Source organism: Streptococcus sanguinis (genome assembly GCF_020729765.1).
GTDB lineage: Bacteria > Bacillota > Bacilli > Lactobacillales > Streptococcaceae > Streptococcus > Streptococcus sanguinis_Q.
Genome location: NZ_JAJEPD010000012.1, coordinates 1 through 46,003, shown reverse-complemented (window position 1 = coordinate 46,003; position 46,003 = coordinate 1). Strand labels below are relative to the sequence as shown.

Annotated in this window: 48 protein-coding genes, 1 pseudogene and 1 riboswitch; of the genes and pseudogenes, 44 read left to right on the top strand and 5 right to left on the bottom strand. The window is 43.1% G+C overall.

From position 1 onward, the window contains the following. Positions 1–55 precede the first annotated feature (55 nt). The 23 genes from K4H96_RS00720 to K4H96_RS00610 all read left to right on the top strand — a co-directional run bounded on the left by K4H96_RS00720 (position 56) and on the right by K4H96_RS00610 (position 26,777). Positions 56–1,114: an AAA family ATPase gene (locus K4H96_RS00720; protein ID WP_227956307.1), complete on the top strand. Its 1,059-nt coding sequence runs from the start codon at positions 56–58 to the stop codon at positions 1,112–1,114. Between the two features lie 2 nt (positions 1,115–1,116). After that, positions 1,117–2,097 carry a DUF4160 domain-containing protein gene (locus K4H96_RS00715; protein ID WP_002920531.1) on the top strand — a complete coding sequence of 327 codons (981 nt, stop codon included), beginning with the start codon at positions 1,117–1,119 and terminating at the stop codon, positions 2,095–2,097. A 14-nt stretch (positions 2,098–2,111) separates the two neighbouring features. Continuing rightward, positions 2,112–3,332: a DNA cytosine methyltransferase gene (dcm, locus tag K4H96_RS00710; RefSeq protein ID WP_042763165.1), complete on the top strand. Its 1,221-nt coding sequence runs from the start codon at positions 2,112–2,114 to the stop codon at positions 3,330–3,332. Between the two features lie 70 nt (positions 3,333–3,402). Next, positions 3,403–4,977 (top strand): hypothetical protein, encoded by a 1,575-nt coding sequence (locus K4H96_RS00705; RefSeq protein WP_227956305.1) that lies wholly within the window; start codon positions 3,403–3,405, stop codon positions 4,975–4,977. 128 nt (positions 4,978–5,105) lie between these two features. After that, positions 5,106–6,530, top strand: coding sequence for an NADP-dependent phosphogluconate dehydrogenase (gndA, locus tag K4H96_RS00700; protein WP_223337315.1), 1,425 nt, complete (start codon positions 5,106–5,108; stop codon positions 6,528–6,530). Positions 6,531–6,539: 9 nt separating this feature from the next. Next, positions 6,540–7,229: a response regulator transcription factor gene (locus tag K4H96_RS00695; RefSeq protein ID WP_002903255.1), complete on the top strand. Its 690-nt coding sequence runs from the start codon at positions 6,540–6,542 to the stop codon at positions 7,227–7,229. Between the two features lie 287 nt (positions 7,230–7,516). Then, complete coding sequence (locus tag K4H96_RS00690; protein ID WP_223337314.1) at positions 7,517–9,709, top strand: PTS transporter subunit IIBC; 2,193 nt, start codon at positions 7,517–7,519, stop codon at positions 9,707–9,709. Between the two features lie 17 nt (positions 9,710–9,726). Beyond that, positions 9,727–10,542: an endonuclease/exonuclease/phosphatase family protein gene (locus K4H96_RS00685; RefSeq protein ID WP_223337312.1), complete on the top strand. Its 816-nt coding sequence runs from the start codon at positions 9,727–9,729 to the stop codon at positions 10,540–10,542. A 170-nt stretch (positions 10,543–10,712) separates the two neighbouring features. Continuing rightward, positions 10,713–11,186 carry a transcriptional regulator NrdR gene (gene nrdR, locus K4H96_RS00680; protein WP_002894570.1) on the top strand — a complete coding sequence of 158 codons (474 nt, stop codon included), beginning with the start codon at positions 10,713–10,715 and terminating at the stop codon, positions 11,184–11,186. After that, positions 11,187–12,341, top strand: coding sequence for a replication initiation and membrane attachment family protein (locus K4H96_RS00675; protein WP_223337310.1), 1,155 nt, complete (start codon positions 11,187–11,189; stop codon positions 12,339–12,341). Next, positions 12,342–13,241 carry a primosomal protein DnaI gene (gene dnaI / locus K4H96_RS00670; protein WP_223337308.1) on the top strand — a complete coding sequence of 300 codons (900 nt, stop codon included), beginning with the start codon at positions 12,342–12,344 and terminating at the stop codon, positions 13,239–13,241. Continuing rightward, positions 13,238–13,954 carry an NADPH-dependent oxidoreductase gene (locus K4H96_RS00665; RefSeq protein WP_223337306.1) on the top strand — a complete coding sequence of 239 codons (717 nt, stop codon included), beginning with the start codon at positions 13,238–13,240 and terminating at the stop codon, positions 13,952–13,954. The genes dnaI and K4H96_RS00665 overlap by 4 nt, the downstream gene beginning before the upstream one ends. 42 nt (positions 13,955–13,996) lie before the next feature. Continuing rightward, positions 13,997–15,307 carry a ribosome biogenesis GTPase Der gene (gene der, locus K4H96_RS00660; protein ID WP_011837375.1) on the top strand — a complete coding sequence of 437 codons (1,311 nt, stop codon included), beginning with the start codon at positions 13,997–13,999 and terminating at the stop codon, positions 15,305–15,307. 124 nt (positions 15,308–15,431) lie between these two features. After that, complete coding sequence (locus K4H96_RS00655; protein WP_223337304.1) at positions 15,432–18,533, top strand: DEAD/DEAH box helicase; 3,102 nt, start codon at positions 15,432–15,434, stop codon at positions 18,531–18,533. Positions 18,534–18,587: 54 nt separating this feature from the next. Beyond that, on the top strand, positions 18,588–19,247 hold the full coding sequence (locus K4H96_RS00650; protein ID WP_223337302.1) for a cystathionine gamma-synthase: 660 nt from the start codon (positions 18,588–18,590) through the stop codon (positions 19,245–19,247). 280 nt (positions 19,248–19,527) lie between these two features. Continuing rightward, on the top strand, positions 19,528–20,862 hold the full coding sequence (gene murC, locus K4H96_RS00645) for a UDP-N-acetylmuramate--L-alanine ligase (RefSeq protein WP_223337300.1): 1,335 nt from the start codon (positions 19,528–19,530) through the stop codon (positions 20,860–20,862). Positions 20,863–20,873: 11 nt separating this feature from the next. Next, the gene (locus tag K4H96_RS00640) at positions 20,874–21,386 is read left to right on the top strand and encodes a GNAT family N-acetyltransferase (RefSeq protein WP_223337298.1); all 513 of its coding nucleotides are present in this window, start codon (positions 20,874–20,876) and stop codon (positions 21,384–21,386) included. Then, a complete protein-coding gene (locus K4H96_RS00635; RefSeq protein ID WP_223337291.1) occupies positions 21,386–21,901 on the top strand; it encodes a GNAT family N-acetyltransferase in 516 nt (171 codons plus the stop codon). Before K4H96_RS00640 ends, K4H96_RS00635 begins: the two co-directional genes overlap by 1 nt. 50 nt (positions 21,902–21,951) lie before the next feature. Beyond that, positions 21,952–23,451 (top strand): endolytic transglycosylase MltG, encoded by a 1,500-nt coding sequence (gene mltG, locus K4H96_RS00630; protein WP_223337288.1) that lies wholly within the window; start codon positions 21,952–21,954, stop codon positions 23,449–23,451. A 144-nt stretch (positions 23,452–23,595) separates the two neighbouring features. Continuing rightward, positions 23,596–24,078 (top strand): transcription elongation factor GreA, encoded by a 483-nt coding sequence (greA, locus tag K4H96_RS00625; RefSeq protein WP_002894584.1) that lies wholly within the window; start codon positions 23,596–23,598, stop codon positions 24,076–24,078. A 153-nt stretch (positions 24,079–24,231) separates the two neighbouring features. Next, a complete protein-coding gene (locus tag K4H96_RS00620; protein WP_223337286.1) occupies positions 24,232–24,852 on the top strand; it encodes a GTP pyrophosphokinase in 621 nt (206 codons plus the stop codon). A 4-nt stretch (positions 24,853–24,856) separates the two neighbouring features. After that, the gene (locus tag K4H96_RS00615) at positions 24,857–25,558 is read left to right on the top strand and encodes a response regulator transcription factor (protein ID WP_317627995.1); all 702 of its coding nucleotides are present in this window, start codon (positions 24,857–24,859) and stop codon (positions 25,556–25,558) included. Continuing rightward, positions 25,542–26,777: a sensor histidine kinase gene (locus K4H96_RS00610; RefSeq protein WP_002913140.1), complete on the top strand. Its 1,236-nt coding sequence runs from the start codon at positions 25,542–25,544 to the stop codon at positions 26,775–26,777. The genes K4H96_RS00615 and K4H96_RS00610 overlap by 17 nt, the downstream gene beginning before the upstream one ends. Positions 26,778–26,893: 116 nt before the next feature. Here the strand turns inward: K4H96_RS00610 and yidC are convergent, their stop codons facing one another. Next, positions 26,894–27,817 (bottom strand): membrane protein insertase YidC, encoded by a 924-nt coding sequence (gene yidC / locus K4H96_RS00605; RefSeq protein WP_125407964.1) that lies wholly within the window; start codon positions 27,815–27,817, stop codon positions 26,894–26,896. An 81-nt stretch (positions 27,818–27,898) separates the two neighbouring features. Next, the gene (locus K4H96_RS00600) at positions 27,899–28,177 is read right to left on the bottom strand and encodes an acylphosphatase (RefSeq protein ID WP_049553182.1); all 279 of its coding nucleotides are present in this window, start codon (positions 28,175–28,177) and stop codon (positions 27,899–27,901) included. 83 nt (positions 28,178–28,260) lie between these two features. Here K4H96_RS00600 and K4H96_RS00595 point away from each other — a divergent pair, with 83 nt between their 5' ends. The 14 genes from K4H96_RS00595 (at position 28,261) to yidD (ending at position 37,726) form a co-directional block, all read left to right on the top strand. After that, positions 28,261–29,001, top strand: a complete 741-nt coding sequence (locus K4H96_RS00595; RefSeq protein ID WP_223337276.1) for a TrmH family RNA methyltransferase — start codon at positions 28,261–28,263, stop codon at positions 28,999–29,001. A gap of 44 nt (positions 29,002–29,045) precedes the next feature. Next, on the top strand, positions 29,046–29,537 hold the full coding sequence (locus tag K4H96_RS00590) for an HD domain-containing protein (RefSeq protein WP_049553184.1): 492 nt from the start codon (positions 29,046–29,048) through the stop codon (positions 29,535–29,537). Between the two features lie 25 nt (positions 29,538–29,562). Further along, a complete protein-coding gene (locus K4H96_RS00585; protein WP_060976641.1) occupies positions 29,563–30,246 on the top strand; it encodes a Bax inhibitor-1/YccA family protein in 684 nt (227 codons plus the stop codon). A 103-nt stretch (positions 30,247–30,349) separates the two neighbouring features. Continuing rightward, positions 30,350–31,600, top strand: coding sequence for a diaminopimelate decarboxylase (locus K4H96_RS00580; RefSeq protein WP_223337274.1), 1,251 nt, complete (start codon positions 30,350–30,352; stop codon positions 31,598–31,600). A gap of 56 nt (positions 31,601–31,656) precedes the next feature. Further along, entirely contained in the window at positions 31,657–31,905 is a 249-nt protein-coding gene (locus tag K4H96_RS00575; RefSeq protein ID WP_002894600.1) for a YneF family protein, read from the top strand. A 98-nt stretch (positions 31,906–32,003) separates the two neighbouring features. Then, positions 32,004–32,798 (top strand): glutamate racemase, encoded by a 795-nt coding sequence (gene racE, locus K4H96_RS00570; RefSeq protein WP_002909088.1) that lies wholly within the window; start codon positions 32,004–32,006, stop codon positions 32,796–32,798. Continuing rightward, complete coding sequence (locus K4H96_RS00565) at positions 32,795–33,799, top strand: nucleoside-triphosphate diphosphatase (RefSeq protein ID WP_223337272.1); 1,005 nt, start codon at positions 32,795–32,797, stop codon at positions 33,797–33,799. Before racE ends, K4H96_RS00565 begins: the two co-directional genes overlap by 4 nt. Further along, positions 33,778–34,299, top strand: a complete 522-nt coding sequence (locus K4H96_RS00560; protein ID WP_002894605.1) for a metallophosphoesterase — start codon at positions 33,778–33,780, stop codon at positions 34,297–34,299. The genes K4H96_RS00565 and K4H96_RS00560 overlap by 22 nt, the downstream gene beginning before the upstream one ends. Continuing rightward, the gene (cbpB, locus tag K4H96_RS00555) at positions 34,296–34,757 is read left to right on the top strand and encodes a cyclic-di-AMP-binding protein CbpB (RefSeq protein WP_002897025.1); all 462 of its coding nucleotides are present in this window, start codon (positions 34,296–34,298) and stop codon (positions 34,755–34,757) included. The genes K4H96_RS00560 and cbpB overlap by 4 nt, the downstream gene beginning before the upstream one ends. Beyond that, positions 34,754–35,485 (top strand): site-specific tyrosine recombinase XerD, encoded by a 732-nt coding sequence (gene xerD / locus K4H96_RS00550; protein WP_223337270.1) that lies wholly within the window; start codon positions 34,754–34,756, stop codon positions 35,483–35,485. The genes cbpB and xerD overlap by 4 nt, the downstream gene beginning before the upstream one ends. A gap of 2 nt (positions 35,486–35,487) precedes the next feature. After that, the gene (locus tag K4H96_RS00545; RefSeq protein WP_223337268.1) at positions 35,488–36,198 is read left to right on the top strand and encodes a segregation/condensation protein A; all 711 of its coding nucleotides are present in this window, start codon (positions 35,488–35,490) and stop codon (positions 36,196–36,198) included. After that, positions 36,191–36,760, top strand: coding sequence for an SMC-Scp complex subunit ScpB (gene scpB, locus K4H96_RS00540; RefSeq protein ID WP_002894610.1), 570 nt, complete (start codon positions 36,191–36,193; stop codon positions 36,758–36,760). The genes K4H96_RS00545 and scpB overlap by 8 nt, the downstream gene beginning before the upstream one ends. Beyond that, positions 36,747–37,475, top strand: a complete 729-nt coding sequence (locus K4H96_RS00535) for a pseudouridine synthase (RefSeq protein ID WP_223337266.1) — start codon at positions 36,747–36,749, stop codon at positions 37,473–37,475. Before scpB ends, K4H96_RS00535 begins: the two co-directional genes overlap by 14 nt. Then, on the top strand, positions 37,472–37,726 hold the full coding sequence (gene yidD / locus K4H96_RS00530) for a membrane protein insertion efficiency factor YidD (protein ID WP_223337264.1): 255 nt from the start codon (positions 37,472–37,474) through the stop codon (positions 37,724–37,726). Before K4H96_RS00535 ends, yidD begins: the two co-directional genes overlap by 4 nt. Positions 37,727–37,775: 49 nt before the next feature. On the opposite strand, the gene K4H96_RS00525 is transcribed toward yidD, so the two are convergent. Both K4H96_RS00525 and trkA read right to left on the bottom strand, forming a co-directional pair. After that, positions 37,776–39,215 carry a TrkH family potassium uptake protein gene (locus K4H96_RS00525; protein ID WP_223337262.1) on the bottom strand — a complete coding sequence of 480 codons (1,440 nt, stop codon included), beginning with the start codon at positions 39,213–39,215 and terminating at the stop codon, positions 37,776–37,778. Between the two features lie 5 nt (positions 39,216–39,220). Then, the gene (trkA, locus tag K4H96_RS00520) at positions 39,221–40,570 is read right to left on the bottom strand and encodes a Trk system potassium transporter TrkA (RefSeq protein ID WP_223337260.1); all 1,350 of its coding nucleotides are present in this window, start codon (positions 40,568–40,570) and stop codon (positions 39,221–39,223) included. A gap of 340 nt (positions 40,571–40,910) precedes the next feature. Between trkA and K4H96_RS00515 the strand changes: the two genes are divergently transcribed. The 7 genes from K4H96_RS00515 to K4H96_RS00485 all read left to right on the top strand — a co-directional run bounded on the left by K4H96_RS00515 (position 40,911) and on the right by K4H96_RS00485 (position 45,801). Further along, positions 40,911–41,414, top strand: a complete 504-nt coding sequence (locus K4H96_RS00515; RefSeq protein ID WP_223337258.1) for a tRNA (cytidine(34)-2'-O)-methyltransferase — start codon at positions 40,911–40,913, stop codon at positions 41,412–41,414. Positions 41,415–41,530: 116 nt separating this feature from the next. Next, a riboswitch (FMN riboswitch) is annotated at positions 41,531–41,679 on the top strand. A gap of 132 nt (positions 41,680–41,811) precedes the next feature. Continuing rightward, a complete protein-coding gene (locus K4H96_RS00510; RefSeq protein ID WP_223337256.1) occupies positions 41,812–42,369 on the top strand; it encodes an ECF transporter S component in 558 nt (185 codons plus the stop codon). Then, positions 42,359–43,009: a phosphatase PAP2 family protein gene (locus K4H96_RS00505; RefSeq protein ID WP_223337248.1), complete on the top strand. Its 651-nt coding sequence runs from the start codon at positions 42,359–42,361 to the stop codon at positions 43,007–43,009. The genes K4H96_RS00510 and K4H96_RS00505 overlap by 11 nt, the downstream gene beginning before the upstream one ends. A 95-nt stretch (positions 43,010–43,104) precedes the next feature. Further along, positions 43,105–43,413, top strand: a complete 309-nt coding sequence (locus K4H96_RS00500; protein WP_223337246.1) for an MGMT family protein — start codon at positions 43,105–43,107, stop codon at positions 43,411–43,413. A gap of 59 nt (positions 43,414–43,472) precedes the next feature. Beyond that, entirely contained in the window at positions 43,473–44,420 is a 948-nt protein-coding gene (locus tag K4H96_RS00495) for a TIGR01212 family radical SAM protein (protein ID WP_002905125.1), read from the top strand. Continuing rightward, complete coding sequence (locus tag K4H96_RS00490) at positions 44,414–44,965, top strand: tRNA (mnm(5)s(2)U34)-methyltransferase (protein ID WP_223337243.1); 552 nt, start codon at positions 44,414–44,416, stop codon at positions 44,963–44,965. The genes K4H96_RS00495 and K4H96_RS00490 overlap by 7 nt, the downstream gene beginning before the upstream one ends. A 239-nt stretch (positions 44,966–45,204) precedes the next feature. Further along, positions 45,205–45,801 carry a TetR/AcrR family transcriptional regulator gene (locus tag K4H96_RS00485; protein WP_404969020.1) on the top strand — a complete coding sequence of 199 codons (597 nt, stop codon included), beginning with the start codon at positions 45,205–45,207 and terminating at the stop codon, positions 45,799–45,801. 38 nt (positions 45,802–45,839) lie between these two features. On the opposite strand, the pseudogene K4H96_RS00480 reads toward K4H96_RS00485, so the two are convergent. Beyond that, positions 45,840–46,003, bottom strand: a pseudogene (locus K4H96_RS00480) (TetR/AcrR family transcriptional regulator); the annotation flags it as partial.

The following is a 46,003-nucleotide window of genomic DNA, read 5'->3' as shown; positions in this document are numbered from 1 at the left end:
AAAACATTATTGTCATCCCTAAGTGAAATTATGGAAAAATTATTGAGGGAAATTAATGTTTAAACAGCTAAAAGTAAAATCGTTTAAAAGTGTTACAGATGTTGAAATAAAACTAAAAAAATTGAATCTTTTTTTAGGAACGAATTCATCTGGAAAATCCTCCGTTCTCCAATCTATTCTAGTACTTTCTCAGGCAGATAAATTGAATTATAAGAATGATGAAATGACTACAAATACTGTTCTGAATGGTGATTTTATTAGGCTTGGTAATTACAATGAAATAAAAAGTAAGAAGGCGACAGATGATATACAAATTTCACTTAGGGATGACAATAATGTTTTTAAATTAAGTATTTCACGTGATATTGTTTATTATGATGTAAATGAACATTTTTTTAACAWAGTAAAGTATATATCAGCAGATAGAATTGGTGCAAAAGATGTTTACCCAGAATCCTTTTCAGAAGAACAGTATTTTCAATCAAATGGTCAATATTTATTTTCGTTTCTTCAGAAAAATAAAAAATTATCTTTGAATGAAGATTTTGTTATGAATCAAGATGGTTCGAATACTTTGTTAGTAGAATTGAATTATTGGTTAAATAAAATTCTTGATACTAAATTGAAAATAGAAGAAATTGAACAAACTGATCTTGTGAAAGTTACATATGATGTAAGAGGGAATATAATATCCAATCGTCCTAAAAATTTAGGGACTGGAACTAGTTTTATAATTTCAATATTAATATTGTGTTTAGGTAGTCAAGAAGGAGATGTTTTATTGATTGAAAATCCAGAGTTACATTTACATCCTAAGGCACAATCTGCATTAACAGATTTTTTAATACATATAGCGGAACACAATCGCCAACTTTTTATTGAAACGCATAGTGATCATGTTTTTAATGCAATTAGAGTAGCAATATCAAGAGATCAATCTGATGACAAGAAAAATTCACAAGAATTATTCGGCATTAATTTTGTTGAACTGGACGAAGAATTTAAAACACTAAATCATGAAATTGAAGTAAAAGGAAAAGGAGATGTTATCAATCCGCAAGATGGATTATTTGATCAATTCGATAATGATTTATTGAGGATGCTGGGGTTATAGTTATGGAGCTGATTATAAATGACTCTTCGTTGAATCAACAATATAGAAATGTTTATGAATTTAAACAATATCTAGATAATATCTTTATTCCTCTCTATACTACATTAACTCGAGAGAAAAATGTTTTATTTTCAAAGTCTGATTTATATTCCTCTAAGATTACTAGTCAAGACACTTTTCATGATTTTTTAACTGGGAAAGTAGGTAAAGGGTTAACGTCTAGACAAAAATTACTATCTTTGATTCATCATTCGCATTACTGGGATCTTGATTCAAAAATTAATAATACCATCTCCTACCAATGGAAAGAAAATAAAGCATTTGATGTAAAGGCATTATACGAAGCCTCTGAACGGGATAAATTACTTATTTCTTTTTACTCAGATAGTTTTGATGTTTTTAAAAAGTTATCTATGACTGTTGTAAAAAGTCATCAAGAAGAAATTATAGTACATAATTTCATAGATTTACCATCTTACGAAGTTTTTTCAAAAAAAGAAAGTGAAAAGAAAATTACAATTGATCATACGAAACAGTATCATGCTGTGGTTTATAAAAATGAGCAAAATCATCCTCCGCATTTTCATATTTTATATCAGGGGGAAAAGCGGGGGGCATACCAACTCCCCGGGTTAGAAGAAAGAGATATTTCTTTTCCAAAAAAAGATAAAAAGAAAATTGATGGTTGGATAAAAGGAAATTTTCAACAGTTAATTGACTGTTGGAACACAGTACATCCAGATAGATTGATTAACAAAATACCTATTAACTCTGAATATTCCTTGGTTTTCTCAATCCAAGATGATCAAAATAATATTCAAATAGAATATTGTGGTAGTTCTTTGGGTACATATTGGTTTGATACAAAAGAACTTAAAGATATACATTTTCCTACAAGTGATATACAGATGATTAAACGGTTTATTGAAGATAAAGAGACGGAGTTAATTGATTTATGGAATAAATTACATATAAAAAAATGAAAGCAGGTAACTACATGACAAATTCTGTAAGTTCGGACCACTCTGAGAAGTACAACATTGCAGCTTTCTTCTCAGGTGTTGGGGGAATTGAGTTGGGATTTGAACAGACCAATGAGTTCAGAGTGGTGTATGCCAATGAATTTGATAAGTATGCGCGTCAGACTTATCAGTTAAACCATCCAGATACCTATTTGGATGGTCGTGACATTCACGACGTTCAGCCAGAGGATATTCCAGCTGAGCGCGTGGATGTGATTATGGGAGGTTTCCCATGTCAGGCCTTTAGTATTGCGGGTTATCGCAAGGGCTTTGATGATGATCGTGGCGATCTTTTCTTCGAATTGCTTCGCATGATTGAGTGGCGTAAACCACGTGCTATTTTCATCGAAAACGTCAAAAATATGGTCGGTCATGACCATGGCAATACCTTCAAGGTTATTCGTGAAGCCTTGACCGAGAACAACTACTTCATCAAGTGGAAGGTCCTCAACGGGAAAGACTATGGAAATATTCCACAAAACCGTGAACGGATTTATATTGTTGGTTTTGATACCAAGGAAGCTTATGACTTGTTTGAATTCCCAGAGGAAATCAAGCTGACTACGACTCTTCAGGATGTGATTAACTTTGGTGACCAGTTAGACGAGGTCTACTACTACCGTGAAGGCAAGCAAAATTTCTATGACCAGTTGAAGTTTGAAGTTACCAGCCAGGATACGGTCTACCAGTGGCGCCGTCAGTATGTCCGTGAAAATAAAAACGGAGTTGTTCCTACCCTGACAGCAAACATGGGAACAGGTGGACACAACGTTCCATTGATTTTGACGGATAGTGGTGAGATTCGTAAACTGACACCGAAAGAAACCTTTAATGTTCAAGGCTATCCTAAATCCTTTAAAATTCCAGAAGGAGTTTCTAATGGTCAGCTATACAAACAAGCTGGAAACAGTGTAGTTGTGCCCGTGATTAAGCGCATTGCGGAGAATGTTGCCAAGGCTTTAAACGAAAGTCAACGACAATCTCAGCTTGAACGCTCAGGGAAATTCGCCATTATCTATACCAAGATGAATGGTCAATTTGAAGGGCAATCCTATGTCAAGGATTTTGTAGATAACTATGACCAGGCTCTTGAAAAAATCAAGTCTTATGATGATGGTCTAGCCCTTCTGTCAGATGAAGAGTATTTGAGATTGGTTAAAAAACAAGGGAATCTTGAGTTTTACAGTATCAATTAACGAATATACTAGAAGATTAGTGAAAATCTAATCTTCTTTTGATATACTGAAAATAGAAAAGAGGGTGCTTATGTGGGAACATCTAAAGTCTGAACAAAAAGAAAAATACAAAACCTTAATTACCAACTTCGCTAGCTTGAGTGAAGCTTTCTCTCAAAAGGCAGAATCCGAAGACGAGGGACAAACAGAGAATTATGTAGCTCCAATTGTTAATTCCAAATTTCAGGAGACTGTTTTCCAGAAGTCCTTTAATGCCATAGGGGAAGATATCGSCAATACTTCCTTTGATGTCTCTGTCGTTGTAGATGAAAATCATAAGTACCTAGTGGGTATCAAATCTTTTGGAATTAAGTCAGGGGACCAAAAAATCGCTCAGTTTAAGAAAGACTCTCAAACCTGGACGGACTTGTTGGGTGATATCAAGTTTCATGCAGATATTTCAGCTGATAAAGAAACAGCGGACAAGGAAAACTACCAACGCTATGAAGAGTTGGCACGAAAGATTGCTACTCTGAGAAATCAGAGAATCGAATCCTCCAAGGCACAGATCAAGGGGTTTAACTCAGATTCAGTCAATGTCGAATCAGTTTATCATGTCCTGATGCCGACATCAAAGGGAGAGAATCCTAAGATTTTTGTCGGTGAGACGACTTATTTACCAGTTGATATTGATAATCTGGTCATTAAAGGCTCAACCACGAAAAATACTCCAACCAATTTCCGTTTTACGGATGGGCAACACCACTACAAGTACACAGCAGCTGACAGCCAGCTCCACATGACATTTAACAACAAAGACATTGTGGTAGATACTTGGGACGTCCATTATATCGAAGATCCTATTTCTTTGTTTGAGAATCTTCATTTACTGACAGCTGAAAAGGGACAATCTGATATCCTAGAAACGGTGTCTTGGGTTATCACAGACAAACATGGAAATGTGGAAGAAAACTCTGGTTTTAATGCCTTTAACGGTGGTTCAAAATTAGCCAGAGACGACCGTGAGCCACGGATTTTAAAAATTCAAGATAAATTTAAGGACAGTCTATCTCTAGAAGAACTAGATTTTGTGACCTACTCTTTAGAAGAAATTCTCTTGAAGAAATGGACCAGCAAGAAAGAAAAAGCTCAGATGAAGGCTATTCGTGAGCGCTTGATTAACTTTGTCCACGAGACTGGCAACGAAAAACTCATTAAAGAAATTGAACAGTTAGTTTATCGTCCAGTTAGCGAAGTTTACATTCCGCTACCTGACTCCAAGAACTTCCATGATGAAAGACCAAATTTCTTTGGTCCTGGATTTGGGACTTTTGAACCTGGCACTAAAAAACTAGCTCTGCCCAAAGAAGAAAGAACTTTTAAACTACGATTCTTATCTTCTGGTGATATCATCAATGCCTACATAAACCAAGAAGCTGGTAAGGCGATTCAATCAACTGATAAGCAAGAAATTCTTGGAAAGTGGATTTTGCGTGGTGTTTTCCAGTTGAAAGAACGAGAAGTCTTGACAGGTCAACGACTCAATGAACTTGAAATCAACGGTATTCGCTTAACTAAGTTTAAAAATGGTGAAATCGGTATTGAATTCATCTGGATTGATACCGAAACCCCACCTAGTGATGCCATCGGCTGGGTAAGTAAATAGAATAATAATGATAGTTGTTGAAGATACTGTTTTTCTATCCCTCCCCCCTTTCATAAGTCTCCGACTTAATACTTTCTTTTAAGCCTTAAAAATGATAAAATAAGACAAACAAACTATAGGAGAACATAATGACTAAAGCAAATTTTGGTGTTGTTGGTATGGCTGTTATGGGCCGTAACCTTGCCCTAAATATCGAATCTCGTGGCTATACAGTTGCCATCTATAATCGCTCAGCAAATAAGACAGAGGACGTCATTGCCTCTCATCCTGAGAAAAATTTTGTGCCTAGCTATGATGTGGAGTCTTTTGTGAACTCTATCGAAAACCCACGTCGGATTATGCTGATGGTTCAAGCTGGTCCTGGTACAGATGCGACTATTCAAGCGCTTCTCCCTCACTTGGATAAGGGTGATATCCTGATTGACGGTGGGAATACTTTCTACAAAGATACTATTCGCCGTAATGAAGAGTTGGCCAACTCTGGTATCAACTTCATCGGTACAGGTGTTTCCGGTGGCGAAAAGGGCGCATTGGAAGGTCCGTCTATCATGCCAGGTGGTCAAAAAGAAGCTTATGAGTTGGTAGCCGATGTCTTGGAAGAAATCTCTGCTAAAGCTCCTGAAGACGGCGAACCATGTGTGACTTATATCGGTCCTGATGGCGCCGGTCACTATGTAAAAATGGTCCATAACGGAATCGAATATGGAGATATGCAGCTTATCGCTGAGAGTTATGACCTGATGCAGCACTTGCTAGGCCTTTCAGCTAGTGAAATGGCAGACATCTTCACAGAGTGGAACAAAGGCGAGCTGGACAGCTATCTGATTGAGATTACAGCGGATATCTTGACCCGTAAGGACGATGAAGGTCAAGCTGGCCCAATCGTTGACTATATTCTGGATGCGGCTGGCAATAAGGGAACTGGTAAGTGGACCAGTCAATCTTCTTTGGATCTAGGTGTGCCGCTGCCATTGATTACAGAGTCAGTCTTTGCGCGTTACATTTCTACCTACAAAGATGAGCGTGTGGCTGCTAGCAAGGTATTGCCAAAACCAGCTGCTTTCACCTTTGAGGGAGATAAGGCAGAGTTGATTGAAAAGATCCGCCAGGCTCTTTACTTCTCAAAAATCATGTCTTATGCTCAAGGTTTTGCTCAATTGCGTGTAGCTTCTAAGGAAAATAATTGGAATCTGCCGTTCGGTGAGATTGCTTCTATCTGGCGTGCTGGCTGTATCATCCGTGCCCGCTTCCTTCAGAAAATTACAGACGCTTACGGCCGTGATGCTGACCTTGCAAACCTACTCTTAGATGAATACTTCATGGATATTACGGCTAAGTATCAGCAGGCAGTACGTGATGTTGTCAGCTTAGCTGTGCAAGCGGGAGTACCAGTGCCAACCTTCTCCAGTGCCATTGCTTACTTTGATAGCTACCGTGCGGAAAATCTGCCAGCTAATCTGATTCAGGCACAGCGTGATTACTTTGGTGCTCATACATATAACCGTAAAGACAAAGAAGGTACCTACCACTATTCTTGGTACGACGAAAAATAGGATAGGCCTATGGCAAAGCGAATTTTACTAGTAGAAAATGAAAAAAATCTTGCCCGATTTGTGAGTTTGGAACTGCAAAAGGAAAGCTTTCTTGTAGATTTAGCTGAGACTGGTCAAGAGGGGCTAGCTCTGGCTAAAGATGCCGATTATGACTTGCTTCTGCTCAACTATAATCTTCAGGATATGACTGCCAGCGACTTTGCTCAGCAGCTGAGTTTGATTAAGCCAGCGTCCGTCATTATCGTCCTGGCTAGTCGCGAAGAGATTGCAGAGCAGCAGGAAGCAATCCAGCATTTTGCCGTTTCATACGTAGTCAAGCCTTTCATTATCAGTGACTTAGTGGAGCGTGTCTCTGTCATTTTCCGCGGGCGTGACTTTATCGACCAGCACTGCAGCCTCTTGAAAATTCCGACCTCTTATAGGAATCTGCGAGTGGATATTAAAAATCACACGGTTTACCGTGGCGAGGAAGTTATCGCACTGACGCGGCGGGAGTACGATCTGTTGGTGACCCTTATGGGCAGCAATAAGGTCATGAGCCGTGAGCAGCTGCTGGAGCGTGTCTGGAAGTACGAGAGTGCAACGGAGACCAACGTTGTAGATGTTTATATTCGTTATCTGCGCAGTAAAATTGATGTGGAAGGGCAGCCAAGCTATATCAGAACCGTTCGCGGTGTTGGTTATGCCATGCAAGAATAAAAATTCAAAACTCTGTTCTCCTTAGGGAGACGGAGTTTTTTGCGCTTGTTACAGTATTGATAGGAGAAATAATGCGGACTTTCTGATTATTCTATGCAATCGTTTTCGTTAAAATATAGCAAAAATATGTCTCGTAAAAAGGGATTTTAGCCTTTGGAATGCAAAAAAAGAGAAAATATTTTTATAAAAGCCTTTACAAAATAAAAAATCGTGCTATAATAGAAGTATCGACATGCAAACGATTTCACAAAAACGGACTTGTTTGCAAAAAATATAAGGAGGTCTGAATGATGAAAGATTCATTCAAGAACATTTTTAGCTTTGAATTTTGGCAAAAATTCGGTAAAGCTTTGATGGTGGTCGTTGCTGTTATGCCGGCAGCAGGACTGATGATTAGTATCGGTAAATCGATCCCGATGATTAATCCAAATCTAGGTGTTTTAGTCACTATCGGCGGTGTCTTAGAGCAGATTGGTTGGGGGGTTATCGGTAACCTGCATATCCTCTTTGCTTTGGCTATTGGTGGAAGCTGGGCAAAAGAACGCGCAGGCGGTGCCTTCGCAGCAGGTCTGTCCTTTATCCTGATTAACCGTATCACTGGTGTTATGTTTGGTGTTACCAGCGATATGCTCTCAGATAAGGCTGCTGTAGTTAAAACAATGTTTGGCGCATCTATTAAGGTTTCTGATTATTTCATCAGCGTTCTGGAGTCACCAGCTCTGAACATGGGTGTCTTTGTCGGAATTATCGCTGGTTTTGTTGGAGCGACAGCTTATAACAAATACTATAATTTCCGTAAATTGCCAGATGCTTTGTCATTCTTCAATGGTAAGCGTTTTGTACCTTTCGTTGTTATCTTGCGCTCAGTAATCGTGGCAATTGTTTTGTCATTCGTATGGCCAGTTGTTCAATCAGGTATCAACAGCTTTGGTATTTGGATTGCTAACTCACAAGATACTGCACCAGTTTTAGCACCATTCATCTATGGTACTTTGGAACGTCTCTTGCTTCCATTTGGTTTGCACCACATGTTGACCATTCCGATGAACTACACAGAATTAGGTGGTGTTTATCACGTTATTACTGGTTCTGGTGCGGGAACAACTGTAGCTGGTCAAGATCCACTATGGTTGGCTTGGGTAACTGACTTGGTTGGTACGAAATCAGCTGATCCTTCTACTTACCAACACTTGCTTGATACAGTTCATCCAGCTCGATTCAAGGTTGGTCAGATGATTGGTTCATTCGGTATCCTTATGGGGGTAGCGGCGGCTATCTATCACAATGTAGATGCTGACAAGAAGCACAAATACAAAGGTATGATGATTGCGACTGCTTTGGCAACCTTCTTGACAGGGGTTACTGAGCCAATCGAGTACATGTTCATGTTCGTTGCAACACCGCTGTATATCATTTATGCATTTGTACAAGGTGCTGCGTTTGCAATGGCTGACATCGTTAACCTTCGTGTGCACTCATTCGGTTCTATCGAATTCTTGACCCGTACTCCTATGGCCATCAATGCTGGCTTAGGAATGGATATCATCAACTTCATCTGGGTAACTATCCTCTTTGGTGTTGTGATGTACCTCATTTCTAACTTCATGATCAAGAAGTTCAACTACGCAACTCCAGGACGTAATGGTAACTATGAAACAGCAGACGGTTCAGATGAAGCTTCTTCATCAGAGTCAACTGGTGGTAAAGTTGCTGAAGCATCTCAAGCAGTAAATGTTATCAACCTTCTGGGTGGTCGCGCTAATATCGTAGATGTAGATGCATGTATGACTCGTCTGCGTGTGACTGTCAAAGATGCTGAAAAAGTTGGAACAGAAGAACAGTGGAAAGCTGAAGGCGCTATGGGCTTGGTTATGAAAGGCCAAGGCGTTCAGGCTATCTACGGACCAAAAGCCGACGTTCTCAAATCTGATATTCAAGACTTGTTGGATTCTGGTGAAGTGATTCCTGAAACACTTCCTAGCCAAAAAGCAGAATCAGCAGCTGCCGAAGTTACTTACAAAGGTGTGACTGAGGAGGTTGAAACTGTTGCGGACGGTCAAGTCATTGACTTGGCAAACGTTAAAGATCCAGTCTTCTCACAAAAAATGATGGGCGACGGATTTGCAGTTGAGCCTGAAAACGGTAAGATTTATTCACCAGTTGCTGGTACTGTAACTAGCGTCTTCCCTAGCAAGCATGCTATCGGTCTTGTGACAGATAACGGCTTAGAAGTCTTGGTACATATTGGTTTGGAAACTGTCAGCCTTGAAGGTAAACCTTTCGAAGTTCATATTTCTGAAGGTCAAAAGGTTGTAGCTGGAGATCTTCTAGTCACAGCTGACTTGGAAGCAATCAAGGAAGCAGGACGTGAAACTTCAACAATCGTAGTCTTCACAAATGCAGCAGCTATCAAGTCTGTGACAGTAGAAAAACTTGGTCAAGCATCTGCTAAGACAGTTGTTGCTAAGGTTGAATTGTAATATAGAAAAGAGAAATCATGGCAAAATTCCTGACATTAAATACTCATAGTTGGATGGAAGAAGAGCAAGAAACCAAGCTTAATCAGCTTGCGGAACGCATTCTTCAAGAAAAATATGATGTCATTTGCCTGCAGGAAGTCAATCAATTAACGGAGTCTGAACAGGTTGTTCAGGCTCCTTTCTATCAGGCGGTTGAGGGTGCAATTGAGATCCATCAAGACCATTTTGCTCTATGTCTGGTAGAAAAGTTGGCTGAGGCAGGACTGGACTATCATTGGTCCTGGGCCTATAATCATATTGGGTTTGATATTTATAACGAAGGAGTGGCAATCCTATCTAGAAATCCTATGGCTCCTAGAGAAGTTCTGGTATCAGAGGCTAATGATCCTACGGATTACCATACCCGCAAGGTCTTGCTAGCCGAGACTGAGGTAGAAGGTCAATTGCTGACAATCGCCTCCTGCCATCTGTCTTGGTGGGACAAAGGCTTTCAGGGGGAATGGGCTAAGCTTGAAGCAGAGCTTCTCAAGGTTAAAACTCCTCTGGTCCTCATGGGCGATTTCAACAATCCGGTCGGCCAGCAAGGCTACCAGACCATCTTAGCCAGTCCGCTGAAGCTGCAGGATAGTCATATTGCTGCAAAAGAAATTGTTGGAGAGGCAACTGTAGAAGGGACTATCGCAGGCTGGGATGATAATAAGCATGCTCTGAAGATTGATTATGTTTTCACTAGTCAAGGGATGAACATTGAGCGCTCCGCTGTCGTTTTTGACGGTAAAGAAACCCCTGTTGTCAGTGACCACTTTGGTTTAGAAGTGCAAGTGGCATTATAATAGTAAAAAGATGAGGCAAGACTGAGAATGCAACAGATTTGTCTCGCTTTTTATTTTTGATAAACACATTTTTAGAGCAAAATGGTGAAATATTACCCTCCAAACGGCTGTCTTTTGTTATTCTTGAAAACGTGTTATAATGAAGTATTAGGATTCTAGGAGGAAATGGTATGCGTTGTCCGAAATGTGGTGGGAATAAATCAAGTGTAGTAGATAGTAGACAGGCAGAAGATGGAAATACAATCCGCCGCCGTCGTGAGTGTGAGGAATGTCAACACCGCTTTACGACCTACGAGCGTGTTGAAGAGAGAACCCTAGTTGTTGTCAAGAAGGACGGGACACGCGAGCAATTTTCTCGGGATAAGATTTTTAACGGTATTATTCGCTCCGCTCAAAAGCGGCCAGTATCTAGTGACGAAATAGAAGAGATTGTCAACCGAATCGAGCAAAAGGTCCGCAGTCAGAGCGATAATGAAATCAATAGTGAATATATTGGATCCTTAGTCATGGATGAACTGGCCGAGCTGGATGAAATCACCTACGTTCGTTTCGCCAGTGTTTACCGGAGTTTCAAGGATGTGGGAGAGCTAGAAAGCCTGCTCAAGCAGATTACTAAGGGGTCCAAGAAGAAAAAGGACAAATAAATGAAACCGAACCATCAGTTTTCTTTCTTGCGCAATAATGCAGTCAGCCCAGATATTGCTATTTTGACCAAGCTCTATCTGCCGATTTTGGGGAGAGAAGCAGTAGCACTTTATCTTTATCTGCTGTCTTTTGGGGATAATGGGCAAAAGCAGCACCTCTTCAGTCAGATTCTTAATCATTTAGATTTTGGACTTAATATTTTAGAAGAAAGTTTTGAGCGTTTAGCGGCGATTAAGCTAGTAGATCTTTATCAAACAGATGACCACTATCTGGTTCAACTCCACCCGACCTTAACGGCGGAGGAATTTTTCAGCCATAATGTGTACAGCCGGCTCTTGGAAAAGAAAATCGGAGAAGCTGCTGCAGAAGCCCTGCGACCAGAAAATCCTAGCGGAGAGAAATTGGTCAAGCCTTTTATGCAGGTGTTTGGTATGGAAGCTGAGCAAGCAAGGGCAGTGCGAAAGGCCAATGATTTTGACTTGGAGTATTTCAAGCAACGGATGGCTCAGGACAATCTTCGCTTTGCCAATGAAAAGGAAGATGTGCTAGAATTGTTTGCAATTGCTGAGCAGAAGAAGTGGACTTGGTATGAGACCTACGTTTTGGCTAGAGAAACTGCTGTTTCTCAGGTTATTTCGACCAAGCGGATGAAGCAAAAGCTAGCTCAGAAGCCAGCAGAAGGTCAGTTTTCTAAGCAAGAGCAGTCTATTATCCAAGAAGCGAAGCGAACATCGCCAATGGTCTTTCTGGCAGAAATTAAAAAAACCCGTCAGGCTGCTATTACGAGAACGGAGAGAAAGCTTTTGCTAGATTTAGCTGAATTAGGCCTTTTGGACGAGGTTATCAACGTAATCTTGCTCTTGACCTTTAATAAGGTGGATTCAGCCAATCTCAATGAAAAGTATGCCCTCAAGGTAGCCAATGATTTTTCTTATCAAAAGGTGACGACAGCTGAGGAAGCTGTCTTGAAAATCCGTGAGCGCAACCAGCAGCCCCAGAACCGTCCAGCTAAATCTGGACAAGGCTCTACCAAGTCTAACGTACCTGACTGGAGTCAGCCAGATTATAAAAATGAAACGAGTGCAGAGAAGCAGGCCGAGCTAGAAGAGCAGAAACGTCGGCTCTTAGCCAAACTTGAAGGAGGAGGCGAATAAATGGAGAAAGTAGGACAGAATATGCCTCATATGAATAGGGTGCGGCAGTTTGACTATCAGGAGCTGGTCAAGCAAATCATGGCAGACCCGGATGTGGCAGCCTTTATCCAGCAGGAAAAGCTGACCCAAGCTGAGATTCAGCGCAGTGTCTCCAAGTTTAACCAGTATATTACGGAACGCAACCGTTTCTTGCTGGGGGACGAGACCTATATTGCTAAAGGCTATAAGCCAATCTTGGTGAAAAATGAAGGCTATGCGGATGTTGCCTATGAAGAGACGCCTGAGTTGATTGAGCAGGAGAGACAGGAGGCTATTAGAAGCCGTCTCAATCTTATCAGTCTACCAGTCAGTCTCAAGGAAGCAAGCCTGGCACAGGTGGATCTGGATGATGTTGGCCGCTACAAAGCTTTTGAACTGTTGACCAACTTTGTTGCTGAGTTTCCTCATTATCAGAAGGCTGTTTATCTCTACGGTGATTTTGGGGTAGGGAAGAGCTACATGATGGCTGCTCTGGCGCATGATTTGTCAGAAAAACGCAGTGTTTCAACGACTTTGCTACATTACCCAAGCTTTGTTTTGGATGTGAAGAATGCGATCAGTTCCGGCTTGGTCAAGGAGAAGATTGACCAGGTCAAGACAGCTCAAGTACTGATTTTGGACGATATCGGTGCAGAGCAGTCTAGTCCCTGGATGCGAGATGAGATTTTGCAGGTCATTCTCCAGCACCGCATGCAGGAAAATCTGCCAACCTTCTTTACTTCTAACTTTAGTTTTGCGGATTTGGAGCGTCACTTTGCCAGCTCTAAGAATGGCGATGAGACTTGGCAGGCCAAGCGGGTTATGGAACGAATTAAGTTTTTGGCTCAGGAGGTGCGCCTAGAAGGAGAGAACCGCCGATGAATGAAACAATTAACTTGATGAAAGCTCATACGTCTGTCCGCCGCTTTACGGAGGAGCAGATTTCGGATAAGGAATTACGTGCTATCATTGATGCTGGGCGGGCTGCGTCCAGCTGGAAGAATTTTCAGTCTTATTCTATCATTGTGGTGCGAAGCAAAGAGAAAAAAGAAGCCCTCTTTGACCTAGTGCCTCAAGAAGCCATTCGACAGTCTTCGGCCTTCTTGCTTTTTGTTGGCGACCTCAATCGTGCTCAAAAGGGCGTTCACATGCATACGGAAGACTTTTATCCTGAGGGACCGGAGAATCTCCTGATTAGCTCGGTAGATGCAGCTCTAGCGGGGCAAAATACCCTGTTAGCAGCTGAAAGTTTAGGCTATGGCGGGGTAATCATTGGACTGGTTCGTTATGCTGCTAGTCAAATAGCGGAGCTTTTCAAACTGCCGGACTACACTTATCCTGTCTTTGGGATTGCTCTGGGAACTCCCAACCAGAACCATGCAGTCAAGCCACGTCTGCCTTATGAAGCAGTGGTCTTTGAGGAAGAATATCGTGAACAGGATTGTGCAACTATTCAAGCCTATGACTGCGTACAGACTGAATATGCTGGCGAGCGAGCTAAGGAAACCTGGAGTCAGCGCCTAGCTGCCCAATTTGGTCAGGAGCCAAATCAGGCTATTGACCAACTGTTCAAAGAAAAGAAATTAGAAAAATAGGGTGGAGTTTGGCTCTGTCCTAAAGAATGAAAGAGGAAAAACATGGCCTTACCAACTATTGCCATTGTCGGCCGTCCTAATGTCGGCAAATCAACGCTCTTCAATCGGATTGCCGGTGAGCGGATTTCCATTGTGGAAGATGTTGAAGGGGTGACCCGCGACCGAATTTATGCAACCGCAAACTGGCTCAACCGTAAGTTTAGTATTATTGATACGGGCGGAATTGACGATGTTGACGCACCTTTTATGGAGCAAATCAAACACCAAGCTGAGATCGCCATGGACGAAGCAGATGTTATCGTTTTTGTTGTGTCTGGCAAGGAAGGTATTACAGATGCGGACGAGTATGTGGCTCGCATGCTCTATAAGACTCATAAGCCGATTATTTTAGCGGTCAATAAGGTTGACAATCCCGAAATGCGCAATGAAATTTTTGATTTCTATGCGCTGGGATTGGGTGATCCATTCCCAGTTTCCTCAGTTCACGGGATTGGTACAGGGGATGTTCTGGACGCTATTGTTGAAAACCTGCCAAATGAAGAAGTCGTCGAAAATCCTGATATGATTAAGTTTAGCTTGATTGGCCGGCCTAATGTCGGCAAGTCAAGCTTGATAAATGCTATCTTGGGTGAGGAACGGGTCATTGCCAGTCCTGTGGCTGGTACTACGCGCGACGCTATTGATACGGTCTTTACAGACAGTGAAGGTCAGGAATTTACCATGATTGACACGGCTGGTATGCGCAAGTCAGGCAAGGTCTATGAAAATACGGAAAAATACTCTGTCATGCGGGCCATGCGGGCCATTGACCGCTCAGATGTCGTTTTGATGGTGCTTAATGCTGAAGAAGGAATTCGTGAGTACGACAAGCGAATCGCTGGCTTTGCCCATGAAGCAGGAAAAGGGATTGTCATCGTTGTCAATAAGTGGGATACACTGGAAAAAGACAACCATACCATGAAAGACTGGGAAGAAGATATTCGTGACCAGTTCCAGTATCTGTCTTATGCACCGATTATCTTTGTCTCTGCCCTGACCAAGCAGCGTCTCCATAAGCTGCCGGACATGATTAAGCAGATTAGTCAAAGCCAAAACACGCGTATTCCGTCAGCAGTGCTTAATGACGTTATCATGGATGCTATCGCGATTAATCCGACACCGACTGACAAGGGCAAGCGCCTCAAGATTTTCTATGCGACTCAAGTAGCGACCAAACCGCCAACCTTTGTCATCTTTGTCAACGAAGAAGAGCTTATGCACTTCTCTTACCTGCGTTTCTTGGAAAATCAAATCCGCAAGGCCTTTGTCTTTGAAGGAACTCCGATTCACTTGATTGCAAGGAAGCGGAAGTAGGGATTGTAAAGTATTGATTTTAAATTATATTTATAGTTGAGAATAAAAGTAAGCATAAATGCTTACTTTTATTTTTTATATCGAAAGTATGGTATAATGGTGAGATAAATATAAGGTGGTAATTATGGCAAAATTAATTCCTGGTAAGATTCGGACAGAAGGAATAAACTTAGCCGAAGCTGGAAAAATTGAAATTATAGAAGCCAAGGATTCTTTTTTATACACTCGGATTGATGAACAAAATTTACGGTATAGTTTAAATGATGATGCTATTTTTTGTTCCTGCGATTTTTTTAAAAAGAAAAAATACTGTGCTCATTTAGCTGGTTTAGAATATTTTCTAAAAAATGATATAGATGGTAAGACTTTTTTGGAAAATATGGAGAAAAAAGAAACTTCACAGCAGGAAACACAAAAATTAGTATCTTTCGGAAGTTTATTTCTAGATAAAATCTTTTCTGAAAAATCTAAAGAGGATATTCGATATGAATTATCTGCTTTTGGTCAAGAAGATGATTACCTTGGACATATTCTTTGGACTCTGAGAATTTCGCGTTTGCCAGATGAACGTTCTTATGTCATTCGAGATATTTTATCTTTTTTGAGGACCATGGTAAAAAAAGGATATTATCAAATTGGAAAAAGCTATTATGAATCAATTAGCTTTGAAGAATTTGATGAGGCTAGTCAGGAACTCCTCATTTTTTTACAGGGGTTAGTAAAGGATTGCCAAGGAAAAGAATCCAATTTAATTTTTCCAAATACAGGACGTAATTTATTTTTTCCTGCAAGTCTATTTGAAGAAGGCGTCAATCTATTAATGAATCTCACTTCATTCCAGTTGGAATGTGGCTTCTATAGTTATAGAGAAGTTATGTTTCAGGATTTTCATGAGGATGCTGGGATTTATCAGTTTAAGGTTGAAGAAAATGCCGATTACTTTGAATTAACGGTTTCAGAAAAGAACTATAAAATGTTATATGATGGTCAGTATATTTTATCTGGCAATACCCTTTACCAATTAAATCATAAACAAATCATTTTAATAAAAGCATTAAGAGATTTACCTATAGCCCAAGACGGGGAAAAGCATTTGCAGTTTGATGGGGCTGATAAAGCTAAACTAGCAAGCAGTTTGTCCATGTTTAGTGAAGTAGGTCGAGTTGTAGCACCGAAATCACTAATGATACACGAATTTACGCCTCACTTTAGTTTTGACATAGCGGAAAATCGGGAAATCGTTTTAACACTCCTTTTTGAATTTGAGGATAGAAAGATAAGGAGTAGAGAAGAACTAGAAAAATTACCTTATGCTAGTGATTTTAATCATGAGCAAGACATTTTTAAAACGATGCTATCTAATGGTTTTTCTGACAATTTTGTCAGTCGACGGTTACCTCTGAAATCGGAGGAGATTTATCATTTCTTTTCTGAAGTTATTCCGTCATTTAGAAAATTGGGTAAGGTTTGGTTATCTGATCAATTGCAGGAGATAGGAGCTTCTACAAAGCCAGATGTTTCAGTTCAACTTAATGGTGGTCTCTTAGATGTTGGTTTCGATTTTGCTGGCATTGCGCAGTCAGAGATTGACGCAGTTCTTGATTCGCTCTTTAAGGAGCAGGACTTCTTTATCAGTAAGTCTGGGCAAGTCTTGATTTTCGATGAAGAGACCAAGGAGATGAGTCGGACTTTGCAGCAGCTGCGGAGTAAGCGGACTAAAAATGGCTTCATTCAGACCAGCAGTCTGGCAGCTTATCAACTGGCAGAGTTTTTTAAGGGCAAGGATAGGGTACAGTTTTCGAAAGATGTGCAGCAGCTGGCCTTTGACCTGACTCACCCTGAGGAATTCCCTCTTCCCCAGCTGCAAGTCAAGGCTGACCTTCGGGATTACCAAGAGACGGGTGTCAAGTGGCTATCCATGCTTGATAAGTATGGCTTCGGTGGCATCTTGGCTGACGATATGGGGCTAGGAAAGACCCTGCAGACGATTTCTTTTCTGAGTTCGCGTATAGATGATTCTAAGAAAGTCTTAATCTTGGCGCCATCCAGCCTGATTTACAACTGGAGCGATGAGTTTGCTAAATTTGCTCCGCATTTGGATGTGGCTGTGGTGTATGGTCTAAAAAATGTTCGTGATGAGCTGATTGCGGAGAAGCATCAGATTACGATTACCAGCTATGCTTCTTTCAGGCAGGATGTGGAAGAATACAAGGATAACCACTTCCAGTATCTGATTTTGGATGAGGCTCAGGTGATGAAGAATGACCAGACCAAGATTGCCCAGTATTTGCGGGATTTTGAAGTGGAGCATACCTATGCCCTTTCTGGGACGCCGATTGAGAATAATCTGGGAGAACTTTGGTCTATTTTCCAGATTGTCATGCCAGGACTTTTGCCAAGCAAAAAGGAATTTTTAAAACTGCCGGCTGAGAAAGTCGCTCGCTATATCAAACCATTTGTCATGCGGCGCAAGAAAGAAGATGTGCTGCAGGAACTGCCTGATTTGATTGAAGTTGCCTATCGCAATGAATTGGCAGATAGCCAGAAGACTATTTATCTGGCTCTGCTCAAACAAATGCAGGACAGAATTATCCATGCGACAGAAGATGAAATCAACCGCAGCAAGATAGAGATTCTGTCAGGTCTTATGCGCCTCCGTCAGATCTGTGATACTCCGAAGCTGTTTATGGAAGATTACGAGGGCGAGAGCGGTAAGCTGGAAAGTTTGCGGGAATTACTTGAACAGATACAAGATGGTAATCGTCGTGTCCTCATATTTTCACAATTTCGTGGTATGCTGGATATTATCGAGAGTGAGCTAGACAAGCTAGGCATGGAGTCCTTTAAGATAACAGGCTCTACTCCGGCCAAGGAGCGTCAGGACATGACAACTGCCTTCAATGACGGCCAACGTTCAGCCTTTCTGATCTCCCTTAAGGCTGGTGGTGTCGGTCTCAATCTGACTGGTGCTGACACAGTTATCTTGGTCGACCTCTGGTGGAATCCAGCGGTTGAAGCCCAGGCCATAGGCCGTGCCCACCGTATCGGTCAGGAGCGCAATGTCGAAGTCTATCGGATGATTACACGAGGCACGATTGAAGAGAAGATACAGGAGTTGCAGGAGAGCAAGCGCAATCTGGTTTCGACTATTCTGGACGGAGCAGAAGCCAAATCCAGTCTCTCTGTGGAGGAAATTCGAGAAATTCTAGGAATTTCGGCAGAATAGCTTGAAAAATAGCCTGAATAGTTTATAATAATGAAGGGTTGAAAGGAAAAAGATATGACTGATAAACAATTTCCTCTGGTGTCAGATGATGAAATCATGCTGACGGAAATGCCGCATATGAATCTTTATGATGAACTGGATCTCATTAGCAATATTACCGGAGACTATACTGACCGTAATTATTTGGAATGGATGCCGATTGTGGACTCCAGCAGGCATGCTCCCATCGCTGCCAGTCAGGCTATCAGAAGACCGCTGCAAAAGCAGTCTGCTTTCAAGGATTTTAAAAAGCCGATTGACAAGAAAGACCCAGCCATTCGTTATGCTGAGCAGGCACGCGAGGAAGCTCGGGCAGATTTGAAAAAGAAGCGTTCAGCGTCTTATCTGACCAGCGACCTTCCGACTAAGGTCCGCAACAGAAAGCTTCCGACAGCTTCTAATGCGGAAAGACCGAAGCCAACAGCCCCTTTTCAAAAGAATACATCGGGCGAATTTACGAAGTTTGGCAACAGGCTTCAGCAGGATAACTATATTTTGGCAGATATTCAGCCTGAGTATAGCCCTCAGCCGCAGGAGCCGGAAGAAAAGCCTAAGAAGAACAATTATGATTTTTTAAAAACCAGTCAGATCTATAATCAGGATAGGGCTAAGGAGGAGCAGTTGAAGCATTCCAAGGCTCAAGAGCTGAACTTGACAGGCTTGGACAGCGAATAAAGCTGGCTTGCTCGAGTCTTTTCTGCCTGCAGTTTTCTGATGTATAAAGGAAATTGCTAGTTGATTATGTAAATGTAAAATCTATCTGCATATAACATCCGTCATCGGTTGAAGAAGACCGATGCTAGAAGCTGAGACTTACTGGTTGGTCCGGCTTCTTTGGTGTTTTGGTGGTGCCTAAAAGCTTGTAAAGAAAGAAAATCCCTGCGGGCTGATGAAGATCTGCGGAGATTTTCCTCTTTGGACTTGCTTTTATGGCCTTGTATCTTAAGGAGTAATCATGACGAAAACCTATCATTTTATCGGGATTAAGGGCTCTGGTATGAGCGCTTTGGCTTTGATGCTGCATCAGATGGGCCATAAGGTTCAGGGCAGTGACGTTGATAAATATTATTTCACTCAGCGCGGTCTGGAGCAGGCTGGCATTTCCATTCTGCCTTTTGATGAAAAGAATATCCAACCAGACTTCGAAATCATTGCCGGCAATGCCTTTCGTCCAGATAACAATGTAGAAATTGCCTATGCAGACGCAAACGGCATCAGCTATAAACGCTACCATGAGTTTTTAGGTAGCTTCATGCGTGACTTTGTCAGCCTGGGAGTGGCTGGTGCCCACGGGAAGACCTCTACAACAGGTATTCTTTCCCACGTTCTGTCCAATATCACGGATACCAGCTATCTGATTGGGGATGGTACAGGCCGCGGTTCTGCCAATGCCAAGTACTTTGTCTTTGAGTCGGACGAGTACGAGCGTCATTTCATGCCTTATCATCCAGAATATTCGATTATTACCAATATCGACTTTGACCATCCGGATTATTTCACGAGCCTGGAAGATGTCTTTAATGCTTTCAATGACTATGCCAAGCAGATTACCAAAGGACTCTTCATTTATGGAGAAGATGAACAGCTGCGCCGAATTACGTCCAAGGCTCCGATTTACTACTATGGCTTCAAGGAAGAGGGCAATGACTTTGTTGCTCACGACCTCTTGCGTTCTACCAGCGGTTCAGGCTTTAAAGTTTCTTTCCGCGGGCAAGAACTGGGTGAGTTCCAGATTCCAAGCTTTGGCCGCCACAACATTATGAATGCGACAGCAGTAATCGGTCTCTTGTATACTGCAGGTCTTGATTTGAATCTAGTTCGGGAGCACCTCAAGACCTTTGGTGGAGTTAAGCGCCGCTTTACTGAAAAGATTGTTAACGAAACAGTTATTATTGATGACTTTGCTCACCATCCGACGGAAATTATTGCGACTCTGGATGCAGCTCGTCAGAAGTATCCAAGCAAGGAAATCGTGGCAATTTTCCAACCGCATACCTTCACTCGGACCATTGCTCTCTTGGACGAATTTGCGGAAGCCCTCAATCAGGCTGACTCAGTTTATTTAGCTCAGATTTACGGATCTGCGCGTGAGGTGGACAATGGCGATGTCAAGGTAGAAGATCTGGCTGAAAAGATTGTGAAGCGGGCCAAGGTTATTGACGTGGATAATGTTTCTCCGCTTCTTGACCACGATAATGCCGTTTATGTCTTTATGGGAGCTGGTGACATCCAGACCTATGAATATTCCTTTGAACGTCTCCTGTCCAATCTGACCAGCAACGTTCAGTAGGAGGAGACTTGATGGAAGCACCGATTCGAATCAGACAGGCCGACTTGAGCGACTGGGAAGAAATTCTTGCAATCGAGCAGCTGAATTTTCCAGCAGCAGAAGCAGCCAGTTCAGAAGTTCTCAAAGAGCGGATTGAGCAGATTCCAGATACTTTTTTGCTAGCAGAGCTGCATGGTCAGCTGGCGGGCTATATTGTTGGACCAGCTGTTCAGGCGCGATATTTGACAGATGATCTCTTTAGCAAGGTGGGTGCTAATTCTCCAGAAGGTGGCTTTATTGCCGTCCAAAGTCTGTCCGTCCATCCGGATTTTCAGAGGCAGGGGGTCGGAACCTTGTTGCTTGCAGCTCTCAAGGAGATAGCTGTTCAGCAAAACCGGCAAGGTATTAGCCTAACCTGTCATGATGACCTGATACCTTATTATGAGATGAATGGCTTCGTCCACGAAGGGATTTCTGATTCAACTCATGGTGGAGCCGTCTGGTCTGATATGGTGTGGGAAAATCCCAATTTTAAGGAGAAGTGATGATTATCCGTCAAGCTCAAATGGCTGACTTAGACGCCATTTATGCGATCGAATTGGAAAATTTCAGTCCAGAAGAGGCTGTTAGCCGAGAAAGTCTAGCAGCTCATATCCAAACCCTATCTTCGACTTTTTTGGTGGCGGAAAAGGATGGTAAGATTCTAGGCTATCTGGAGGGACCTGTTCGTCCAGAACGTTATTTAAAGGACATTTCCTTTACAGAGGAGATTGAAGATTATGGTCATCTGGACGGTGGCTTTATCTCTCTGACCAGCCTTTCTATCTCGAAGGAGGCTCAGGGGATGGGGGTCGGTCGCAAGCTATTGGTAGCTATGAAAGAGATTGCTATAGCAGATGAACGCCATGGCATCAATTTGACCTGTCATGATTACCTAATCGCTTACTACGAGAAGCATGCTTTTGTAAATGAAGGTTTGTCACAATCAACTTACGCAGGTGCTACTTGGTTTGATATGGTCTGGGAAAATCCTAGTCTCAAACTGCAAAAAGACCAATAATAAGCTAGAAAATCCTACTCTTATTGCATTTATCTGACTTTTAAGATATAATGTTAGGGATTATGATGAAGGAGGTCAAATTTTTGACTGAAAAATCACAAGACAAAGAGAAGAATCTGAGCTTTAAAGAGCAGATTTTGAAAGACTTAGCTGGAGAAAAGGAAGAACAAACTCCCTCTTCAACTAGCCAATCAGAAGCGGACGCTGCTTCTGCAAAAGAAACAGCAGCTGCGGACGACTTTGAAGCTAGACCGGCTTCGGTAGATGTTTCCTACAAGGTTGCAGAGAATGAAAAGGCTTACCCTCAGGTCTATGGCCGATTGGATGAGGAAGATAAGAAGCCCAATGAGGTCCTATCTCGGGCTAATCGGGCCAACAACACGGTCAAGAAAAAACGCCAAAATACATTAGCCCGCAGGATTATGACAACGGTTCTGCTGATTGTCCTGCTGGGACTTGTGGTCACAGGAGTTGTCGGCTATACTTATGTATCTTCAGCTCTTAAACCTGTTGATGCAAACGCAACAGAATATGTGACGGTTGAAGTACCAGAAGGCTCTAGCTCTAAGCAGATTGGAGAAATCCTTGAGAAAAAGGGGCTGATTAAAAATGCCCAAGTTTTTAGTCTCTATTCCAAGATTAAAAGCTTTAACAATTACCAGTCCGGCTATTACAATCTCCAGAAGAGCATGGACTTAGATACCATTGCTCGACAGCTTCAGGAAGGTGGAACAGATACACCGCAACCACCAGTTGTTGGTAAGGTTACTATTCCTGAAGGCTACACAGTGGAGCAGATTGCAGAGGCTGTGACGGTTAATGCAGCTGCAACTTCTAAGAAGACTAGTAAGACACCTTTTAGTAAGGAAGATTTCCTAGCTAAGGTGCAGGATGAAGCTTTCATTTCCAAGATGGCGGCTAAATATCCACAGCTGCTGGGCACATTGCCAAGCAAGGACAGTGGAGTCAAGTACCGCTTAGAAGGTTACCTCTTCCCTGCCACTTATAACTATGGTGAGGATGCGGATCTGGAAAGCTTGATTGACCAGATGTTGGGCGCTATGAATACCAATCTGTCTTCTTACTACTCTACTATTGAATCAAAGAACTTGACGGTTAATGAAGTTCTGACTCTTGCTTCTCTGGTGGAAAAAGAAGGTTCGACAGACCAGGACCGTAAAGATATTGCCAGTGTATTTTACAATCGTCTCAATCAAGCGATGCCGCTTCAGAGTAATATCGCTATCCTTTATGCTCAAGGCAAGCTAGGAAAGAAAACGACTCTGAAAGAGGACGCTGAGATTGATACCAATATCGACTCGCCTTTCAATGTCTATAAAAAAGAAGGGCTTATGCCTGGGCCAGTTGATAGTCCCAGCCTATCTGCTCTGGAGGCTACCATTAATCCAAGTAAGACGGACTACCTCTACTTTGTGGCAAATGTTGAAACAGGTGCTGTTTACTTCGCCAATACTTATGAGGAACACGCTAAAAATGTTGAGGAGCATGTCAATAGCAAGCTCACTCAATCCAGCAGCAGTTCTAATTAGACTGCTGTCATTGCAGACGAGAGAAAGCTAGTGCATTTAGTTCAAGCTTTCTCAGTCCTGCTATATATATAAAAAAGGGACTGATACAGACTTGTCTCAGCCTCTTGTTTTAGTTTTAAAATAAAATAAAAGAAAAGAGAAAAAATGGCTGAAAAAACTTATCCTATGACCCTAGAGGAAAAGGAAAAACTAGAAAAAGAATTAGAAGAACTGAAATTGGTGCGTCGTCCAGAAGTGGTAGAACGTATCAAGATTGCCCGCTCATACGGCGATTTGTCAGAAAACAGTGAATACGAAGCTGCAAAGGACGAACAGGCTTTTGTGGAAGGACAGATTTCTAGTCTGGAAACCAAGATCCGCTACGCTGAGATTGTAAACAGTGACGCTGTAGCCAAGGACGAGGTAGCTATCGGCAAAACAGTTACCATTCAAGAAGTAGGCGAAAGCGAAGAGGAAGTTTACATTATCGTTGGTTCTGCTGGTGCAGATGCTTTCGCAGGCAAGGTATCCAATGAAAGCCCGATTGGTCAAGCTCTGATTGGCAAAAAGACGGGCGATACTGCAACAGTCGAAACACCGGTTGGCAGCTACGACGTTAAAATTCTCAAGGTTGAAAAAACCGTTTAATAAATACCAAAAGGAACTGGCTAGAAGACTGGTTCTTTTTTCGTTTCTTTTAAGACAGAGAGTGTAGGCTAGATAAGAAGAGCAGGGGAAAAATAGAGAAAAGACAGATGGTTATGCTATAATGAGAATAAGCTAGAAAAGTAGGAGAACTGTATGCAAGAGCAAGATATTTATGGGAAATACGGCGTCTACCTGCCCAAGATTTTAGATGATCTTAGTCAGCGTATTCAAGATGCTAATGATCGAGTTAAGCAGGAAACAGGGCAGAAGCTTTTTGAGCATTTTAATGCACGGGTCAAGCAGGCAGCCAGTATGGCAGAGAAATGTCAACGCAAGAATCTGCCTAGGGTGCCAGAGTCTGCCCTGAAAGAAATTCGTGATGCGATTGGGATTCGGATTGTTTGCGGTTTTATTGAGGACATCTATCAGACTATTGAGGTGCTTCGTCAGCTGGAGGGCTGTGAGATTGTTCTGGAAAAGGACTATATCCGAGCTGCCAAGCCTAATGGGTATCGCTCCTACCACTTGATATTAGAGGTGGAGACTCCTTATGAGGACTGCCATGGTCAAAATCCCGGCCGCTATTTTGTAGAAATCCAGCTTCGGACCATTGCTATGGACTCTTGGGCCAGCTTAGAGCATCAGATGAAGTACAAGCATGAGATTAAAGACAGCAAGCGGATTGTCCGCGAGCTGAAACGATGTGCAGATGAGCTGGCTTCTTGTGATGTGACCATGCAGACCATCCGCAATTTGATTCGAGAAAGTGAGTAAGATGATGAAGATTTTATTAGCTGAAGATGAGCAACAGCTGTCCCGTGTCTTGGAAACGGCGATGACCCATGAAGGCTATCAAGTCGATACAGCCTTTGATGGGCAAGAAGCTGTGGACTTGGCCAAGGGAAATGCCTATGATTTGATGATTCTGGATATCATGATGCCAGTCAAGACAGGTATTGAAGCATTGAAAGAAATCCGCCAAACCGGCAATACCACCCATGTTATTATGCTGACAGCTATGTCAGAGGTGGACGACAAGGTCACAGGGCTGGATGCCGGTGCAGATGATTATCTGACCAAGCCTTTCTCTCTGAAAGAGCTTCTGGCTCGCCTGCGTTCTATGTCCAGACGAGTAGCGACTTTTACCCCCAATTTGCTGCAGATTGGCCAAACGAGCCTCAATGTCGGAGAGCATGAGCTCATCAGTTCCAACTCTATCCGCCTAGCCGGTAAGGAATCTAAAATGATGGAATTTCTCATGCTTAATGCCCAGAAGAGTCTTTCTACTCAGGAAATCTTCCGTCATGTTTGGGCTAATGACGAGGATGAGGATTTGGACGAAGGCTTCGTCTGGATTTATATTTCCTATTTGCGCCAGAAGCTGAAGGCTATCCATGCTGACCTTGCTATCTTGGGTGAGGAAGGCGGCAGTTTCACTCTGGTGCCGCTGGAAGGAGATAGCCATGTTTCGGAAGCTTAAAATTCGGTTCATTCTGCTGGCTTCGGCGGCTATTGTCTGTATTTTGCTGACCATGATTGCTGTCTTAAACTCCGTTCGCTTTCTGCAGACCAACGGAGAAATCCAAGCCGTTCTCAATATTCTATCTGCAAATAATGGAGATTTTCCCAGCGTAGAAGAAACAGCAGAGAGCTTACAAAACGACCGTATCACCATTGACACCATCTACCAATACCGCTATTTCAGCGTGGTCTATAAGGAAGACAAAACACTTTACTCCACCAACTTGGATCATCTTTCCAATCTATCTAAGGAGCAGGCGCTCAGCTACGCTAACAAAGTGATTAAGGACAGCCGCAGCAGTGGGGTTTTTAAGGTAGGCAGTCAATTTTATTCCTACCAGATAACGCAGGATTCCAAGACCAAGCGCTATTTACTGGTGGTCTTAGATTCGACCAATTACCTCGAAAGCCGCAATGACTTCTTCTGGCTGTCTATCCAGTTGTGTTTCTATAGCTTTATTTTCTTTGTCTTGGTCGTGTCTGGATTTTCCAACTTTGCCATCCGTCCCTATATCAAAAACTATGAAAACCAAAAACGTTTCATCACTAATGCGGGGCATGAATTGAAGACGCCATTGGCCATCATCTCAGCCAATACGGAGCTGCAAGAGCTGATGACTGGCGAAAATGAATGGACAGAAAGCACCAAGGACCAGGTCAAGCGTCTCAGTAATCTAATCAATCAAATGGTCGTTCTGGCCCGTCTGGAAGAGCAGCCAGATGTTACTTTGGTAGATGTGAATTTTTCAGAAGTTGTTAAAAAAGTAGCAGGAAACTTCAAGTCTGTCATCGAGAAGGCAGGCAAGAAGTACGAGATCAAGCTGCAGGAAGACATCCATGTCAAGGCAACTGAAGATGAACTCTATGAATTGGTTAGTATCCTGATTGACAATGCCTGCAAGTATTGTGACGAAGATGGGCAAATTTTTGTCACCCTGACCAAGGCTAAGCGGGGGAAACGAGCTCGTCTGACGGTAGCTAATAGTTACGCGGACGGTAAAAATGTCGATTACAGCCGTTTCTTTGACCGTTTCTATCGCGAAGATGAATCGCACAATCAGAAGCAGCCTGGCTACGGGATTGGCCTATCCATGGCAGAAAGTCTGGTGCGGATTTTTAAGGGCAGGATTTGGGTTTCATATAAGAAAGGCTTGATTGGCTTTACCGTTTTACTATGATAGCGTCACCTCGTTCATCAGTTATTGCTTTCTTTGCTGAGCTTTTTGTATCGGTTACGCCGATTCTTACTCGAGATTAAAAAAATTCTTCTAGTGTTAGCTAGAAGAATTTTTCTTTATCTTGACCGTTGCTTACCAGCATTGCGGTTCTTTTTCTTTTTGTTCTTTTGCTCAATAGCCTGCTGAGCTTTTGGAGTAACATCTTTAGCTCGACTCGCTTTTTTCAAGCCTTTAGGAGGATTTTTTTCAAATTCCTCTGCCACCTGTTTTCTCAGGCGAGGTCGAATGATGTAGTTGATGATAAATTGCTGGATAATTTGGATAAATCCACCAACTACCCAGTAGAGAGTGACTGCGGCAGGAGAGAGGAATGAGAAACCAACAATCATGATAGGGCTCATATAAGAAGCCTGTTTCATGCTGTTTCTTTGAGTTTCATCTTCAATACCATGCAGAGAGAGCACTGACTGGATATAGTAGAGGATACCGACAATGGCGGTCAAAGCCCAGTCGCTTTTAGCCAGGTCTTTAATCCAGAGGAAGGAACTGCCTGCAACTCCTTGAGTATACTGAGCTGCAAAAAAGAGGGCTGAGAAGAAAGGCATTTGGATAAGCAGAGGTAGGCAGCCTATACCGCCAAACATGCTGAGTCCATTTTCTTTTTGAGCGGCCATCAGTTCTTGCTGAGCCTGCATCTTCTCTTCCTGAGTTTCAGCATTTTTGATTCGCTCTTGGATTGGGGCAAAAATCGGCTTAAAGTAGTTCATCTTTTCAGACTGAAGCGTTGCCTTCCAAGACTGATAGATTCCCAGCGGAAGAATGATAATCCGCACGATGAGCGTAACGATAATAATCGCCAGACCATAACCCAGACCTGAATTCTTGGCAAAGAATTGGATACCATCCGCCATAGGCTGACCAATCACGTCCCAGATCAGACCAGAAGGATTACCGGCCTTGTCGCGGCCTACACAGCCAGACAGGAAAAGAAGCGCAGCCAGTCCCATACCGGAGAATAAAAAGCGTTTGAAATGTTTCACGAGTTCATATCCTTTGTTTCTAAAAAATAATACCTATCTATTCTACTGTTTTTTTGCAAAATATACAATAGTTCTGTAGACCTAATTTGAAATTTTAAAGTCAGGATAGGAGTCAAAATTAGCCATGGTCACATCCAAATAACTGACCTTAGAAAAAGGTGTCGGTCCTTTGCGGATTTCTTGGATAAATTTGGCCATCAGAGCTGGGTCATCAGCCTGAGCCAGAATGCCAACAGTACCGTCATCATTGTTCCAGACCCGGCCGGTAATACCTCCGATTTCCAGCGCTAGAGAATAAACTCCCCAGCGGAATCCGACCCCTTGTACTCGTCCTTGAGCTGTCATTTTAACTTTCTGCATGGCGTCCTCCTTTAGTGAGCAAACCGAGGGATTTAAGCCCTCAGTATGAGTGCAAGTCTGCTAAATTGTGGTATAATGTTCTCATGAATATTATAACCTCAAAAGCCAATAATGTGGTAAAAAAAGCTAAAAAACTTCATCACAAAAAATACCGCAAGGATTCTTATTTGATCGAGGGCTGGCATTTATTTGAGGAAGCTGTCAGCAACGGGGCAGAGCTGATTCGGATTTTTGCTTTAGCGGAATACGCAGAGCGATTAGCTGATTTTTCTCAGGTAATCTTTGTCAGTCCAGAGATTTTAGCAGATTTAGCTGATAGTAAGACGCCACAGGGGATTGTCGCGGAAGTGGCTTTTGAAAGGAAAGAAATACCATCGGAGTTAAGTGGACGCTATCTTTTCTTGGAGGACGTTCAGGATCCAGGTAATGTCGGTACCATCATTCGGACCGCGGATGCAGCTGGCTTTGACGGGGTTTTCATCTCTAGCTCGTCGGCAGACATCTATAACCTAAAAACGCTGCGCTCTATGCAGGGGAGCCATTTCCATTTGCCAGTTTATCGGATGGATACAGCTGATTTTATTAGGCTGACTCAGTCTTCCCGTTTGCCGATTCTAGCGTCGACCTTGTCGTCAATATCTATCGATTACAGAGAGGTAGACAGCAAAGAGAGCTTTGCCCTAGTTATGGGCAATGAAGGGCAGGGGATTAGTCCAGAAATGACGGCAGCAGCTGATGTTCTGGTCCATATTTCCATGAAGGGGCAGGCAGAAAGTCTCAATGTTGCTGTCGCTGCTGGTATTTTAATCTTTCATTTAAGCTAAAAATCAGAAAAAGAGATATAATAGTTGGCAAGGGAGGTGATTCTATGCCTTACAAAAAGGACGAGGAATTTATGGCCTATGTTGGGCACTTGATTGAAAAGCCCAGTGTACAGCGCCTGAAAGAAATTCCCCATCATATTCATTCCAATAGACTTGAACATTCCATCAATGTAAGTTATACTAGTTACAGAATTGCCAAAAAATTTGGTTGGAATGCCCGCAGCACGGCACGCGGTGCCCTGCTTCATGACTTATTCTACTATGACTGGCGTGTGACCAAGTTTAAGAAGAGTCATGCTTGGGTTCATCCCAGGTTGGCAGTTCGCAATGCTCGTAAGATTACCAAGCTTAATAAAGTCGAAGAGGACATTATCGTCAAGCATATGTGGGGCCTGACCTTGGCACCACCTCGCTACAAAGAATCATTCGTTGTGACGATGGTGGACAAGTATTGGGCCGTCAAAGAAGCGACGGCACCTTGGAGACGTAAGGGCGGTAATCGCAAGCTCTTTCATCGAAAGATGCTGAAACCGTAAATGTTTTATTATAAAAGGAGTAACTATGAACCATTCTATTATTCAAGATCAATCAGATATTAATTCTTTCTATGCCAAGATTTATTCTATCGTTGGTGTCGGTATTGGAATCTCAGCAGTCGTATCCCTCTTGATGCTGAACTTCTTTCAGGACATTATTATCTCTGTTTTGACAGGCTCCACTTGGATTTTCTATGCGGCTATTGCAGTTGAGTTTATCCTTGTGTTGGTAGCATCTGGAACTGCTCGGAGCAATAGTCCGGCGGCGTTGCCTATGTTTTTAGCTTATTCAGCCATCAATGGATTTACCCTGAGTATTATCATGGCGCTGTATCTTCAGTCAACTGTTCTCTTAGCCTTTCTGACAACGACCGTTATGTTCTTTGCTATGGGCTTCATCGGCAAGGTGACTAAAAAGGACCTATCTGGAATAGGGAAAGCTTGTATGGCCGGTTTGATTGGTATTATCGCTGCTAGCTTCCTTAATATCTTCTTGAGAAGCAGTGGCTTGGACTTTATCATCAGTATCGTTGGTGTCCTTATTTTCTCAGGGCTCATCGCTTGGGACAATCAGAAAATCCGCTATGTCTATGAGCAGACCAATGGCAATCCAGGAAATGGCTGGGCAATTTCGCTGGCTCTGCACCTATATCTGGACTTCATTAATCTCTTCCTCAGCTTGCTGCGTATTTTTGGAAGAAACAAATAACTCAGCTAAATAAGACTCAAGCATTGGGCGCTTGCCCAGTGCTTTTTGTTTCTCCTATGGATTTATGGTATAATAAATCCAGCAAATAGAAAGCGAGAACAGTATGAAAACTCCTTTTGTCAGTCGTGAAAAGTTAGCTGAGATTACGGATCAGTTTCCAACCCCTTTCCATCTTTATGACGAGAAGGGAATTCGGGAAAGAGCACGTGCCCTGCATGAGGCCTTTTCTTGGAATCCAGGTTTTAAAGAGTATTTTGCCGTCAAGGCCACTCCCAATCCTGCTATTTTAAAAATCCTCAAAGAAGAAGGCTGTGGGGTGGATTGTGCCAGCTATGTTGAGCTGCTCATGAGCCAAAAGCTGGGCTTTGCTGGACAGGATATCATGTTTTCGTCCAATAACACACCAGCTGAGGAATTTCAGTTTGCGCGTGACCTTGGAGCGACTATCAATCTGGATGCTTATGAAGATGTGGATTTTCTAAAGGAAGCCGCTGGTATTCCCAAGGTTATTTCCTGCCGTTACAACCCTGGCGGTGTCTTTGAGCTGGGAACCAGCATTATGGATAATCCAGAAGAAGCCAAGTTTGGTATGACTAAGGACCAGCTGATTCAAGCTTTCAAAGAGCTCAAGGAGTTGGGAGCTGAGAAGTTTGGGATTCATGCCCTCTTGGCCTCTAATACTGTCAGCAATGACTACTATCCCGAACTGGCCCATCAGCTTTTTGAGTTGGCTGTAGAAGTAGTGGCTGAGACAGGAGTCGAGCTGGTCTTTATCAATCTATCTGGCGGTGTCGGTATCAATTACCAGCCTGAAGGTGAAGAAAATGACATTGCAGTCATTGGTCAGGGAGTTCGTCAGGCCTATGAAGCTATTCTGACTCCGGCTGGCCTAGGACAGGTCAAGATTTATACGGAGTTGGGCCGCTTTATGTTGGCACCTTATGGCCTACTTGTCACCAAGGTTACCCATAAGAAGCAGACCTACCGAACTTATCTGGGGGTAGATGCTTCAGCAGTTAATCTGCTGCGTCCGGCTATGTATGGCTCTTATCACCACATTACCAATATGGATCGACCTGAGGGTGAGACAGAGATTGTGGATGTTGTCGGCAGCCTCTGTGAGAATAACGACAAATTTGCTATTAATCGCCCGCTGCCCGTCAGCCAAATTGGCGATACACTGGTGATTCACGATACGGGTGCGCATGGTTTTTCTATGGGTTATCAGTACAATGCCAAGCTCCGCTCCAGCGAAATTCTCTTGGAACAAGATGACAATGTTCGTATGATTCGTCGGGCAGAAAAACCAGAAGATTATTTTGCGACACTGTATGGCTTTGATTTTGAAAAATAGAGAAAATTTGATATAATGAAGAGCAATGTAAAAATGGAAATAGAGGAGTTCTCGATATGAATTTAGTTTTAGCAATTTTCTTGATTATGGCAGCATTTGCTGGAGGCGTGATCTTGGGTATGTATCTGCTTCGTCGTCAAGTGGAGAAGGAATTTGCAGAAAATCCGCGTTTGAATGTAGAAGCAGTTCGGACCTTGCTTAGCGCTAGCGGCCAACGGCCAAATGAAGCGAAAGTACAGCAAGTCTATCGTCAAATTATCAGCCAGCAGAAAGCTGCGCTTGCTAAGAGCAAAAAGAAAAAATAATTTTCTAGTGACTGGCTTTTAATACCAGTAGAGAAAATCAATAAAAAAATGGGGATTTGGAATCGGCTTCCAGTCCCTTGTTTTAGAAAGAAGACCTTATGGATAATCGACCAATCGGTTTTTTAGACTCAGGAGTGGGCGGTTTGACTGTAGTCCGTGAGCTCATGCGGCAGCTCCCCCACGAAGAGGTCATTTATATTGGAGATTCAGCGCGGGCTCCTTACGGTCCTAGGCCTGCTGAGCAGATTCGCTCTTATACCTGGCAATTGGTCAACTTCCTCCTGACCAAGGATGTTAAGATGATTGTCATTGCCTGCAATACAGCGACTGCTGTTGTCTGGGAAGAAGTGAAGGAAAAGCTGGATATTCCAGTACTGGGCGTGATTCTGCCGGGGGCTAGCGCGGCTATTAAGTCAACTGCCAGCGGCCGCATCGGTGTTATTGGAACGCCAATGACTGTTTCTTCTGATATCTATCGTCAGAAGATTGAAGCGCTCTCGCCGGAGATGAAGGTGGAAAGTTTGGCCTGCCCTAAGTTTGTACCTTTGGTAGAGTCCAATGAACTTCATTCCAGCCTTACAAAAAAAGTGGTCTATGAAACCCTGCAGCCTTTGGCTGGTCGGGTAGATACCCTGGTCTTGGGCTGTACCCACTATCCCTTGCTCCGGCCTATCATTCAAAATAGGATGGGACCGGATGTGAAGCTGATTGACAGCGGGGCAGAGTGCGTACGGGATATTTCTGTCCTGCTCAATTACTTTGAAATCAACCGCAGTCGGGAAAAACAGGAGCTCAATCACCAATTTTACACAACTGCCAATGCCAAAAGCTTTTCGGAGATTGCAGAAAGCTGGCTGGGCCTGAAAGTGAATGTGGAGCATGTAAGCTTATGACAAATAAAATTTATGAATACATTGACGAGAACAATTGGTATATCGGAGAATGGACTCGCTTTCGCAAGGCTGGCTATCATTTCAACGACATCCCATACAGGCTCTTGGAGCATATTGATGCAGAGTTGAGCGAGCTGATTGAGCGAGATTTGGATGAAGAGTACAACGCTTTTACCACAGTTGTGGTCAAATACGGCTCGCCCATGTCCTATATCCAGTTTGTCCTCAATATGATTAACGACCGCCAGAAGCGGGATTTTAAGGCGACCAGTCATAAGGGGGCTATTCTGATTACAGAAAAGGACTTGCTGCGCAAGGTCTTCTTCCTGTCTAAGGATGGGGTTAAGATGGCCGACTTTTTTGGTCAGGGGCAGGAGACCGAGATGGCTGTCGGAGATACCATCTTGATTGCGACTCGCAACGAAGGAAAGACAGCAGAATTTCGCAAACTCTTTGAGAAGCTGGGCTATAAGGTTGAAAATCTCAATGATTATCCTGATTTGCCAGAAGTGCAAGAGACAGGAACTACCTTTGAGGAAAATGCGAGGCTCAAGGCAGAGACAATCAGTAAGCTGACCGGTAAAATGGTGCTAGCTGACGACTCAGGTCTGCAGGTCGATGTTTTAGGCGGCTTGCCTGGAGTCTGGTCGGCTCGCTTCGCTGGAGTAGGCGCGACAGATGATGAAAACAACATCAAGCTCCTGCATGAATTGGCTATGGTGTTTGATATTAAGGACCGCTTGGCTCATTTTCATACGACCCTAGTGGTGGCTAGTCCTGACAGGGAGTCACTGGTAGTTGAAGCGGATTGGCCGGGCTACATTGCCCATGAGCCAAAAGGGGAAAATGGCTTTGGCTATGATCCTTTGTTCTTAGTGGGAGAAACAGGAAAAACGTCTGCCGAGCTGACGATGGAAGAAAAAAATGCGCAATCCCATCGGGCTCAGGCAGTTAAGAAATTAGTGGAGGTATTTCCAGCATGGCAAAGCAAACCATTATAGTCATGAGTGATTCTCATGGCGACCGTGCTATTGTAGAAGAAATTAGGAATCATTATATTGGAAAGGTAGATGCGATTTTCCATAACGGAGACTCTGAGCTTCCTTCTGATGATGAGGTGTGGCAAGGGATTCAGGTTGTTGCAGGGAATATGGACTTTTACGATGGCTATCCAGAACGATTGGTGACGGATTTGGCGGGGACCATTATTGCCCAGACTCACGGGCATCTCTTCCATATCAACTTTTCTTTTCAAAAGCTGGATTTGTGGGCGCAAGAGGTTAATGCAGACATCTGCCTCTACGGCCATCTGCATATCCCAGATGCTCGAATGGAGGGCAAAACGCTCTTTCTGAATCCGGGCTCCATCAGCCAGCCACGCGGCCTGATCAACGAACGCCTCTACGCTAAGGTAGAGATTGATAAGGACCGCTTTAAAGTTGATTTCTATACACGAAATCATGAACTCTATCCGAGCTTGTCCAAGGAGTTTAGCCGATGATTGCTAAGGAATTTGAAGACTATCTGCTGCAACATGAAGAAACTTTTTTGACGCCTGGGGAAAATTTGGCGGTTATGATTGACACCCACAATGTGGATCATGCTATCCTACTATTGAGCCAGATGACATACTCACGTGTACCAGTCGTGACAGCAGATAAAAAGTTTGTTGGTACGATTTCCCTGACCGACATCATGTCCTATCGCATGCGCCATGATTTGCCAGAAGAGGAATTCATGATGACCGATATCGTCCACATGACCAAAATGGACGACTTGACAGTTGGACCAGATTATACTGTATCAGATGTGCTTCATAAGCTGGTCGACGAGTCATTCCTGCCGGTTGTGGGCGAGGATCAGCATTTTTACGGAATTATTACTAGAAAGTCCATTTTGAAAGCTGTCAATTCTTTGTTGCACGGCTTTAGCAAGAAGTACGAAATTCGCAAAAAATGAAAGAATACATTAGACCGTTTTTAAATCAAAAAAACATCTCAGAAAATTCTAAAATTGCCTATTCTTATGATTTGGAGCAGTTTATGGAGGAAGTACATGGTCGGATTACCGAGACCAATCTGCGGATTTATCAGGCCTCTATCAAGGATTTTAAGGCGGCTGTTCAGAAGCGGAAGCTCTCAGCAGTCAATCAATTTCTCTACTTCCTTTATAAGCAGCAGCTTATTGAGGAGTTCCACCGTTTGGTCCTGCCCAAGGTGTCCGTATCGAAGGAGCAGGAAAATGAACTGCTGGACCTGTCTGCTTTTTGGCAGGAATCAAGCGTTCCCAGGGGGCGGCTGATGGCTCTTCTTATCTTGGAAATGGGCTTGCTGCCCAGTGAGATTCTGCAGGTCAGAGTGGCAGATGTCAATCTTGATTTTCAGGTTTTGAAGATTGAAAAGGCCGGTCAGAAGCGGGTTATCAAGATTCCTGAGAGCCTGACGGGTGAGTTAGAAGACTATCTAACAGGGACCTATTTATTTGAGAAAAACGGCAAATCCTATTCTCGTCAATGGGGCTTCCGTCAGCTAGAGGCTTTCTTGATTGAGCAGGGACAAGCCAGTCTATCCGCCCAAAGCCTGCGTGAGCAGTTTATCTTGCGTCAGCGGGAGAAGGGGATTGGCCTCTATGATATTGCCCAAGATTTGGGCTTGAAAACCATGATTACACTAGAAAAATACAGATAAAAATGGATATCAAATTAAAAGATTTTGAAGGCCCGTTGGACCTGCTGCTCCACCTCGTATCTAAGTACCAGGTGGATATTTATGATGTGCCCATTACGGAGGTCATCGAGCAGTATCTGGCTTATGTTGCTACTTTGCAGGCCATGAAGCTGGAAGTGACGGGCGAGTACATGGTCATGGCAAGCCAGCTTATGCTGATTAAGAGCCGCAAGCTTCTGCCTAAGGTGGCGGATAATGCTGAGCTGGAAGATGATTTAGAGCAAGACCTCTTGAGCCAGATTGAGGAATACCGCAGGTTCAAACTCTTGGGAGAGAAAATGTCACTCCAGCATGATGACCGAGCGCTTTATTATTCTAAGCCTAAGCTGGAGCTGGTTTATGAAGACGCTGAGCTTCTGCATGACAAGTCAACGATAGATCTTTTCTTGGCTTTTTCCAAGGTTATCGCCAAGAAGCAAGAGGAGTTTTCTAAAAGCCATACAACCATTGTGCGAGACGAGTACAAGATTGAAGACATGATGGATGTGGTGCGTCAGCGCTGTGCTGGTAAGAGACGTCTGGCTCTGCAGGAGATTTTTGCAGAGACCAAGGACATGAATGAAGTGATCACACTCTTTCTGGCGACCTTGGAATTGGTCAAGGTGCAGGAAGTGCAAGTCATTCAGGAAGAAAATTTTGGAAATATTTATTTAGTAGGAAGAGGAAATGAGTAAGTTAGCAGAGATTGAAGCCCTGCTTTTTGTGGCGGGAGAAGATGGACTCAAGGTTCATCAATTGGCAGAAATCCTTTCTTTGCCGCCGACCGGGGTTATTCAGAGTTTGGAGAAGTTGGCTGAGCAATATGAAGCCAATCCGGACTCTAGCCTGACCCTGCTGGAAACCTCAAAGACATACAAGCTTGTCACAAAGCCAGAGTTTGCTGAGATTCTGCGGGCCTATTCACGGGCACCAATCAATCAAAGTCTGTCGCGGGCGGCGCTGGAGACCTTGTCTATCATTGCCTATAAGCAGCCGATTACAAGGGTGGAAATAGACGACATCCGCGGGGTTAATTCCAGCGGTGCTTTAGCCAAGCTCTTGGCTTTTGAATTGGTTCGAGAGGATGGCAAAAAAGAGGTTATTGGCCGGCCGAATCTCTATGTGACAACGGATTATTTCTTAGACTATATGGGGATCAATCACCTAGATGAACTGCCGATTGTCGAAGAAACAGAGCTAGTTGCTGAAGAAAGCCAGCTCTTTATTGAAAGGACAGATATCGATGAGAATCAATAAATACATCGCTCATGCTGGGATAGCCAGCCGCCGTAAGGCAGAAGAGCTAATCAGGCAGGGGAAGGTCAGTATAAACGGCCAAGTGGTACGAGAACTGGCGACGAACGTCAAGTCTGGCGATCGTGTGGAAGTAGAAGGCCAACCTATCTATAACGAAGAGAAGGTTTATTACCTCCTCAATAAGCCGCGCGGGGTCATTTCCTCTGTCAGTGATGACAAGGGACGTAAGACAGTCGTGGAGCTCTTGCCTCAGGTTAAGGAGCGGATTTATCCGGTTGGTCGTTTGGACTGGGATACTTCTGGCATTCTCATTCTGACCAATGACGGGGACTTTACCGACGAGATGATTCATCCCCGCAATGAGATTGACAAGGTCTATGTGGCGCGTGTCAAAGGATTGGCCAATAAAGAAGTTCTTCGTCCTCTGACTCGAGGTATTGAGATAGAGGGGCGCAAAACCAAGCCAGCAGTTTATGAGATTATCAAGGTTGATCAGGCGAAAAATCGCTCGGTCGTTCAGCTGACCATCCACGAAGGCCGTAATCATCAGGTCAAGAAGATGTTCCAGGCGGTTGGATTGCAAGTGGATAAGCTTTCACGGACTCGATTTGGTCATTTGGACTTAACTGGCCTCAAGCCTGGTGAGTATCGTAAGCTCAATAAAAAAGAAGTCAGCCAGCTGCATACACTGGCTGTAACCAAGACCAAGAAATGATAAAGAAACTGCTTATTGCTTCTGTCCGCTTTTATCAACGCTTCATATCGCCTGCTTTCCCTCCATCTTGCCGCTTTCGGCCCACCTGCTCTAACTATATGATAGAGGCTATCCAGAAGCATGGTGCTAAAGGAGTTTTGATGGGCGTGGCGCGTATTCTCCGCTGTCATCCTTGGTCTCAGCCAGGAGAGGATTCTGTACCAGACCATTTTAGCCTGAGAAGAAATAATTCAAGAAAAAAGTCACACTAGATAAGTATCTAGTGTGACTTTTATATATATCTATATTTTCGAATATTTCCTATCTTCTAGACCAAGTCTTAGGCAGGAAGAGCAGGAGAATCGGGTAGATTTCCAAGCGACCGCCAATCATAGCAAAGGCTAGCAGAAGTTTAGAAAAAGGACTAAAGATAGAAAAATTATCTGTCGTCCCAATCATAGGACCGATATTGTTAAAGCAGGATAGGACACCACTGACAACTGTCATGAGATTGTTGTTATCCAGGCTGACGATGAAAATGAGTGCCAGCACGATCAAAACATAGGTTGCTAAATATTTGAGAACCTTGTGCTGGGTATCCTTGTCTAAGACTGCACCATTGACATGCATGGTTAGGACCCGATTAGGTGATAGGGTAGATAGGATTTGATTTTTGGCAATGCGGGAAATGATAATCCCCCGAATAACCTTGAATCCCCCAGCGGTTGATCCAGCCGAACCCCCGATACACATGAGCAGGAGCAGGATGACCTGAGAAAAGAGAGGCCACTTGACCGTATCGCCATAGCCAAATCCAGTTGTTGTGATGACATTGGCTACCTGGAAGAAGGAAATCTCCACGCTCTTGGCAAAACCTTGATAGAGGTGGAAGACATTAAAGGCAATCAAGGCTGTGGAAAGAAATACAATCCAGAGATAGCCCTTGAGCTCCTCATCTTCAAAGCAAGCTTTAAACTTACGAATCAGCAAGTAATAGTAGAGATTGAAGTTGACCCCGAAAGCTAAAACTCCAAAGCTGACCAGATAAGTAATCAGCGAGCTGTTATAGTGGGCGATACCGTCATTATAAACGGTGAATCCTCCTGTGCCAGCAGTTCCCATGGCAATGACCAGACTATCAAAGAGCGGCATACCCGCTAGGAAATAAAGCAGAGCAAAGATAGCAAAGAGAGCTAGATAGATGATGTAAAGAATCTGAGCCGTACTCTTGAGCTTGGACACAACCTTGCCAAAGACTGGGCCCGGAACTTCTGCTTTCATGACCTCCAAGTGACCATTTTTAGCATTGTCCATAATAGCTAGGGCAAAGACCAGCACTCCCATTCCTCCAATCAAGTGGGTAAAACTGCGCCAGAAGAGCAGCGAATGAGAGAGAACGCCGACATCGTTAAGGATAGTCGCTCCCGTGGTGGTGAAGCCAGAGCTGATCTCAAAGAAAGCATCAATAACGTCTGGAATCTGCCCGGAAAAAACAAAGGGCAGGGCTCCGAAGAAGGACCAGAGAATCCAACAAAGGGCTACAATCAGGACACCTTCCTTGGCGTAGATATGCAGATCCTTGGGCTTGAAATAAGAGCCTATGCCACCTAAAACGAGCAGGATGGCCATGGTTGCCCCGATAGAGAGAAAGACCTTTAAAGGTTCACCGTAGATTAGAGCGACTATAATGGGTACAATCAGCAGAGCCGCCTCAATCAGCAGTAATTTTGCCAGCAGGTAGCGAATCATAGATCTATTCATGGGGCCTACCTCGCTAACAGATCGTAAATCTGCGTGATATTTTGCAGCAGAGTTGTAACGATAATCTTATCTCCAACTTGCAGATTGTCATCGCCTGTAGGGAAGATAGCTTTACCTTGGCGGATAATGGCCGCAATCAGTACATCTTTCTTCAGATGAAGCTGAGATAGAGGAATACCAGTCATCTTGTTTTCTTCCTTGATTTGGAACTGCAGAGTCTCGATTTGGCCGTTGGCTACATGGTGCAGAGCTTCTAGGTTAGAGAACTGAGCATTGTAGCGGCCGCGGATAAAGTGCATAACCGTATCAACAGCGATACCTTTAGGTGTCACGATGCTGGCAAAATCTTGGTTATCAATGATTTCCAACAAACTAGTCCGGTTTACCTTGGTGATGTTTTTCTGTACACCCAGGTTATTAAGGAACATGGAAGTAATGATATTTTCTTCATCTACACCAGTCAGGGTAGCGATGGCATCAAAGTTATTGGCGCGTTCCTCCAGTAGGATATCCTTGGCAGTACCATCTCCATGGACGACATAGAGATCAGGAAATTCCTGACTGAAAAAGGTTGCCCGCTCGCGGTTGGATTCAATGATTTTGAGCTCAATTTTACTGTTCTTGAGAATATTGAGCAGGTAATAAGCGATCTTGCCAGCCCCGATAATCATCAGGCTCTTAACCACTCTAGGTCGTACCATATTATGGAATTGAACGATGTCCAGGCGGTTACCTGTGACATAGATCTTGTCCCCGGCCTCCAAAGTGAAGTCGCCATCAGGAATTTCCAAGTGCCCTTTTCTCTCAATAGCACAAACAATGATATTTCCAAATTTCTTACGGAACTGGGAAATATTCATCTGGCAGAGATTACTGTCTTCCTTAAGTTTGAACTCCATCAGTGCCACCCGCCCATTGGCAAAATGCTCTACTGACAGGGCATTAGGGAAGTCAATGATATTAGCGATGTAGCGAGCAGTTAGGAGCTCAGGATTGACCACCAGCGAGAAGCCTAGGATGTTCTTCTCCTTAAAGTAAGGGTTGGAATATTCAGGATTACGCACCCGAACGACGGTTTCCTTAGCCCCCATCCGTTTGGCCAGAACAGCTGAGACCATATTGACCTCATCATGCTCAGTCATAGAGATGAAGATGTCGCAGTGACTAACATCCGCTTGTTCTAAGATTTTGAAGTTGGCTCCATTGCCAGAAATACCGATAATATCATAGCGTTTGGTAATCTGGTTGAGAACAGCCTCATCCTGCTCAATTAGGATAACATCATGTTTTTCAGCCACTAAGGAGCGACAGAGGGCCGTTCCGACCTTCCCGCCGCCAACAACAATAATTTTCATAAGTTTAGATTCCTCCAAAGTATGTATCTATCATACTCTTTTTTCATTTAAATTTCATCTATAAAATACAGAATAGCTTGCTTGTTTATAGAATTCCGAATATTTTTTTACCAAAATGGTATCTTCCTGTGATATTTTTAAAAAAAGTATAACTTTTTGAGCATTTTTTATTGACTTGTAGGCTGAAAGTGTTATACTAAATGAGTACCTTCATTGGTTTACCTCAAACCTGTTGTGATGTAAGTTAATGAAGCCTTAACCACGCTGTTTGCTGAGCTTGACTCCGGGCAGTGTGGCTATTTTTTTATCTAAAGAAAATACTAGGAAAAATATTCTTATTATGAAAAATCATATCGTTCTTTTTGAGCCTCAGATTCCGCAGAATACCGGAAATATTGCCCGTACTTGTGCCGCGACTAATTCGCCGCTTCACATCATCAAACCCATGGGTTTTCCCATTGATGACCGCAAGATGAAGCGAGCGGGGCTGGACTATTGGGATAAGCTGGACATCACCTATTATGAGAGTTTAGAAGATTTTATGGAGCAGATGGACGGTCGACTTTATCTGATTTCTAAGTTTGCAGAGAAGGTCTATTCTGAGGAAAATTTTGAAGCAGAAGGTTCGCACTATTTTATGTTTGGACGAGAGGACAAGGGATTGCCAGAGGAATTTATGCGTTGCCATCCAGAAAAGGCCCTGCGTATTCCCATGAATGACCAGCATGTCCGCAGCCTCAATGTTTCAAATACAGTCTGCATGATTGTCTATGAAGCCCTGCGCCAGCAGAATTTTGCTGGCTTAGATTTGGTACATGAGTATGAAGTGGACAAGCTGAAGTAGCGGAATGAATGTATCTAAGCAGGAAATTTTCCTAATAGATAGAATACCATTGTTGAAACATTTTTAATTACATCAATCAAATTGCTTGCTCTGGCAGGCTTTTTTTGTTATGATAATGATGTCTTCAGGGCAGGGTGAGATTCCCGACCGGCGGTAACTTTTGGCTGGAAAATTTTTTTCTCAAGGCTAAATCAAGTCCGCGAGCGTAAGCTGATGTGGTGAGATTCCACAACCGACAGTATAGTCTGGATGGGAGAAGACGAGAGGCAGTGAAGCATTCTTGCCGTTTAATCTTTATTTAAGGGCTGAGCCTTATACTAAATAATCATTAGCTGACAAGCCTTTTTTCAGTGGCCTTTCCGGCTTCTCTAATTTTTATAAATTGGAGGAACCTGTGATGACAAATACTCGTAAGTTGGCGATTGTAGCAGTTTTATCTGCTCTATCATTTCTACTCATGCTTTATGAGATTCCCTTGATAACCGAGTTTCTAAAGTTGGATTTTTCAATTATTCCGATTTTACTGGCTTTGGTAGTCTTGGATTTAAAAAGCTCTCTAGCAGTGCTCTTGATTCGCTCTGTCTTAAAGCTAGCTTTGAATAATAATGGTGTAGGTACTCTAATCGGTCTCCCCATGAATATACTAGCGGTAGCAGTCTTTGTTTGTGCTTTTTCCCTCTTATGGAAAAAAAGAAAGAGCTTATCTAGCTATGTGAAGGCTTCCTTGGCAGCAACACTTGGTCTAACGATTACTATGATCATTCTAAATGTTATTTATGCAGTTCCTCTCTATGCGAGGTTTGCTGGTTTTGATATTAATAAAGCATTTGGTCTTTCCAAGTATCTGCTGACTATGATTGTCCCTTTTAACCTATTAGAAGGAGTGATCTGGGCTGCTGTCTTTTGGCTGATTTACACGCTCTTGCAGCCCGTCCTAAAACGCTATGAAAAATAAACAATCTTATCTAACAAAGGGCTCTTTTGCCCTTTTACTTTTCGTCATGCTAGGCTATATGGTCAAGTTTTATCCTGACCAGCTGACCAGCTTTGATACCCCGATTCAGACCTGGCTTCGGGGAGACTTACCTGCAGCTTTGACGACTTTTTTCAAACTTGTAACCAGTGTGATTGATCCATTGGGGATTATCATTTGGGTTTCAGCTCTTGTCCTTTTTTTCCTTTACAAAAAATGGAAGCTGGAGGCTGCCTTGCTAGCGGGAAATCTGGTCTTACACGGGATTTTGATTAAGCTGATTAAACTCGTTTACCACAGAAGCCGGCCGAGTCTTTCGCATTTGGTCGAAGAGGGCGGTTACTCTTTCCCTAGCGGACATTCCATGGCGACAGCCATTGTTCTTGGAACCTTGATTATTATCGCTCAGCAACGGATTCAAAACCAAAAAATCAAGCGCTTGGTACAAGGTTTGCTCCTGGTCTATATCTTCACTGTTATGGCATCCAGAGTCTATCTGGGTGTGCATTATCCGACAGATGTAATCGGAGGAGCCTTGATGGGCTTTGCCATCCTCAGTATCGAATTTCCCTTTTATGACAAGCTGCGCTTTCAGTGGCGTTTCAAGGGAAAGCAGAAATAAATATAGATGAGAAAGGTTGGTTTTGCTGGCCTTTTTGTCTTGACAAAGAAAATCTCTTTCTTTAAGATAGGAGCAAACAAGATTTGGAGGTCAGAATGTCCAATTTGAATCAAGAAATCATACAGTCAGTTTTAGCTCTTGTTGATAGTATTCCCTCTGGGCGTGTGGCGACCTATGGCCAGATTGCCCGTTTGATTGGGCGGCCTAAAAATGCCCGCTTGGTAGGAAAGATTCTCAGTCAATCGGAACTTTATGGCGGTATACATCCTTGCCATCGGGTAGTCAATGCAGCAGGGAGCCTCGCACCAGGCTGGGAAGACCAGAAACACTTGCTCTGGGCAGAGGGAGTGGACTTGAAGGCTAATGGCTGTGTGGATTTGAAAGTCTATTTGTGGGAACGGTGATTTCCTTCTTTCCCTGTGAAAGAGGGAATTTTTGTTTCTAAACTCTTTTTTGTGGTAGAATGAAAGGTATGAAATCTTACAATTCTTTGAATGATTATTATCGAAAACTTTTTGGAGAGAAGACTTTTAAGGTGCCCATTGATGCGGGCTTTGACTGTCCCAATCGGGATGGTACGGTAGCGCATGGAGGCTGTACCTTCTGTACCGTTTCGGGTTCAGGTGATGCCATTGTGGCGCCGGATGCGCCCATTCGCGAGCAGTTCTATAAGGAAATTGACTTCATGCACCGCAAGTGGCCTGATGTTCGCAAGTATCTGGTCTATTTCCAGAACTTCACCAATACCCATGAGAAGCTTGAAGTGATTCGTGAGCGCTATGAACAGGCCATTAACGAGCCTGGCGTCGTTGGTCTCAATATCGGGACTCGGCCAGACTGCTTGCCTGACGAGACCATCGCCTACTTGGCTGATCTGTCTGAGCGTATGCATGTGACTGTGGAACTGGGGCTTCAGACTACCTATGAGGAGACTTCGGACCTCATCAATCGTGCCCATTCCTATGAGCTTTATGTGGAGACGGTCCAGCGAGTTCGTAAGCTGGCTCCCAAGGCGGAGATTGTCTCTCACTTGATTAACGGCCTGCCGGGTGAGACTCATGAGATGATGCTAGAGAATGTCCGTCGCTGTGTGACAGACAATGATATCCAGGGAATCAAGCTCCACCTGCTTCATTTAATGACCAATACCCGCATGCAGCGGGATTATCATGAGGGGCGGCTGCAGCTGCTCAGTCAGGAGGAATATGTCTCCATCATATGTGACCAACTAGAGATTATCCCCGAGCATATCGTCATCCACCGAATCACAGGCGATGCTCCGCGAGATATGTTGATTGGCCCTATGTGGAGCCTCAATAAATGGGAAGTTCTCAATGCCATCGAGGCAGAAATGCGTCGTCGTGGCAGCAAGCAAGGCTGTAAAGCAAAGGAGCAGAGATTCGTATGTTAAGACCCTTACAGATGGCCCATGCCTTTTTGGCAGAAGTCGTGACCAAGGAAGATATCGTGGTGGATGCTACTATGGGGAATGGGCACGACAGCCTCTTTCTAGCTAAGTTGGCCAAGAAAGTCTATGCTTTTGACATTCAGGAGCAGGCTGTGGAAAAGACCCGCCAGCGCTTGGCAGAAGCAGACTTGGACAATGCTCAGCTAATCTTGGCTGGTCATGAAACTATGGACCAATATACAGACCATTTCAAGGCCGCAATTTTTAATCTTGGCTACCTGCCTTCGGCGGACAAATCTGTTATTACCCGGCCTGATACGACGCTGGAAGCTTTGAAAAAAGTCTGTCAAGGCTTAGAAAAGGGCGGCCGTGCAGCGATCATGATTTACTATGGGCATGAAGGTGGCGAAGTTGAAAAAGATGCGGTATTAGACTTCGTTAGTCAGCTGCCTCAGCAGGACTTCACCGTTGTCCTCTACAAGACCATCAATCAGATTAACAATCCGCCTTTCTTGGTCATGATTGAGAAATTGAGAGAAGGAACTTGAGATACAATAAGGATACAGAGAGGAAAGCCAGATAATAGGAGCTTTCAGTACTGTATCCTTATTTTTTAAATCGTGAAAATCGAATAATTAGGTCTAAAAGAAAAGAATTAAGGTGTGTGTAAATTTAAAGTCTTATATTTTCTTACATAGAAGATATAAGACTTTTGACATTTTTYARTTTATATGATAWTCTATGACTGTAAAATCAAAAAACGTCRCAGMGTTTTTAGGAGGAAGTTATGGCTACTGCTTTTACTAGCGAAGAAAAAGAAGTAATTAGAAAGAAATTACATAAAGTTGCAAAGGAATGCCTTCAAAGATATGGGGTTAAGAAAACCACAGTTGACCAGATGGCAGCAATGGTAGATATTTCCAAAGGTTCTTTTTATAATTTTTATTCCTCAAAAGAAATGTTATTTTTTGCGGTCTTAGAAGAATATCAAATAGATGTTATGAATCGCCTGACAGAACAATTAGATATGGAAGCCAAGATAGATACAAATCGTCTGGTAGAGTTACTTTATGATTTTTATCAAGGTTTTCGCTATTCATTTATGTATACCATATTTAAAAATAATGAAATGGAATTACTCATAAGAAAATTGCCGAAAGAGGCGATAACAAATCATCATCTGATAGACGATAGGATGGTTAAAAAAATTGTGTCTCGAATCAACATTAAAGAAAATGTATCGGTAGAAATCGTCTCTGCTTTATTTAGAACGATTGCTATGACTATATTACACATCGAGGAAATTGGTGAAGAACAATTTGATACCACATTGAGGTTAGTCATACAAGGAGTTGTGGAGCAAATTACTAAGGAGGATAGGTAATGGTGAAAGAAGCAATTAGAACCGCAAATCTTTCTAAAAGATATGGAACAAAAAATGTTGATTCGAGACACAATTTTTTTAACCATCCTATCGTCTATCAGATGATGATTTGTTATCGCCTCTTTCGGCAATTTTCTTATGAGTAATTCCATTTCATTATTTTTAAATATGGTATACATAAATGAATAGCGAAAACCTTGAT

What these genes read in the sequence shown, in the direction of transcription:
- K4H96_RS00715 (WP_002920531.1), top strand. Translation starts at nt 1,117, where the DNA reads ATGGAGCTGATTATAAATGACTCTTCGTTGAATCAACAATATAGAAAT.
- dcm (WP_042763165.1), top strand. Translation starts at nt 2,112, where the DNA reads ATGACAAATTCTGTAAGTTCGGACCACTCTGAGAAGTACAACATTGCA.
- gndA (WP_223337315.1), top strand. Translation starts at nt 5,106, where the DNA reads ATGACTAAAGCAAATTTTGGTGTTGTTGGTATGGCTGTTATGGGCCGT.
- K4H96_RS00695 (WP_002903255.1), top strand. Translation starts at nt 6,540, where the DNA reads ATGGCAAAGCGAATTTTACTAGTAGAAAATGAAAAAAATCTTGCCCGA.
- K4H96_RS00690 (WP_223337314.1), top strand. Translation starts at nt 7,517, where the DNA reads ATGATGAAAGATTCATTCAAGAACATTTTTAGCTTTGAATTTTGGCAA.
- K4H96_RS00685 (WP_223337312.1), top strand. Translation starts at nt 9,727, where the DNA reads ATGGCAAAATTCCTGACATTAAATACTCATAGTTGGATGGAAGAAGAG.
- nrdR (WP_002894570.1), top strand. Translation starts at nt 10,713, where the DNA reads ATGCGTTGTCCGAAATGTGGTGGGAATAAATCAAGTGTAGTAGATAGT.
- K4H96_RS00675 (WP_223337310.1), top strand. Translation starts at nt 11,187, where the DNA reads ATGAAACCGAACCATCAGTTTTCTTTCTTGCGCAATAATGCAGTCAGC.
- dnaI (WP_223337308.1), top strand. Translation starts at nt 12,342, where the DNA reads ATGGAGAAAGTAGGACAGAATATGCCTCATATGAATAGGGTGCGGCAG.
- K4H96_RS00665 (WP_223337306.1), top strand. Translation starts at nt 13,238, where the DNA reads ATGAATGAAACAATTAACTTGATGAAAGCTCATACGTCTGTCCGCCGC.
- der (WP_011837375.1), top strand. Translation starts at nt 13,997, where the DNA reads ATGGCCTTACCAACTATTGCCATTGTCGGCCGTCCTAATGTCGGCAAA.
- K4H96_RS00655 (WP_223337304.1), top strand. Translation starts at nt 15,432, where the DNA reads ATGGCAAAATTAATTCCTGGTAAGATTCGGACAGAAGGAATAAACTTA.
- K4H96_RS00650 (WP_223337302.1), top strand. Translation starts at nt 18,588, where the DNA reads ATGACTGATAAACAATTTCCTCTGGTGTCAGATGATGAAATCATGCTG.
- murC (WP_223337300.1), top strand. Translation starts at nt 19,528, where the DNA reads ATGACGAAAACCTATCATTTTATCGGGATTAAGGGCTCTGGTATGAGC.
- K4H96_RS00640 (WP_223337298.1), top strand. Translation starts at nt 20,874, where the DNA reads ATGGAAGCACCGATTCGAATCAGACAGGCCGACTTGAGCGACTGGGAA.
- K4H96_RS00635 (WP_223337291.1), top strand. Translation starts at nt 21,386, where the DNA reads ATGATTATCCGTCAAGCTCAAATGGCTGACTTAGACGCCATTTATGCG.
- mltG (WP_223337288.1), top strand. Translation starts at nt 21,952, where the DNA reads ATGTTAGGGATTATGATGAAGGAGGTCAAATTTTTGACTGAAAAATCA.
- greA (WP_002894584.1), top strand. Translation starts at nt 23,596, where the DNA reads ATGGCTGAAAAAACTTATCCTATGACCCTAGAGGAAAAGGAAAAACTA.
- K4H96_RS00620 (WP_223337286.1), top strand. Translation starts at nt 24,232, where the DNA reads ATGCAAGAGCAAGATATTTATGGGAAATACGGCGTCTACCTGCCCAAG.
- K4H96_RS00615 (WP_317627995.1), top strand. Translation starts at nt 24,857, where the DNA reads ATGAAGATTTTATTAGCTGAAGATGAGCAACAGCTGTCCCGTGTCTTG.
- K4H96_RS00610 (WP_002913140.1), top strand. Translation starts at nt 25,542, where the DNA reads ATGTTTCGGAAGCTTAAAATTCGGTTCATTCTGCTGGCTTCGGCGGCT.
- K4H96_RS00600 (WP_049553182.1), bottom strand. Translation starts at nt 28,177, where the DNA reads ATGCAGAAAGTTAAAATGACAGCTCAAGGACGAGTACAAGGGGTCGGA.
- K4H96_RS00595 (WP_223337276.1), top strand. Translation starts at nt 28,261, where the DNA reads ATGAATATTATAACCTCAAAAGCCAATAATGTGGTAAAAAAAGCTAAA.
- K4H96_RS00590 (WP_049553184.1), top strand. Translation starts at nt 29,046, where the DNA reads ATGCCTTACAAAAAGGACGAGGAATTTATGGCCTATGTTGGGCACTTG.
- K4H96_RS00585 (WP_060976641.1), top strand. Translation starts at nt 29,563, where the DNA reads ATGAACCATTCTATTATTCAAGATCAATCAGATATTAATTCTTTCTAT.
- K4H96_RS00580 (WP_223337274.1), top strand. Translation starts at nt 30,350, where the DNA reads ATGAAAACTCCTTTTGTCAGTCGTGAAAAGTTAGCTGAGATTACGGAT.
- K4H96_RS00575 (WP_002894600.1), top strand. Translation starts at nt 31,657, where the DNA reads ATGAATTTAGTTTTAGCAATTTTCTTGATTATGGCAGCATTTGCTGGA.
- racE (WP_002909088.1), top strand. Translation starts at nt 32,004, where the DNA reads ATGGATAATCGACCAATCGGTTTTTTAGACTCAGGAGTGGGCGGTTTG.
- K4H96_RS00565 (WP_223337272.1), top strand. Translation starts at nt 32,795, where the DNA reads ATGACAAATAAAATTTATGAATACATTGACGAGAACAATTGGTATATC.
- K4H96_RS00560 (WP_002894605.1), top strand. Translation starts at nt 33,778, where the DNA reads ATGGCAAAGCAAACCATTATAGTCATGAGTGATTCTCATGGCGACCGT.
- cbpB (WP_002897025.1), top strand. Translation starts at nt 34,296, where the DNA reads ATGATTGCTAAGGAATTTGAAGACTATCTGCTGCAACATGAAGAAACT.
- xerD (WP_223337270.1), top strand. Translation starts at nt 34,754, where the DNA reads ATGAAAGAATACATTAGACCGTTTTTAAATCAAAAAAACATCTCAGAA.
- K4H96_RS00545 (WP_223337268.1), top strand. Translation starts at nt 35,488, where the DNA reads ATGGATATCAAATTAAAAGATTTTGAAGGCCCGTTGGACCTGCTGCTC.
- scpB (WP_002894610.1), top strand. Translation starts at nt 36,191, where the DNA reads ATGAGTAAGTTAGCAGAGATTGAAGCCCTGCTTTTTGTGGCGGGAGAA.
- K4H96_RS00535 (WP_223337266.1), top strand. Translation starts at nt 36,747, where the DNA reads ATGAGAATCAATAAATACATCGCTCATGCTGGGATAGCCAGCCGCCGT.
- yidD (WP_223337264.1), top strand. Translation starts at nt 37,472, where the DNA reads ATGATAAAGAAACTGCTTATTGCTTCTGTCCGCTTTTATCAACGCTTC.
- K4H96_RS00525 (WP_223337262.1), bottom strand. Translation starts at nt 39,215, where the DNA reads ATGAATAGATCTATGATTCGCTACCTGCTGGCAAAATTACTGCTGATT.
- trkA (WP_223337260.1), bottom strand. Translation starts at nt 40,570, where the DNA reads ATGAAAATTATTGTTGTTGGCGGCGGGAAGGTCGGAACGGCCCTCTGT.
- K4H96_RS00515 (WP_223337258.1), top strand. Translation starts at nt 40,911, where the DNA reads ATGAAAAATCATATCGTTCTTTTTGAGCCTCAGATTCCGCAGAATACC.
- K4H96_RS00510 (WP_223337256.1), top strand. Translation starts at nt 41,812, where the DNA reads ATGACAAATACTCGTAAGTTGGCGATTGTAGCAGTTTTATCTGCTCTA.
- K4H96_RS00505 (WP_223337248.1), top strand. Translation starts at nt 42,359, where the DNA reads ATGAAAAATAAACAATCTTATCTAACAAAGGGCTCTTTTGCCCTTTTA.
- K4H96_RS00500 (WP_223337246.1), top strand. Translation starts at nt 43,105, where the DNA reads ATGTCCAATTTGAATCAAGAAATCATACAGTCAGTTTTAGCTCTTGTT.
- K4H96_RS00495 (WP_002905125.1), top strand. Translation starts at nt 43,473, where the DNA reads ATGAAAGGTATGAAATCTTACAATTCTTTGAATGATTATTATCGAAAA.
- K4H96_RS00490 (WP_223337243.1), top strand. Translation starts at nt 44,414, where the DNA reads ATGTTAAGACCCTTACAGATGGCCCATGCCTTTTTGGCAGAAGTCGTG.
- K4H96_RS00485 (WP_404969020.1), top strand. Translation starts at nt 45,205, where the DNA reads ATGGCTACTGCTTTTACTAGCGAAGAAAAAGAAGTAATTAGAAAGAAA.